The 57,671-nt window shown below is 71.5% G+C and carries 48 protein-coding genes (2 of these 48 cut by a window edge); 23 read left to right on the forward strand and 25 right to left on the reverse strand.

Going from position 1 to position 57,671, the window contains the following annotated elements; all coding sequences use genetic code 11:
* The 6 genes from folE to dacB all read right to left on the reverse strand — a co-directional run.
* On the reverse strand, positions 1-182 hold the 5' end (the start) of the coding sequence (gene folE, locus ALMP_RS19505) for a GTP cyclohydrolase I FolE (RefSeq protein ID WP_264929990.1). Its footprint begins 424 nt before the window's first position; 182 of the gene's 606 nt are visible here — the first part of the coding sequence; the start codon lies at positions 180-182; the stop codon falls past the left edge of the window.
* Positions 183-281: 99 nt separating this feature from the next.
* Entirely contained in the window at positions 282-2,321 is a 2,040-nt protein-coding gene (gene ftsH / locus ALMP_RS19510; protein WP_264929991.1) for an ATP-dependent zinc metalloprotease FtsH, read from the reverse strand.
* 183 nt (positions 2,322-2,504) lie between these two features.
* On the reverse strand, positions 2,505-3,065 hold the full coding sequence (hpt, locus tag ALMP_RS19515) for a hypoxanthine phosphoribosyltransferase (RefSeq protein ID WP_264930168.1): 561 nt from the start codon (positions 3,063-3,065) through the stop codon (positions 2,505-2,507).
* 60 nt (positions 3,066-3,125) lie between these two features.
* Positions 3,126-4,154 (reverse strand): tRNA lysidine(34) synthetase TilS, encoded by a 1,029-nt coding sequence (gene tilS / locus ALMP_RS19520; protein ID WP_264929993.1) that lies wholly within the window; start codon positions 4,152-4,154, stop codon positions 3,126-3,128.
* A 190-nt stretch (positions 4,155-4,344) separates the two neighbouring features.
* Positions 4,345-5,475: a zinc-dependent metalloprotease gene (locus ALMP_RS19525; protein WP_264929994.1), complete on the reverse strand. Its 1,131-nt coding sequence runs from the start codon at positions 5,473-5,475 to the stop codon at positions 4,345-4,347.
* Between the two features lie 76 nt (positions 5,476-5,551).
* Entirely contained in the window at positions 5,552-7,183 is a 1,632-nt protein-coding gene (gene dacB, locus ALMP_RS19530; protein ID WP_264929996.1) for a D-alanyl-D-alanine carboxypeptidase/D-alanyl-D-alanine-endopeptidase, read from the reverse strand.
* 125 nt (positions 7,184-7,308) lie between these two features.
* On the opposite strand from dacB, the gene ALMP_RS19535 reads away from it, so the two are divergent.
* Together ALMP_RS19535 and ALMP_RS19540 are read left to right on the forward strand one after the other, a co-directional pair.
* Positions 7,309-7,800 carry an inorganic diphosphatase gene (locus ALMP_RS19535; RefSeq protein WP_029381130.1) on the forward strand — a complete coding sequence of 164 codons (492 nt, stop codon included), beginning with the start codon at positions 7,309-7,311 and terminating at the stop codon, positions 7,798-7,800.
* Positions 7,801-7,924: 124 nt separating this feature from the next.
* The gene (locus ALMP_RS19540) at positions 7,925-9,589 is read left to right on the forward strand and encodes a threonine/serine exporter ThrE family protein (protein WP_264930003.1); all 1,665 of its coding nucleotides are present in this window, start codon (positions 7,925-7,927) and stop codon (positions 9,587-9,589) included.
* Between the two features lie 45 nt (positions 9,590-9,634).
* Here ALMP_RS19540 and ALMP_RS19545 read toward each other — a convergent pair whose 3' ends face one another.
* The gene (locus ALMP_RS19545; RefSeq protein WP_264930005.1) at positions 9,635-10,522 is read right to left on the reverse strand and encodes a DedA family protein; all 888 of its coding nucleotides are present in this window, start codon (positions 10,520-10,522) and stop codon (positions 9,635-9,637) included.
* A 154-nt stretch (positions 10,523-10,676) separates the two neighbouring features.
* Here ALMP_RS19545 and ALMP_RS19550 point away from each other — a divergent pair, with 154 nt between their 5' ends.
* Complete coding sequence (locus tag ALMP_RS19550) at positions 10,677-11,042, forward strand: YbjQ family protein (RefSeq protein WP_264930007.1); 366 nt, start codon at positions 10,677-10,679, stop codon at positions 11,040-11,042.
* An 18-nt stretch (positions 11,043-11,060) separates the two neighbouring features.
* Here ALMP_RS19550 and ALMP_RS19555 read toward each other — a convergent pair whose 3' ends face one another.
* From ALMP_RS19555 to ALMP_RS19580, 6 genes are all read right to left on the reverse strand, one after another.
* A complete protein-coding gene (locus ALMP_RS19555) occupies positions 11,061-11,822 on the reverse strand; it encodes a MerR family transcriptional regulator (protein WP_264930009.1) in 762 nt (253 codons plus the stop codon).
* 195 nt (positions 11,823-12,017) lie between these two features.
* On the reverse strand, positions 12,018-12,779 hold the full coding sequence (locus ALMP_RS19560) for an ABC transporter permease (RefSeq protein WP_264930011.1): 762 nt from the start codon (positions 12,777-12,779) through the stop codon (positions 12,018-12,020).
* A complete protein-coding gene (locus tag ALMP_RS19565; protein ID WP_264930013.1) occupies positions 12,776-13,732 on the reverse strand; it encodes an ATP-binding cassette domain-containing protein in 957 nt (318 codons plus the stop codon). Before ALMP_RS19565 ends, ALMP_RS19560 begins: the two co-directional genes overlap by 4 nt.
* 81 nt (positions 13,733-13,813) lie before the next feature.
* On the reverse strand, positions 13,814-14,455 hold the full coding sequence (locus tag ALMP_RS19570) for a PadR family transcriptional regulator (protein WP_264930015.1): 642 nt from the start codon (positions 14,453-14,455) through the stop codon (positions 13,814-13,816).
* A gap of 119 nt (positions 14,456-14,574) precedes the next feature.
* The gene (locus ALMP_RS19575; RefSeq protein WP_264930017.1) at positions 14,575-16,035 is read right to left on the reverse strand and encodes an aldehyde dehydrogenase family protein; all 1,461 of its coding nucleotides are present in this window, start codon (positions 16,033-16,035) and stop codon (positions 14,575-14,577) included.
* Between the two features lie 127 nt (positions 16,036-16,162).
* Entirely contained in the window at positions 16,163-16,987 is an 825-nt protein-coding gene (locus ALMP_RS19580) for a helix-turn-helix transcriptional regulator (protein ID WP_264930170.1), read from the reverse strand.
* Positions 16,988-17,362: 375 nt separating this feature from the next.
* Between ALMP_RS19580 and ALMP_RS19585 the strand changes: the two genes are divergently transcribed.
* The gene (locus ALMP_RS19585; RefSeq protein ID WP_264930019.1) at positions 17,363-17,848 is read left to right on the forward strand and encodes an ATP-binding protein; all 486 of its coding nucleotides are present in this window, start codon (positions 17,363-17,365) and stop codon (positions 17,846-17,848) included.
* Positions 17,849-17,942: 94 nt separating this feature from the next.
* On the opposite strand, the gene ALMP_RS19590 is transcribed toward ALMP_RS19585, so the two are convergent.
* The 5 genes from ALMP_RS19590 to rpmG all read right to left on the reverse strand — a co-directional run bounded on the left by ALMP_RS19590 (position 17,943) and on the right by rpmG (position 20,682).
* The gene (locus ALMP_RS19590) at positions 17,943-18,203 is read right to left on the reverse strand and encodes a DUF397 domain-containing protein (protein WP_264930021.1); all 261 of its coding nucleotides are present in this window, start codon (positions 18,201-18,203) and stop codon (positions 17,943-17,945) included.
* Positions 18,204-18,841: 638 nt separating this feature from the next.
* A complete protein-coding gene (gene rpsR, locus ALMP_RS19595) occupies positions 18,842-19,075 on the reverse strand; it encodes a 30S ribosomal protein S18 (protein ID WP_264930023.1) in 234 nt (77 codons plus the stop codon).
* A 4-nt stretch (positions 19,076-19,079) separates the two neighbouring features.
* Positions 19,080-20,255, reverse strand: coding sequence for a GTP-binding protein (locus tag ALMP_RS19600; RefSeq protein ID WP_264930024.1), 1,176 nt, complete (start codon positions 20,253-20,255; stop codon positions 19,080-19,082).
* A gap of 4 nt (positions 20,256-20,259) precedes the next feature.
* Positions 20,260-20,508 carry a type B 50S ribosomal protein L31 gene (locus ALMP_RS19605; RefSeq protein ID WP_264930026.1) on the reverse strand — a complete coding sequence of 83 codons (249 nt, stop codon included), beginning with the start codon at positions 20,506-20,508 and terminating at the stop codon, positions 20,260-20,262.
* 9 nt (positions 20,509-20,517) lie between these two features.
* Positions 20,518-20,682 carry a 50S ribosomal protein L33 gene (rpmG, locus tag ALMP_RS19610; RefSeq protein WP_003999141.1) on the reverse strand — a complete coding sequence of 55 codons (165 nt, stop codon included), beginning with the start codon at positions 20,680-20,682 and terminating at the stop codon, positions 20,518-20,520.
* Between the two features lie 62 nt (positions 20,683-20,744).
* Here rpmG and rpmB point away from each other — a divergent pair, with 62 nt between their 5' ends.
* From rpmB to ALMP_RS19630, 4 genes are all read left to right on the forward strand, one after another.
* Entirely contained in the window at positions 20,745-20,981 is a 237-nt protein-coding gene (gene rpmB / locus ALMP_RS19615; RefSeq protein WP_264930032.1) for a 50S ribosomal protein L28, read from the forward strand.
* Complete coding sequence (gene rpsN, locus ALMP_RS19620) at positions 20,981-21,286, forward strand: 30S ribosomal protein S14 (protein WP_264930035.1); 306 nt, start codon at positions 20,981-20,983, stop codon at positions 21,284-21,286. Before rpmB ends, rpsN begins: the two co-directional genes overlap by 1 nt.
* A 277-nt stretch (positions 21,287-21,563) precedes the next feature.
* Complete coding sequence (locus ALMP_RS19625; protein ID WP_264930038.1) at positions 21,564-22,109, forward strand: hypothetical protein; 546 nt, start codon at positions 21,564-21,566, stop codon at positions 22,107-22,109.
* A 93-nt stretch (positions 22,110-22,202) separates the two neighbouring features.
* Entirely contained in the window at positions 22,203-22,763 is a 561-nt protein-coding gene (locus tag ALMP_RS19630) for a DUF4232 domain-containing protein (RefSeq protein WP_264930040.1), read from the forward strand.
* 30 nt (positions 22,764-22,793) lie between these two features.
* Here the strand turns inward: ALMP_RS19630 and ALMP_RS19635 are convergent, their stop codons facing one another.
* Complete coding sequence (locus ALMP_RS19635; RefSeq protein WP_264930042.1) at positions 22,794-23,936, reverse strand: DUF2786 domain-containing protein; 1,143 nt, start codon at positions 23,934-23,936, stop codon at positions 22,794-22,796.
* Between the two features lie 98 nt (positions 23,937-24,034).
* On the opposite strand from ALMP_RS19635, the gene ALMP_RS19640 reads away from it, so the two are divergent.
* From ALMP_RS19640 to ALMP_RS19670, 7 genes are all read left to right on the forward strand, one after another.
* A complete protein-coding gene (locus ALMP_RS19640; protein ID WP_264930044.1) occupies positions 24,035-24,787 on the forward strand; it encodes a Clp protease N-terminal domain-containing protein in 753 nt (250 codons plus the stop codon).
* Between the two features lie 93 nt (positions 24,788-24,880).
* The gene (locus tag ALMP_RS19645; RefSeq protein ID WP_264930046.1) at positions 24,881-26,569 is read left to right on the forward strand and encodes a bifunctional 3'-5' exonuclease/DNA polymerase; all 1,689 of its coding nucleotides are present in this window, start codon (positions 24,881-24,883) and stop codon (positions 26,567-26,569) included.
* 166 nt (positions 26,570-26,735) lie between these two features.
* Entirely contained in the window at positions 26,736-29,120 is a 2,385-nt protein-coding gene (locus tag ALMP_RS19650) for a SpoIIE family protein phosphatase (RefSeq protein ID WP_264930048.1), read from the forward strand.
* Positions 29,121-29,122: 2 nt separating this feature from the next.
* Positions 29,123-30,133, forward strand: a complete 1,011-nt coding sequence (locus ALMP_RS19655; RefSeq protein WP_264930050.1) for a substrate-binding domain-containing protein — start codon at positions 29,123-29,125, stop codon at positions 30,131-30,133.
* 85 nt (positions 30,134-30,218) lie between these two features.
* Complete coding sequence (locus tag ALMP_RS19660; protein ID WP_264930052.1) at positions 30,219-31,457, forward strand: sugar ABC transporter substrate-binding protein; 1,239 nt, start codon at positions 30,219-30,221, stop codon at positions 31,455-31,457.
* Positions 31,454-32,380, forward strand: coding sequence for a carbohydrate ABC transporter permease (locus ALMP_RS19665; RefSeq protein ID WP_264930053.1), 927 nt, complete (start codon positions 31,454-31,456; stop codon positions 32,378-32,380). The genes ALMP_RS19660 and ALMP_RS19665 overlap by 4 nt, the downstream gene beginning before the upstream one ends.
* The gene (locus tag ALMP_RS19670) at positions 32,377-33,207 is read left to right on the forward strand and encodes a carbohydrate ABC transporter permease (protein ID WP_264930055.1); all 831 of its coding nucleotides are present in this window, start codon (positions 32,377-32,379) and stop codon (positions 33,205-33,207) included. Before ALMP_RS19665 ends, ALMP_RS19670 begins: the two co-directional genes overlap by 4 nt.
* Positions 33,208-33,234: 27 nt before the next feature.
* Here the strand turns inward: ALMP_RS19670 and ALMP_RS19675 are convergent, their stop codons facing one another.
* From ALMP_RS19675 to ALMP_RS19685, 3 genes are all read right to left on the reverse strand, one after another.
* Positions 33,235-33,645, reverse strand: a complete 411-nt coding sequence (locus tag ALMP_RS19675) for a hypothetical protein (protein ID WP_264930057.1) — start codon at positions 33,643-33,645, stop codon at positions 33,235-33,237.
* Positions 33,646-33,678: 33 nt separating this feature from the next.
* Positions 33,679-40,719, reverse strand: coding sequence for a ricin-type beta-trefoil lectin domain protein (locus ALMP_RS19680; RefSeq protein ID WP_264930059.1), 7,041 nt, complete (start codon positions 40,717-40,719; stop codon positions 33,679-33,681).
* A 180-nt stretch (positions 40,720-40,899) separates the two neighbouring features.
* The gene (locus ALMP_RS19685; protein WP_264930061.1) at positions 40,900-43,707 is read right to left on the reverse strand and encodes a LamG-like jellyroll fold domain-containing protein; all 2,808 of its coding nucleotides are present in this window, start codon (positions 43,705-43,707) and stop codon (positions 40,900-40,902) included.
* 420 nt (positions 43,708-44,127) lie between these two features.
* On the opposite strand from ALMP_RS19685, the gene ALMP_RS19690 reads away from it, so the two are divergent.
* Positions 44,128-47,586, forward strand: coding sequence for a CHAT domain-containing protein (locus ALMP_RS19690; RefSeq protein WP_264930063.1), 3,459 nt, complete (start codon positions 44,128-44,130; stop codon positions 47,584-47,586).
* Complete coding sequence (locus ALMP_RS19695) at positions 47,583-48,251, forward strand: hypothetical protein (protein ID WP_264930066.1); 669 nt, start codon at positions 47,583-47,585, stop codon at positions 48,249-48,251. Before ALMP_RS19690 ends, ALMP_RS19695 begins: the two co-directional genes overlap by 4 nt.
* A 314-nt stretch (positions 48,252-48,565) precedes the next feature.
* On the opposite strand, the gene ALMP_RS19700 is transcribed toward ALMP_RS19695, so the two are convergent.
* Complete coding sequence (locus ALMP_RS19700; protein WP_264930068.1) at positions 48,566-49,726, reverse strand: cytochrome P450; 1,161 nt, start codon at positions 49,724-49,726, stop codon at positions 48,566-48,568.
* Between the two features lie 248 nt (positions 49,727-49,974).
* Between ALMP_RS19700 and ALMP_RS19705 the strand changes: the two genes are divergently transcribed.
* Entirely contained in the window at positions 49,975-51,168 is a 1,194-nt protein-coding gene (locus tag ALMP_RS19705) for a cytochrome P450 (RefSeq protein WP_264930070.1), read from the forward strand.
* A gap of 40 nt (positions 51,169-51,208) precedes the next feature.
* Positions 51,209-52,006 (forward strand): class I SAM-dependent methyltransferase, encoded by a 798-nt coding sequence (locus ALMP_RS19710; protein WP_264930072.1) that lies wholly within the window; start codon positions 51,209-51,211, stop codon positions 52,004-52,006.
* On the opposite strand, the gene ALMP_RS19715 is transcribed toward ALMP_RS19710, so the two are convergent.
* Positions 51,999-53,285: a cytochrome P450 gene (locus tag ALMP_RS19715; RefSeq protein WP_264930075.1), complete on the reverse strand. Its 1,287-nt coding sequence runs from the start codon at positions 53,283-53,285 to the stop codon at positions 51,999-52,001. The genes ALMP_RS19710 and ALMP_RS19715 overlap by 8 nt on opposite strands.
* Before the next feature lie 17 nt (positions 53,286-53,302).
* Positions 53,303-54,631, reverse strand: coding sequence for a glutamine synthetase family protein (locus tag ALMP_RS19720; protein WP_375803506.1), 1,329 nt, complete (start codon positions 54,629-54,631; stop codon positions 53,303-53,305).
* 350 nt (positions 54,632-54,981) lie between these two features.
* Between ALMP_RS19720 and ALMP_RS19725 the strand changes: the two genes are divergently transcribed.
* The 4 genes in view from ALMP_RS19725 to ALMP_RS19740 are tightly spaced (at most 34 nt apart) and all read left to right on the forward strand, a layout consistent with a single transcriptional unit that may run on beyond the window.
* Positions 54,982-55,170 carry a ferredoxin gene (locus ALMP_RS19725; protein WP_059082805.1) on the forward strand — a complete coding sequence of 63 codons (189 nt, stop codon included), beginning with the start codon at positions 54,982-54,984 and terminating at the stop codon, positions 55,168-55,170.
* A gap of 2 nt (positions 55,171-55,172) precedes the next feature.
* Complete coding sequence (locus ALMP_RS19730) at positions 55,173-56,390, forward strand: NAD(P)/FAD-dependent oxidoreductase (RefSeq protein ID WP_264930081.1); 1,218 nt, start codon at positions 55,173-55,175, stop codon at positions 56,388-56,390.
* Positions 56,391-56,403: 13 nt separating this feature from the next.
* On the forward strand, positions 56,404-57,210 hold the full coding sequence (locus tag ALMP_RS19735) for an acetoacetate decarboxylase family protein (RefSeq protein WP_264930083.1): 807 nt from the start codon (positions 56,404-56,406) through the stop codon (positions 57,208-57,210).
* A gap of 34 nt (positions 57,211-57,244) precedes the next feature.
* A protein-coding gene (locus ALMP_RS19740) for an aldehyde dehydrogenase (RefSeq protein WP_264930085.1) crosses the window boundary here: on the forward strand, positions 57,245-57,671 show its 5' end (the start). 1,037 nt of this gene lie beyond the right edge of the window; only the first 427 of its 1,464 coding nucleotides appear in the window; its start codon is at positions 57,245-57,247; its stop codon lies off the right edge, out of view.

Genomic DNA, 57,671 nt, shown 5'->3' on the forward strand with positions numbered 1-57,671 from the left:
TGCCAGAGCCCCGCGAATATCTCCCGATACGCCCGAGCCACCCGCGCCGGAGTCTCCCTCAGGCCCTCGCGGTCCGGGTCCTCGCCGACCGCGATGAGGAGTTCGCGGACGGCGTTCTCGGCTCGTTTCTCGTCGAACTCACCGATGGAGCCCTCGCCGTCGAGCGTCACGGGGTCGGTCATCTGGTGCCTCGTTCCTGTCTGTCCTGCTGACGGGCATCACGGAAATGCCGCGCCCCCCAGGCTAAATCCTGGGGGGCGCGGCATCCATTCCCGGGTCGCTCAGCTCTCCGGACGCTCCTCGGGGGCCGGCTCGGCCACCGGGGCGGGGTCCGTCGCGGTGGACTTGGCGGTGGTGATCGCCGGAGTCGCGCCGTTGGCACCGTTGGTCAGTGCGAGCTCCTTGGGGGAGAGCACCGGCGGGCGGGTGGACGGCGTGCGCCGCGAGGAGCCGGTCCAGGCGGGCCGCGGCGGGCGCTTGACGATGGGGGCGAAGATCTCGGCGATCTCCTCCTTGCCCAGCGTCTCCTTCTCCAGCAGCTGGAGGACCAGGTTGTCGAGGACGTCGCGGTTCTCGACCAGGATCTCCCAGGCCTCGTTGTGCGCGTTCTCGATGAGCTTCTTGACCTCTTCGTCGACCAGCGCGGCGACCTCTTCCGAGTAGTCGCGCTGGTGAGCCATCTCACGGCCGAGGAAGGGCTCAGTGTTGTCGCCGCCGAACTTGATGGCGCCGAGACGCTCGGTCATGCCGTACTGCGTGACCATCGCGCGGGCCGTGGCGGTGGCCTTCTCGATGTCGTTCGCGGCGCCGGTGGTCGGGTCGTGGAAGACCAGTTCCTCCGCCGCTCGGCCGCCCAGCATGTAGGCGAGCTGGTCGAGCATCTCGTTGCGCGTGGTCGAGTACTTGTCCTCGTCGGGCAGGACCATCGTGTAGCCGAGGGCGCGGCCGCGGGACAGGATCGTGATCTTGTGGACCGGGTCGGAGTTGGGTGAGGCCGCCGCGACCAGGGCGTGACCGCCCTCGTGGTACGCGGTGATCTTCTTCTCCTTGTCCGACATGATCCGGGTCCGCTTCTGCGGGCCCGCGACCACGCGGTCGATCGCCTCGTCCAGCATCTGGTTGTCGATGAGCTTCTTGTCGGAGCGGGCCGTGAGCAGCGCCGCCTCGTTCAGCACGTTCGACAGGTCGGCGCCGGTGAAGCCCGGCGTGCGGCGGGCGACCGCCGCCAGGTCGACGTCGGGCGCGACCGGCTTGCCCTTCTGGTGGACCTTGAGGATCTCCAGGCGGCCCTGCATGTCCGGGCGGTCGACCGCGATCTGGCGGTCGAAGCGGCCGGGGCGCAGGAGGGCCGGGTCGAGGATGTCGGGCCGGTTGGTGGCGGCGATGAGGATCACACCGCCCTTGACGTCGAAGCCGTCCATCTCGACGAGCAGCTGGTTCAGCGTCTGCTCGCGCTCGTCGTGACCGCCGCCGAGGCCGGCGCCGCGGTGGCGGCCGACCGCGTCGATCTCGTCGACGAAGACGATCGCCGGGGCGTTCGCCTTGGCCTGCTCGAAGAGGTCACGGACTCGGGAGGCACCGACACCGACGAACATCTCGACGAAGTCGGAACCGGAGATCGAGTAGAAGGGGACGCCCGCCTCGCCGGCGACGGCGCGCGCGAGGAGCGTCTTGCCGGTGCCGGGAGGGCCGTACAGGAGTACGCCCTTGGGGATCTTGGCGCCGACGGCCTGGAACTTGGCCGGTTCCTGAAGGAATTCCTTGATCTCGTGGAGCTCCTCGACGGCCTCGTCCGAGCCTGCGACGTCGGCGAACGTCGTCTTCGGGGTGTCCTTGGTGATGAGCTTGGCCTTGGACTTGCCGAAGTTCATGACTCGGGAGCCGCCGCCCTGCATCTGATTCATCAGGAACAGGAAGACGACCACGATGAGGACGAAGGGGAGCAGTGAGAGCAGGATGCCCACGAAGGGGTTCTGCTTGGACGGCGACACGGTGTAGCCGTCCGGGATCTGCTTGTCCTGGAACTTGGTCTGCAGCGTGTTGGCGATGGTCACGCCCTGGTCGCCGATGTAGCTCGCCTGGATCTTCGAGCTGCCCTCGACCTTTGTGCCGTCCTTGAGCGTGACCTTGATGATCTGCTCGTCACCGGTGGTGAGCTTGGCCGACTCGACCTTGTTGTCGTTGATCGCTGCCACGACCTGGCCGGTGTCCACCGTCTTGTAGCCGCCGGACGAGCCGACGACCTGCATCAACACGACCACGGCAAGGACGGCCAGCACGATCCACATGACCGGCCCACGGAAGTATCGCTTCACGTCCATCCATACGGAGCGGTGCCGCCCCGTCCCTCCTGCCATAGTGAGTTTGATAAGACAGTTCTTCTGACGGTACCCCAGCTTCGCCGCCCGAAGCCGCACGGGACGGCTGGCGAACCCGTCTGCATGCTCCAACGGCGCGAGGCCCGCCGGGGTTCCCGATCTTCGTACGGGGCTGAGCCCTTCGGGTCAGCCGCCGTAGACGTGGGGCGCGAGCGTACCGACGAAGGGGAGGTTGCGGTACTTCTCGGCGTAGTCGAGGCCGTAGCCCACGACGAACTCGTTGGGGATGTCGAAGCCGACCCATTCGACGTCGATGGCGACCTTGGCGGCATCGGGCTTGCGCAGCAGCGTGCAGACCTTCAGGGAGGCCGGCTCGCGCGAGCCGAGGTTGGAGATCAGCCAGGACAGGGTCAGGCCGGAGTCGATGATGTCCTCGACGATCAGGACGTGCCGGCCCTTGATGTCGGTGTCGAGGTCCTTGAGGATCCGCACCACGCCGGAGGACTGGGTGCCCGCGCCGTACGACGACACGGCCATCCAGTCCATGGTGACGGGGGTGGACAGGGCCCGGGCGAGGTCGGCCATGACCATCACCGCGCCCTTGAGGACGCCGACGATCAGCAGGTCCTTGCCCGCGTACTCCGCGTCGATCTTCGCGGCCAGCTCGGCCAGCTTCGCGTCGATCTCTTCCTTGGTGATGAGTACCTGCTTGAGGTCGGCACCCATGTCTTTCGCGTCCACCCGCATCACTTTCGGTCGTCCCACCGGCTGGCCGCCCCTCTCCGAGGTGCTCGGAGGGGCAGGGATTCAGCCTTGCCGAATCACCAGTCTGCCACCCTGGCGCTGGGCGACGACTTTGCCGGGAAGATTGATGGCTCCTTGACCGCGCCAGCCGGTGATCAGCCGGTCGACCTCCTCGATGTGCCGGGCGAACAGTGAACCGGCCGGGGCGCCCGCCTCGATGGCGGCGCGGCGCAGGACGCGGCGGCGTACGGCGGGCGGCAGGGCGTAGAGCTTCGCGCACTCCAGGAGGCCCGCGGAGTCCCGTACGGCGGCCTCGGCCTGGCGGGCCCAGGTGTCGAGGGCGTCGGCGTCGTCGCGGGAGAGCTGGGCCGTCCGGGCGAGGGCTTCGACGACGCCCTTGCCGAGGGCCTTCTCCAGGGCGGGCAGGCCTTCGTGGCGCAGCCGGGAGCGGGTGTAGGCCGGATCGGCGTTGTGGGGGTCGTCCCAGACGGGCAGGGACTGGACCATGCAGGCCTTGCGCGCGGTCTGCCGGTCGAGTTCCAGGAAGGGGCGGCGGTAACGGCCGCCGGCCCCCGAGACCGCGGCCATTCCGGACAGGGAGCGGATGCCGGAGCCGCGGGCGAGGCCGAGGAGAACGGTCTCGGCCTGGTCGTCGCGGGTGTGGCCGAGGAGGACGGCCGCGGCGCCGTGGCGGTCGGCGGCGGCGTCGAGGGCGGCGTAGCGGGCGTCGCGGGCGGCTGCCTCGGGTCCGCCCTCGCGGCCGACGGTGACGGCGGTGGACTCGACGGGGTCGAGGCCGAGCTGGCGCATCCGCAGGACGACCTCGTCGGCGCGCTGGTCGGAGCCGGCCTGGAGACCGTGGTCGACGGTGACACCGCCCGCGCGGATGCCGAGCTTGGGGGCTTCGAAGGCGAGGGCGGAGGCGAGTGCCATGGAGTCGGCCCCACCGGAGCAGGCCACGAGCACGAGCGGCGAGGGCGGACGCTCGTGCGGGCTCGTCTCTTCGGTGAGGCGGGCGTGTTGGGTGAGGATGTCGTGGAGGACGCGGCGGACCGCCAGGCGTATCGCCGCGACCGCAGGATGGGGACCCATTGTCCGGTTCCCTTCATGAAGTTTTCGGGGGTGAACCCGAGGTCGGTCACGCAGAGTGTGTAGATGGTGACAGAACCGGGCCGTTCCCCGAGCATTGCACGCCTACGCGGGCCTCACGGTCCCTCGGACGGGTGATTGAAGGGGCGTTCGCCTGCCGTCGGCCGGTTTCGGGCCACAGGGGTTCACCGGCTCACGGTTCGGCCCTGCGGTGCACCCGTGCGACCCAGTCCGCCGGTTTGGCGATCTCGGCCTTGGTCGGGAGGGTGTTGGGCGAGGTCCACACGCGGTTGAAGCCGTCCATGCCGACCTGGTCGACGACGGCCCTCACGAAGCGTTCGCCGTCCTTGTACTGCCGGAGTTTGGCGTCCAGGCCGAGGAGTTTGCGCAGGGCCATGTCGAGCCGGGAGGCGCCCTTGGCGCGACGCTGCTGGAACTTCTCGCGGATCTCGGAGACGGTCGGTACGACGTCGGGGCCGACGCCGTCCATGACGAAGTCGGCGTGGCCCTCCAGGAGGGACATCACGGCGGTGAGGCGGCCGAGGATCTCGCGCTGGGCGGGGCTCTGGACGAGTTCGACCAGGGAGCGTCCGCCGTCGTCCTCCTCGCCCTCGGGGCGGCCGCCGGCGAGGGACTGGGCGGCCTCGCGGACGCGTTCGAGGAAGGTCATGGGGTCGACGTCGGTCTCCGCGAGGAACGACTGGATCTCGCCCTCGAGGTGGTCGCGCAGCCAGGGCACGGCGGAGAACTGGGTGCGGTGGGTCTCCTCGTGCAGGCACACCCACAGGCGGAAGTCGTGGGGGTCGACGTCGAGTTCGCGTTCGACGTGGACGATGTTGGGGGCGACGAGGAGGAGGCGGCCGCCGCCGTCGGTGCCGGCGGGCAGGTCGCGGGTGGCGGGGGCGAAGGTCTCGTACTGGCCGAGGACGCGGGAGGCCAGGAACGACAGGAGCATGCCGAGTTCGACGCCGGTGACCTTGCCGCCGACGGCGCCGAGGACCACGCCCCCGGCGCTGTTGCTGCGGCGTTCCTGCATCTTGTCGAGCAGGGGTTTGAGGATCTCGCGGAAGCCGGCGACGTTGGCCCGGACCCAGCCGGGGCGGTCGACGACGAGGACGGGCGTGTCGTGGATGTCGTCGGTGCCCATACGAGTGAAGCCCCGGACGTGTCCTTCCGAGGCCTTGGCGTGCCGGCGCAGTTCCGCGACGACGGCGCGGGCCTCGTCGCGGCTCACTTCTGGGCCCGGCCGTACGAGCCGGGTCGCGGTCGCGACCGCGAGATTCCAGTCGACCATCCCGGAAGAGGCACCACCGATGCTCGTCATGTGTCAACCGTACGTGAGCACGGCCGCCGGGGGCAGGGCGTGGGGTGGAGATCGGGGTCGGGTCAGGGTCGGCCGGTCATCGGCAGCCGCATGCCGCCACCGCCGCGGCCACCCGGTCCAGGGCGGCCTGGGCCTGCCTGGTGTCGGCGGTGTCGGAGGCGAGGAGGGCGAAGGACAGCAGGCGGCCGTCCCGGTCGACGACGGTGCCGGCCAGGGTGTTGACGCCGGTCAGGGTGCCGGTCTTGGCGCGGACGAGGCCGGCGGTGCCGTCGGTGGAGCGGCTGGTGAGAGTGCCGGTGAAACCGGCGACGGGCAGGCCGGTGAGGACGGGGCGGAGGTCGGGGCGGGCGGGGTCGGCGGTCTTGGCGAGGAGGCCGGCCAGGAGGTTGGCGGTGAGGCGGTCCGCGCGGTCGAGGCCGCTGCCGTCCTTGAAGGTGACGCCGGACATCGGCAGGCCGAGCTTCTTGATCTGGGCGTGGATCGCGCGGCCGGCGCCGGCGAAGTCGGCGCGGACCCCGGTGGCGACGGCGGTCTGGCGGGCGAGGGCCTCGGCGATGTCGTTGTCGCTGTGCGTGAGCATGCGTTCGACCAGGACGGACAGGGGCGGGGAGGAGACGGTGGCGAGGGTCTGCGCGCGCGTGGTCGCCTTGGAGGGGCCGGGGTGGCTGGTGTGGATGCCGTGGGCCCGCAGCAGGTCGGCGAACTTTCTCGTGGCGTCGGCCGCCGGGTCGGCGACGCGGGTGGCCGGGCCGCTGGTGGAGTCGTCCGTGCGGCCTTCGTCGGCCATGAGGGCGGTGACCCGGGCGAGGTTGGGGTTGACTCCGATGGGGTGAACTTCGGAGCCGGCGTACAGGGTGGTGTCGTAGGAGAGCCTCAGCTTTTTGATGCCGCGTTTCTTGAGGGCTGTGGCGGTCTGGGCGGCGAGGGTGCGCAGGCCGGCGTGGCCGTCGGCGTCGGCGCGGGCGGTGAGGGTGGGGTCTCCGCCGCCGACGAGGACGAGTTCCTTGTTGTCGGGGTTGCCGGGCTCCAGTGCGGCGCGGGTGGTGAGGCGGTGGTCGGGGCCCATGGCGGTGAGCGCGGCGACGGCGGTGGCGATCTTCGTGGTGGAGGCCGGGGTGAGCGGCTGGTCGGCGCCGGCGTCGTACAGGCGTCGGCCGGTGGCCACGTCGACGACCGAGGCGGTGGTGCGGGGACCGAGGGCGGGGTCGGCCACGAGGGGGTCGAGGGCGCCCGCGAGGGCGGCGAGGCCGGGGAGGGTGCCCGGGACGGCCTGCACGGCGCTCGTGGTGGCGCCGAGACCGGTGAGGACGGTCGCGGCGCTGGGGGCGGGGCGCGGTGTCCCGGCCGCCGTTTCGGAGGTCGCGGGCCCTTCGGGGGTGTTGCCGTGATCTGCGCCACCCGTCCGTCCGAGTGCGGCGGCGCGGTCCCGCTCGGCCGTACGCTGACCGGTGGAGTCCCAGGGGCCCGCGGCGGTGACCACGCCGGCGGCCAGTGCCAGTCCGGCGGTCGCCGCGCCGGCGGTGTACTGCCAGGTCCTGAGGTTTCCGGCGGTCTTCGGCCGCGTGTTCCGGGCGAGCCGTGGTGTCGCCGCCCGCGTCAGCCGTGCGATCTGCGGCTTCGCGGCGGCCGCGGTGCGTGCGAGGCGCGGCCGTACGATGCCCGCGGCCCGTGCCAGACGGGGTCGTACGGCGTCCGCGGCTCGCACCACGTGGGGTCTCGCGGCTCGCCAAGGCCTCAGCTCCGGCACGAAACACCAGCCCCTTTCGCGATCACACACCTGCGTGAGGGACACTTAACCACCAGAACTATGTGCTGATCATGGAGGAGCCACCGGTGGAGTTCGACGTCACGATCGAGATCCCGAAGGGTTCGCGGAACAAGTACGAGGTGGACCACGAGACCGGTCGTATCCGCCTGGACCGTCGACTTTTCACCTCGACCGCCTACCCGACCGACTACGGCTTCGTCGAGAACACCCTCGGCGAGGACGGCGACCCGCTGGACGCGCTGGTCATCCTGGACGAGCCGACGTTCCCGGGCTGTCTGATCCGCTGCCGCGCGATCGGTATGTTCCGGATGACGGACGAGGCGGGCGGCGACGACAAGCTGCTGTGCGTCCCGGCGACCGACCCGCGTGTGGAGCACCTGCGTGACATCCACCACGTGTCGGAGTTCGACCGTCTGGAGATCCAGCACTTCTTCGAGGTGTACAAGGACCTGGAGCCCGGCAAGTCCGTCGAGGGCGCCAACTGGGTGGGCCGTACCGACGCCGAGGCGGAGATCGAGCGGTCGTACAAGCGCTTCAAGGAGCAGGGCGGTCACTGACCTCTCCCGCTGAGGGCCGCACGCACCTCGCGTGCGGCCCTTTTCGTGTCCGTGTACGAGTCCGGGTGCGGGTATCCGCGCATACTGAGGCCGACGGAATGTGTCGTTCAGGGAGCGTTGCTCAGTGACGGAGGCGGAGGACCGCAAGCCGCGGTCGGACGAGGCGCGCGGCACGTTCGATCCCGAGGTCACCTCCGAGTTCGCGATTCCCGCGGGGCTGGCGGTCCCGAGGGCGGGGGGCGAGTCGGAGACCACGTCGGAGTTCGCGGTTCCGGTGGGGCTGGACGCGCCGCAGCCGGTGTCGGCGGAGCCGGAGGGATCGGCGTTCACACCGCCCCGTACGTACAGCGCCCGGCGTGCGCCCACCGCGTTCACGCCCGCCGAGGGCTTTCCGGTGGTCAGCCTCACCAAGGACGTGCCCTGGCAGGACCGGATGCGCACGATGCTGCGGATGCCGGTGGCCGAGCGGCCCGCGCCGGAGCGGGTGGTGAAGGCGGAGGAGGAGGAGGGTCCGGCCGTCCCGCGCGTGCTCGACCTGACGCTGCGTATCGGCGAGTTGCTGCTGGCGGGCGGGGAGGGTGCCGAGGACGTGGAGGCCGCGATGTTCGCGGTCTGCCGGTCCTACGGGCTCGACCGCTGCGAGCCGAACGTCACCTTCACCCTGTTGTCGATCTCCTACCAGCCGTCGCTGGTGGAGGATCCGGTGTCGGCGTCGCGGACCGTGCGGCGGCGGGGGACGGACTACACGCGGCTGGCGGCGGTCTTCCAGCTCGTCGACGATCTCAGCGACCCGGAGTCGCACATATCCCTGGAGGAGGCCTACCGGCGGCTCGCGGAGATACGCCGCAACCGGCACCCGTACGCGACCTGGGTGCTGACTTCCGCGAGCGGGCTGCTCGCGGCGGCGGCCTCGGTGCTGGTCGGCGGTGACGCGATCGTGTTCGTGGCGGCCGCGATCGGCGCGATGCTCGGTGACCGGCTGGCGTGGCTGTGCGCGGGGCGCGGGCTGCCGGAGTTCTACCAGTTCCTGGTGGCGGCGATGCCGCCGGCCGCGATCGGGGTGGCGTTGACGCTGACGCACGTCGACGTGGCGGCGGCGGCGGTCATCACCGGTGGGCTGTTCGCGCTGCTGCCCGGGCGGGCCCTGGTGGCGGGCGTCCAGGACGGTCTGACGGGTTTCTACATCACCGCGGCGGCCCGGCTGCTGGAGGTCATGTACTTCTTCGTGGGCATCGTCGTCGGGGTGCTGGTGATGCTCTATCTCGGTGTGCAACTGGGCGCGCACCTCAACCCCGACGCGGCCCTCGGCAGCGCAGAGCGGCCGCTGGTGCAGATCGGCGCGTCGATGCTGCTGTCGCTGACCTTCGCGGTCCTGCTCCAGCAGGAACGATCCACCGTGCTGGCGGTGACGCTCAACGGCGGTGTCGCCTGGTCGGTGTACGGCGCGATGCACTACGCGGGCGGTATCTCACCGGTCGCCTCCACCGCCGTCGCGGCCGGGGTCGTCGGACTGTTCGGGCAGTTGCTGTCGCGGTACCGGTTCGTGTCGGCGCTGCCGTACACCACGGCGGCGATCGGGCCGCTGCTGCCGGGGTCGGCCACCTATTTCGGGCTGCTGGCGATCGCTCAGAACGAGGTGGACACGGGGTTGACCCATCTCACCAAGGCCGCGGCGCTGGCGATGGCCATCGCCATCGGGGTGAACCTGGGGTCGGAGGTGTCGCGGTTGTTCCTGCGGATCGGGTCCCCCGAGAAGCGGCGTGCCGCCAAACGGACGCGGGGTTTCTGAGCCCCCCGCGTCCCTTCCCTGCCTTCGGCTCCCGCGGAGCTGGGCCTAGTAGCCCTGGTTGTAGGGGTACTGGCCGTTCTGGTGCTGGGGTTCCTGCCAGCCCTGGGGGTACTGCTGCTGCGGCTGCTGCGGCGGGTACTGCTGCTGGGGGTACTGCTGGCCGTAGGACTCGTGCTGGTAGCCGTTCCGGTACTCGTCCTGGCCGTGGCCGCCGTAGGGCTCGTGCTGGTCGATGCGGCGGAGCTGGGTGGTGGCGTCGTCCATCAGCTGGGGCTGGGGCTCGGCGGCCGCCGCGGGCTGCTCGGCCGCCGCGCGCTTCTTCTTCCCACGCTCGCGCAGGAACTCGACGATGATCGGGACGACGGAGACGAAGACGATGAGGATGAGGATCGCCTCGACGTTCGTCTTGATGAACTCGATCTGGCCGAGCCAGTAACCCGCGACCGTGACGCCGGTGCCCCAGGCGATGCCGCCGATGACGTTGTACGCCAGGAACGTGCGGTACTTCATGCTGCCGGCGCCCGCCACGATGGGCGCGAACGTCCGGACGATCGGCACGAAGCGGGCGAGGACGATCGCCTTGGGCCCGTACTTCTCCATGAACTCGTGGGCCTTCTCCAGGTTCTCCTGCTTGAAGAGCTTGGAGTTGGGCCGGTTGAAGAGCCGGGGGCCGAGGAACTTGCCGATCATGTAGCCCACTTGGTCCCCGATGACGGCGGCGATCACGATCAGCGTGCAGACCAGCCACAGGGGCTGGCTGATGTACTGGCCCTCGGCCACGAAGAGGCCCGCCGTGAACAGCAGGGAGTCGCCGGGGAGGAAGGCGAAGAGACCGGACTCGGCGAAGACGATCAGCAGGATGCCGGGGAGGCTGAAGGTCTCGATCAGGTAGTCCGGGCTGAGCCACTCGGGGCCTAGCGCAAGCGTGGTCACGGGATGTGGCTCCTGCTGTGGGGTGACGGGCTGGGGGGTGGCCGCCCAACGGGCTGGGTCTGGCTGCCCAAACGTATCAACGCTGACGGCCCCGCCCAGGTTCCATGGGCGTTCCCAGGATGCACTGTGCCCGTCCTTGGGCAAACCTGTGAGCATGGGCATCGAGGACTACGGCGGCGGGCAGGGCCCCCAGCCGGACGTACTGGTCGTCACCACGAACGACGTACCCGGATACCGGGTGCAGCAGGTCATCGGCGAGGTCTTCGGGCTGACGGTGCGCTCGCGGCACATCGGCAGCCAGATCGGCGCGGGCCTGAAGTCGATGATCGGCGGTGAGCTGAAAGGGCTCACCAAGACGCTCGTCGAGACCCGCAACCAGGCCATGGAACGCCTCATCGAGCAGGCACGCGCGCGTGGCGCCAACGGCGTGCTGATGTTCCGCTTCGACGTGACGGAGGCCGCGGACGTGGGCACCGAGGTGTGCGCGTACGGCACGGCCGTGGTCCTGACCCGGGAGTGAGGCTCCCGGGTCGGGAGGTCAGCCGGTACGGCGGGCGGCGTTGGCGACGATCGCCTCCTTGAGGTGCTCGGCGAGGCCCGGACGCATGGCGTCGTAGAACGCCTTGAAGCGCTCGTCGGCGACGTACATCTCGCCCAGGCCCTGGTGCAGCTCGTAGGAGCACTCGTAGAACCAGCCGCAGATGTGCTGCCGGTGCTCCTCGGCCATGTCCATGGCCGCCTCGCCGGTCGAGGGCTCGCCGGCGGCCATCAGGGCGCTGTAGCGCTCGCTCCAGTCGGCCACCTCGGCCTGCATGCGTGTCCAGTCCTCCTTGGTGTAGCTCGCGGCCCGGCGCTGTGACTCGGCGTAGGCCTCGGTGCCGCCCCAGCGCCGCTCGGCCTCCTCGGCGTACTGTTCGGGGTCCTTGTCGCCGAAGACCTCGAAGCGTTCCTCGGGGGTGAGATCGATGCCCATCGTGCGTGCCTCCATGGCGTGTTCCACGGCCGCGGCCATCTTCTGCAGCTTCTCGATCCGGGCGGTCAGCAGCTGGTGCTGGCGGCGCAGGTGCTCGCGCGGGTCCGCGTCCGGGTCGTCGAGCAGGGCGGCGACCTCGTCGAGCGGGAAGCCGAGCTCCCGGTAGAACAGGATCTGCTGCAGCCGGTCGAGGTCGGCGTCGCTGTAGCGCCGGTGGCCCGCGGGGCTGCGCTCGCTCGGGACGAGCAGGCCGATGTCGTCGTAGTGGTGCAGGGTGCGCACCGTGACTCCGGCGAAGCCGGCGACCTGTCCGACGGAGTAGCTCACTTCGTCCGCTCCTTCTTATCGGTACGCGCTCCACAGTGGGTCCTCACGTCACGTGAGGTGCAAGCCTGTTCCACCCCCGGACGCGCTCGTGACTGACCTTCCGGGCCGGAATGCCCTGAATACCGAGAGCCGCTGAGGCTCTGGGCGACGGGCACTGACGACGACTCCGGTGGGGGCGGCCACCGCCTTCCACCGCTAACGGCTCAGTCGCCCGAACCGGCGTACCGCCAGCGGGAAGAAGACCGCCAGCAGTGCCAGCGGCCACAGGACCGCCGGCCACACGTGCCCCGGTTCCCCTCCGGGGGCGCCGAACAGGTCGCGCACCGCCGTCGCCGTATGGGACATCGGGTTCCACTCGACGACCGTGGCGAGCCATTGCGGCATGGAGCCGGGTGCGGCGAAGGCGTTGGAGAGGAAGCCGACCGGCCAGACCAGGATCTGGACGGCCTGGATCATCTCCGGCTTGCCGGCGACCAGCGCCAGATGGATGCCGATCCAGAGCATCGCGAAGCGGAACAGCAGCAGCAGGCCGACGGCGCCCAGGAAGGCGCCCGCGCCGCCGTGGGCGCGCCAGCCGAGCGCGCAGCTCACACCGATCAGCACGGCCAGGCCCAGCACCGACTGGAGCATGTCGGCCACCGAGCGGCCCACCAGGACCGCCCCGTCGGCCATCGGCAGCGACCGGAAGCGGTCGACGACCCCCTTGTCGAGGTCCTGGGTGACGGCGAGCATCGTGCCCTCCAGGCCGAAGGCCATGGTGAGCGCGAGCATTCCGGGGACCAGGTACGCGAGGTAATCGCCGCTCACCCCGCGCCCGCCGCCGACCAGGTAGCCGAACATCAGCAGCAGCATCACCGGGAAGACCAGCCCGACGACCAGCCGGCCGGGCTGCCGCGCCCAGTGGGCGAGTTCGCGCCGGGTCATGGTCCAGGAATCGGTCAGCGCGTAGGTGCTCACACGGCCTCCTTCGTACGGTCGTCCTGCCCGGTCAGGTGCAGGAACACCTCGTCCAGCGTGGGGCGGCGCAGGGCCACGTCCTCGGCCTCGACGCCGGCCTCCTCCAGGGCGCGCACCACGGCGGAGAGCGCGGCCATGCGGTCGGTGACGGGGGCGCTGAGCAGACGGCGGTCGCGGTCGACCCTGATGTCGTCCTTGGCCACGGGCAGCAGCGCGAGGGCGGCGCCCAGGTGGCGCTCGTCGCGCAGCACGACGTCGATGCGGTCGCCGCCGGTGAGCGCCTTCAGTTCGTCCGCCGTCCCCTCGGCGATCACCCGGCCCCGGTCGACGACCGAGATGCGGTGGGCGAGCTGGTCGGCCTCCTCCAGGTACTGGGTGGTCAGCACGACCGTCGTGCCGCCGCCGACCAGTGAGCGGACGGCGGACCACACCTCGGCGCGTCCGCGCGGGTCGAGGCCGGTCGTGGGCTCGTCCAGGAAGAGCACCTGCGGGTCGGTGATCAGGGAGGCGGCCAGGTCGAGCCGGCGCCGCATGCCGCCGCTGTAGGAGCGCACGGGCTTGCGGCCGGTGTCGGTGAGGTCGAAGCGCTCCAGGAGTTCGTCGGCGCGCACGCGCGCGTGGCGGGCGCCCAGGTGGTGGAGGCGGCCGAACATCTCCAGGTTCTGGCGGCCGCCCAGCCCCTCGTCGAGCGCCGCGTGCTGGCCGAGCAGGCCGATGCGCAGGCGGACCTCACGGGCCTGGCGCACCACGTCGTGCCCGGCCACCTCGACGCGGCCGCCGTCCGGGCGCAGCAGCGTGGACAGGATCCTGACCAGGGTGGTCTTGCCGGCGCCGTTCGGCCCGAGCACCGCGTGCACGGTGCCCCGGGTGACCTCCAGGTCCAGCCCGTCCAGGGCCTGGGTGTCGCCGTACCTCTTGCGTACGTTCTCGACGGTGATCGCCGCGTCTGCCATGTCGCTCCCCCGACTCCTCTATTAGTCAAACTTGACTACACGCTCCAAGGTAATCCCCGTAACTCGACTCGTCAAACTTGATTAGTGGGCGTCCTGCGGATGTGGTTCATCCGTCGCGTAGGGGTTCTCCTCGTCGTCCGCGAGGATCCCGACGAACGGTTCGCCCTCGCCGGCGAAGGTGTAGGAGCCGCCCTCAATCCGGCCGATCAGCCCATGGGTCCACGCGGCCTCGGCGTCGGCGGTGTGGATCCAGAGGTTCATGATCTCGCCGATGTGCCCGAGCTGCTCCGGGCCCTGCTCGGGCACATAGTGCTCGGTCACGGCCCCGCGCCACTCCTCGATGCGGCGGATCCGCTCCTTCAGCAGCGCCACCGCCTCGGCGCGCGGCAGGTCCACCATGAAGCCGATCGCCGCCGACTTCATGTCCATCTTCTGGTCGTAGGAGGTCAGCGCCTCGCGCAGCAGCCGGAGGTACTCCTCGGTGCCGCGCTCGGTGATCTCGTACTCGGTGCGGGGCGGGCCGCCGGCGGTGGACGGTGCGACCTCGTGCGCGTGCAGCAGTCCCTGCTTGGCCATCTGCTTCAGGGCGTGATAGATCGAGCCCGGCTTGGCGGTGGACCACTCGTGGGCACCCCAGTACTCCAGGTCGTTGCGCACCTGGTAGCCATGGGCCCGCCCGTGCTGACGGACGGCGCCGAGCACGAGGAGACGGATCGCTGACATGCCGTCCAGCCTAGGCGGTGTCGTGTGGATCTTGCCGCCGGTCGCGGGCCGGAAGGCACCGTGCCGCGGAGCCGGCGACCGGTCCGCGCGGCCTCACCCCGGCGTCGCGGCCCGCCCGGTCAGAACGGGAAGCCGCCGCGGCCGTGCTGGACCGAGATCCACTTCGTGGTGGTGAAGGCCTCCAGGGTGCTCTCGCCGTTCAGGCGGCCGAGCCCGGAGTTCTTCTCGCCGCCGAAGGGGACGATCGGCTCGTCGTGCACGGTGGCGTCGTTGACGTGGAACATCCCGGTGTCGATCCGCCGGGCGAAGGCGACGCCCCGCTCGACGTCGGCGGTGTGGACCGCGCCGCTCAGACCGTACGGGGTGTCGTTGACGAGGCGGACGGCCTCCTCCTCGTCGTCGAAGGTGGAGAGGAAGACGACCGGGCCGAAGACCTCCTGCCGCAGCAGCGGGGAGTCGGCGGGTACGCCGGTCAGGACGGACGGCTCGACGAGGTTCTCCCGGGTCTCGCCGAGCACCAGGGCGGTCGCGCCCTCGGCCAGGGCCCGCGTGACGATGCTTGAGACGGCCTCCGCCTGCGAGGAGTTGATCAGCGGGCCGATGACGGTCCGCGGGTCGCGCGGGTCGCCGGCCTTCAGCGTGCGCACCTTGGCGACGAACTTCTCGGTGAACTCCTCCGCGACCGACCGGTCGACCAGCACGCGGTTGGCGGCCATGCAGACCTGGCCCTGGTGGACGAAACGGCTGAAGACGGCCGCGTCGACGGCGTGGTCGAGGTCGGCGTCGTCGAGGACGACGAGCGCGCTGTTGCCGCCCAGTTCCAGGACGGAGCGCTTGAAGTGCGCGGCACAGACGGTGGCGACGTGGCGGCCGACCTGGTCGGAGCCGGTGAAGGAGATGACCCGCGGGACGGGGTGCTCCAGGAAGGCGTCGTTGATCTCCGCGATGTCGGTGACGACGACGTTCAGCACGCCGCGGGGCAGGCCCGCGTCCTCGAAGAGCTTGGCGATCAGGGTGCCGCCGGCGATCGGGGTGTCCTGGTGCGGCTTGAGCACCACGCCGTTGCCCAGCGCCAGGGCCGGGGCGACCGACTTCAGGGCCAGCAGGAAGGGCACGTTGAAGGGGCTGATGACGCCGACGACACCCACCGGGACCCGGTAGACACGGTTCTCCTTGCCGTCGATCGGCGAGGGGAGGATCTGGCCCTCGGGGCTCAGCGTCAGGCGTATCGCCTCACGCAGGAACTCCTTGGCTATGCCGAGCTCGAAGGCCGCCTTGCCCAAGGTCCCGCCCAGCTCGTCGACCAGGACCTCGCTGATCTCCCGCTCGCGCTCCTCGACCAGCCGCAGCACCCGCTCGAGTACCGCGCGACGGGCGTAGGCGTTGGTGGCGGCCCACTCCTTCTGGGCGCGGGCGGCGGCGCGGTATGCCTGATCGATCTCGTCGACCGTGGCGATGGTGATCGAGGCGAGCTTCTCGCCGTTGTAGGGGTTGAAGTCGATGACGTCCCAGGAACCTGTCCCCGGACGCCACTCGCCGTCGATGTACTGCTGGGCCAGGTCGGTGAAGTAGGACGGCATGTGATCCCTCAATCCCCTGAAGCGGGCGTTCGGCGCGGAACCCGATCGACGTCACGCTCTGATCACACGTCATCGTACGTGTGACGCATGGGAGTTGGGGTACGTACTGACGGCCTTGGGGAAAACCCTACGAGAGCTGGAGGAGCCCGCGCAGCAGGTCCCGGCTCTCGTCCGGCCCGGGGCTGTCCTGCTGGAGCTCCTTCAGGGCCTGCTCGTACTGGGCGACGTCCTCGCGTTTGTCCAGATAGAGGGCGCTGGTGAGCTGCTCCAGATAGACGACGTCCGACAGGTCGGACTCCGGGAAGCTCAGGATGGTGAAGGCGCCGGACTCCCCGGAGTGCCCGCCGAGGCCGAACGGCACGACCTGAAGCCGTACGTTGGGACGTTCGGAGATGTCGATCAGGTGCTGGAGCTGCCCGCGCATGACCACGCGGTCGCCGTACGGCCGGCGCAGCGCCGCCTCGTCGAGGACGATGTGGACCTCGGGGGCGTTCTCGGCGACGAGGCACTTCTGCCGCTCCAGGCGCAGCGCCACGCGCCGGTCGATGTCCTCCGCGCTCGCGCCCCTCATGCCGCGCTCCACCACGGCGTGCGCGTACGCCTCCGTCTGGAGCAGCCCGTGCACGAACTGCACCTCGTACGCCCGGATCAGTGAGGCCGCGCCCTCCAACCCGACGTAGGTGGGGAACCAGTTGGGCAGCACGTCCGAGTAACTGTGCCACCAGCCCGCCACGTTTGCCTCCCGGGCCAGGGAGACCAGTGCCTGGCGCTCGGACTCGTCCGTGACGCCGTAGAGCGTCAGCAGGTCTTCGACGTCCCGTGTCTTGAAGCTCACCCGGCCCAGCTCCATGCGGCTGATCTTCGACTCCGAGGCGCGGATCGAGTACCCCGCCGCTTCGCGCGTGATGCCGCGCGCCTCACGCAGTCGCCGTAGTTGCGAGCCGAGCAGCATGCGTCGCACCACCGATCCGGGCTCTCCCGCGCTCACGTTCGCCAGCCTCCCCAACCGTCCTCAGGGCCCGCAGTCTGCCACTAAAACACTTCGAGCAGTACTCGTCCGATTACACAGACGGAAAGAAGCCAAAGGATACGCGCGGATCGGCGCGGGGGAAGAGTGAGGAGAAAGCAAGGGAACTGCCTCTGAACGGCGAGAAGATGGCGGAAAAAATGGCCAAGAAGCGGTACGGGCGGGTCCAATTCGGTCACGTGCACGTGCATCTGCCCTTGCATCTGCTCTGCGCATCGGAAACCATGGTCCCGCGCCACCGCTGCATCGCAACGACCGCGAATCCCGGGAGTGCCTCGCATGGGGACGAATGGATCGACCATGCTCGAGCCGTTACGGCAGGGCCCTCCGCCGCTTGATCCCGCGGCCGCGTCCAACGCCGCGTCCTGCGCACTGCCCGCCCGCTTCGAAGCGGTGCGCGAGGCACGGCAGTTCACCCGCAGAACCCTGGACCAGTGGGACGTCGGCGACCGCTTCGACGACATCTGTCTGGTCGTCTCGGAACTGGTGACCAACGCACTGCGGCACGGACTGCCGACGGACGTCGGCCCGCACGCGGCCGGTGAACAGCATCCCCCCGTGCGGCTGCACCTGATGCGGTGGGCCGAGCGGCTGGTGTGCGCGGTGCGCGACCCCAGCCGGGACTGCCCGCTGCCGCGCGAGGCGGACGACTTCTCCGCGGAGTCGGGCCGCGGCCTGCTCCTCGTCGACTCCTTCGCCGACGGCTGGGGCTGGCACCCGCTCGCCGGCAGCCTGGGCGGCAAGGTCGTCTGGGCGCTGTTCCGGCTGCGCACGGCGGCCGAATGACGAACCGCGGCGCCTTTCGGCGCCGCGGCTCTACGCGCATTGCGACCCCTTGTGCACCCATTTCTCCGGCGTGCCGCCCCGGAGAAGCCGGAGGTCAGCTCGCGATCAGGTGGTCGAACTCGCCGTCCTTGACGCCCAGCAGCATGGCCTCGATCTCGGCCCGCGTGTACACGAGCGCCGGACCGTCCGGGAAGCGTGAGTTGCGCACGGCGACATCCCCACCGGGCAGCCGTGCGAACTCGACGCAATTCCCCTGCGAGTTGCTGTAGCGGCTCTTCTGCCAGGCAACCCCGTGCAGCTGCGTGGCCGTCATGCCGTTGTACACGTCGTACCCCCCGTCAACGTCGTGGTCCACAGGTCGCTCCCTGGTGGTGCACTGGCTGGTGTGGCTATTGATGCCGTTGTCAACTGTCCCGGATCATAGCCCTGTTCACGTGCAGCTGCATGGGCAGATGCACGTGCACGCGGGGTGCTGGCGTGGTTACAGCTTCGACCCCCGCTCGACCGGGTCCGGGCGGTTTTCACCGGACCTTCGCGCGACTTGTGCACAGAAAGAGACGCGTCGGGACGGCTTCGTGTTCCGTCCACTCGGACACGGTTCGGACTACGGGACGCGACCGTCGCCGACGAGGTCGACCGGAATCCGTCCCCCCGATCGGACGCCCACGGTCCGCTCGGCGCGGCGGACGGCCCTCCGCCCGGCCCGGGCCGCCACCGTTCCGCCGCCGGCGGCCCCGGCCCCGTGCCCCCGTTCCCGCCGTGAACAGGCCGGGCCCGCCCACGCCGGCCCCTCGCCGGCCGGGGCGGCACAACGCGATCGCCCCTGTGGACGACGCGGGGGTCGTCCACAGGGGCGAGGGTCGGCCGGGCCGTGCGCGGCAGCCGGCCGTACGGCGTTCGACGGGGGCCGTCCGGAGCGGCGCGCCGCGCGGAGCGGACGGCCGCCGTGGCGCGCCTCCCGCGAACGGCGGTCCGCCGGTCGCGGTACGGCGATCAGCGGCTGCTGTACGGCAGCAGCGCCATCTCCCGGGCGTTCTTGATCGCGCGGGCCAGCTGCCGCTGCTGCTGGGCGGAGACCCGGGTGACCCGGCGGCTGCGGATCTTGCCGCGATCGGAGATGAACTTCCGCAGCAGGTCGGTGTCCTTGTAGTCGATGTAGACGATCCCGGCCTGGTCGAGGGGGTTGGGGCGGTTCTTGGCGGGCTTGCGCTCGGTCTTGCGGGGCATGGGCTCAGACCTCCAGGAGGGTGTCGAAGGCGGGGGGCAGCCGCTTCCAGGCGTCGTGGCCGGCGGCGTACTCGGCGTCGGTGAGCAGGCAGGACTCCAGCAGCCGTTCCAGGCCGTCCCGGTCGAGGCCGGGGGAGGTGAAGACCAGGTGCTGGCAGCGGTCGCCGTGCTCGGGGTGCCAGTCGAGGGCGGCGGCGGCGCGGCGCACGGGCGGGACCATCTCCCAGGCCGCGTCCGGCAGGGAGGCGAGCCAGGGGCCGGCCGACTCCACGCACAGGGCTCCGCCGGCCGCGTCCCAGTGCAGCAGCGTGTCCGCCTTGTCGGCGAGCCAGAAGCGGCCCCGGCTGCGGGCGGCGGCGCAGGTCAGGTCCTCCAGCGCCGCGTACAGCCGCTCCGGGTGGAAGGGGCGGCGGCGGTGCCAGACGAGGGTGCTGACGCCGTGCGCGTCGGCCTCGGCGGGCAGCAGGGCGCAGGCCGGGTGCTGGGCGGCGGCGGCCGCCTCCACGTCGAAGCCGGCGAGGACGGCGGCCGCGAGTGGGGTACGGGCGGGCGGGAAGGAGGTGCCCGCCGGGTCCCACGGGTGGCCGCCCGGGACGGGGACCCGACGGGCCGTCGGATGCAGCTGGGCCAGCAGCTCGCGGTCCTCGTCGTCGGCCTCCGGGGAGTCGACGACGGCGAGGACCGGGGCGTACTCCAGCTGGCGCGCGAAGGTGTCGGCGACGGTGCGCTGGTCGGTGGCGGCCGCGGCGAGGCCCGCCTCGGCGAGGTCGTCGCCGTTGCCGAGGCAGGGCAGCAGCAGCGCGGGGTCGACGGCGGTGACGACACCGGTGACGGTGAGGCCGCCGGCGACGACCACCTCCGCCATCGCCTTGGGCTCGACGGAGTCCCACAGCTCGACGACCGCGAGCCGGGTCGTGCCGTCGTCGGCGAGGCGGAGCAGCTCGGGCACGAGGTCCTCGCGCAGGGCGCAGCAGGCGCAGTCGTTGACGAGCGGGGCCTCGCCGGTGTCGCGGACGCCGTGGGCGTCGCGGACCGTGCGCACGACCGTGCCCTCGGCGGCCGTCGACAGGTCGTGGTGGAGGACGACGCTGCCGGGGACGTCGGCGAGCAGCCGGGCGACGGTCGCCCTGCGGGCGTCGGCGTGCAGGCCCGCGACGATGACGACGGGGAGGTCGGCCACCGGGTCAGCCCTGCTTCCCGTACCGGCGCTCGAAGCGCTCGACGCGGCCGGCCGTGTCCAGGACGCGGGCGGTGCCGGTGTAGAAGGGGTGGCTGACGTTCGAGATCTCGACGTCGACGACCGGGTAGGTGTTGCCGTCCTCCCACTCGATCGTCTTCTCGCTCGTCATCGTCGAGCGGGTGAGGAAGGCGTAGTTCGCGGCGCGGTCACGGAAGACGACGGGACCGTAGGCCGGGTGGATTCCCTTGCGCATGGCGGTTCCTCAGCGCTCCTCTCGGAAGTCGACGTGCCGGCCGACGACGGGGTCGTACTTGCGCAGGGTCATGCGATCCGGGTCGTTGCGGCGGTTCTTGCGGGTGACGTACGTGTAGCCGGTGCCCGCGGTGGAGCGGAGCTTGATGACCGGGCGCAGTTCGTTGCGAGCCATGCTGCTATCTTACTGAAAATGAATTCCATTAACAGCAGCGATCGAGGAGAGGTACGTCACCCGTGTCCGCGCACTGCATGCTGACCGGAGCCCAGCCGGGCTTCGGCAACCGCATCTCCCACTCCCACCGGCGCACGTCCCGCCGCTTCGACCCCAACATCCAGTCCAAGCGCTACTGGCTGCCGAGCGAGGGCCGGTACGTCCGGCTGCGGCTGAGCGCGAAGGGGATCAAGACCGTGGACGCGATCGGCGTCGAGGCGGCCGTGGCCCGGATCCGGGCGCGGGGGGTGCGGGTCTGATGGCGAAGAAGAGCAAGATCGCGAAGAACGAGAAGCGGCAGGAGATCGTCGCGCGGTACGCGGCGCGGCGGGCCGAACTGAAGGAGATCATCCGCCGCCCGTCCACCACGGAGGCGGAACGGCTCGCCGCCCAGCGGGAGCTGCGCCGGCAGCCGCGTGACGCGAGCGCGACACGCGTGCGCAACCGCGACCAGGTGGACGGGCGGCCGCGCGGATACTTCCGGGCGTTCGGACTGTCCCGGGTGAGCCTGCGGGAACAGGCGCACGCGGGGTATCTGCCGGGGGTGCGGAAGGGGTCTTGGTAGGGGCGAGCCCCAGGGGCCGGCCCGGGGCCGGCCCGGGCCGGCCCCGGGGCCGACCCGGGCCGCCGCGCACGGTGCCGAGGAGGGCCGACTCCTGGTGCCCGGAGCCCGTGGGTGGTGGAGGCGCATCCCAAGGCGAGGCGGGCCGGCTCTTGGTGCCGGGTGGGGGCCCGCGCGTACGGCGGAGCCGCGTCCGAAGCCGAGGCGGGTCGGGTCGGCTCGGGGGCTGGTAGCTTGCTGCGGTCCGCAGGGTCGTTCGAGTGACGCTAGGGAGCTTGCAGTGACTTCGGTGTTCTTCTCGCGGTCCTCGGCGGTCTCGCGGGGCGTGCGGGGTGCGGTCGTGGCCGGTGCGGTCGCGGGCGCTCTCGTCCTGAGCGGGTGCAGTGACGACGGAGGGTCCGACGACGGCGCCCCGGCGACGCCGAGCGGGGCCACGTCCGACGCGGACGGCGGGAGCCCGTCCGGCTCCGCCTCCGCTTCCCCGTCCGGTTCCGCGTCCGCGTCCGCCTCCGGTGAGCTGGAGGGCAGCTGGCTGGGCACGACGGACGGCAAGGCCGTCGCGCTGGTCGTCACCGGCGAGCAGGCCGCCCTCTTCGCGACCGGCGGGACCGTGTGCAGCGGGACCGCCGGTGAGGAGGAGGGCATGCGGATGATCCACCTCAAGTGCACGCGCGGAAAGAACGAGCGCACGACCGGCATGGTCGACTCCGTCGACGCGAACTCCCTGAAGGTCACCTGGGAGGGCGGGGTCGGGCAGGAGACGTTCACCAAGGCGGAGGGCGGACAGTGGCCGTCGGGGCTGCCCACGGCCGGGCTGGGGTCGTAACCCAACGCCGAATGGGGCAGGGGCGCGCAACGGTTCGGGGTGCTGGTGCGTGATGATCCTTCGAGCACCGTCACGTCGTCCAAGGGACCATTCATGCGCGCCGTTCCGATCACCGTCACCGCTCTCGCCGCCGCCCTGCTCCTGACCGCCTGCGGCGGTGGGGACAGCAGTTCCTCCGGCGGCTCCTCCAAGGGCTCCTCCAAGGGCTCCTCGAAGGGCAAGAACAGCGACGGCAAGGCCTCCGCCTCGGCCTGCGACCTGGGCGTGGAGGTCGGCCCGGTCAACGCCGCCCCGGCCGCCGGGGACACCGGCAACGTCACCGTCACGCTCACCAACAAGGGCGCGCAGTGCACCCTCGACGGCTTCCCGACGGTGGAGTTCCAGGCCGGAGACACCACCGTCGCCGTACCGCGGGACGAAGCCGCCGAGGCACCGAAGGTGACCCTCGCCGAGCAGGGCACCACCTCCTTCACGATCACCTATGTGCGCGGCGAGGACGGCGGCGACAAGGGCCTCGCCGTGACGACGGTGAAGTACGGCCTGCCGGGCGCCTCGGCCGACGAGAGCTTCCCCTGGTCCTACGGCGCGGTGGCGCTGAAGGGCGAGGACGCGCCGGACGCCTCGGTCAGCGGCTTCCAGCAGGCCGGCGACTGATCCCGCGCCGTACGTATCTCCCGCCTCGGTCTAGCCGGGCCGGGGCAGTCGGGGCCGGGAGTCCAGGCGGGCGCGGTCCGCGGCCTCGGCGCCCTCGGTCCAGCCCGCCTCGTCGGTGACGCCGCGCAGGCGGGTGGTGACCGTCTCGGGGAACATCCGGTCCGTCGCCGCCGTGACCGCGACCTCGCGGGAGGCGAGGACCGGCAGCAGGTCGTCGGTCACCTGGGTCTCGGCGGCGGCCGTGAGGCGGGTGCCCACACGGTGGGCGTAGGCGGCCAGAAAGGACTGCCGGAAGGTCTTGGTCCGCTTGCGGCCGCCGGCGCGCTGCGCGGCCTCCGCCTTCGTCATCGCGGACTGGGCCTGCACGAGGAGCGAGGTGTAGAGCAGCTCCACCGCCTCCAGGTCGGCTTCGAAACCGACGACCGTGGAGAAGCAGAATGGTTCGTTCCACACCGCCCGGCAGTGGTTCGCTGCGGCGACCGCGTCCAGCAGCACCGCCTTGGCCTGCTCGTACGGCGGCTCCACGCCGATCCGGCAGGCGCCGGGCGTGTCCGGGGTCGGCGCCTGCGCGTCGAGCAGCGCCTCGTCGACGCTGTGCCGGGCCATCAGCTCCTGCGCCTTCGCGGTGAGCGCCTCCGCCTCCTCCGGGAACCCCGTCGCCTCCGCCTTGGCGAGCAGGGCGCGGATGCGGGTGAGCATGCGGGAGTGGGCCCCGGCGGCCGTCCTGCGGTGGGCGGCGGCTTCCTGGAGGGGCTCCAGGGCGGGCAGGCGCAGCAGCAGCCGGTACAGCTCCAGCACCGTCGTGGCGTACGAGAAGCGGTCGGTGCGGGCCGCGGCGACCGCGGGGTCGGCGGCCGTGGCGGCCAGTTCCTCCAGCTGGGCCGCCCAGCGGCGGCCCCGCGCCCGGTCGTGCGGCGCCTGGGCGCGGATCAGCGCGGCGGCGAGGCCCACATGGACGTCGTCCAGCTCGCGCCGCACCATCCGGACGACGTCCGCGGGCTGCCAGCCGCGCCGCCAGAGCGTCGCCACGAACTCCTGCCCGCGCCGCGCGAGGTCGGCGTCCGCGGCGGGATCGGCGGCGAGGAGGGAGGCGCCCGTGTCGAGGGCGGTGTCGCCGGTGGCGTAGAGGGCGGCCTCGAAGGCGCGGTCGACGGTGGTGGGCGTCCTGCTCATCCGGTGATGGTGTCACGCGCGCGCCGCAGCTCCCCCAACCCCTTCGAGGTGACAACCTCGGGTTGACACCCTGGGGGCTGTCAACCTACGGTTGACACATGACGATGCGATCCGAACCCAGTGCGTCCGTCCGCCTCGACGACCTCATCGACGCGATCAAGAAGGTGCACCCCGAGCCCCTCGACCAGCTCCAGGACGCGGTCATCGCCGCCGAGCACCTCGGTGACGTGGCCGACCACCTCATCGGCCACTTCGTGGACCAGGCCCGCCGTTCCGGCGCCTCCTGGACGGACATCGGCCGCAGCATGGGCGTGACCCGGCAGGCGGCGCAGAAGAGGTTCGTGCCGAAGGAGTCGGCCGACCTCGACCCGAGCCAGGGCTTCAGCCGGTACACCCCGCGCGCGCGGAACGTCGTCATGGCCGCCCACGCCGAATCGAAGACGGCCGGCAACTCCGAGGGACTGCCCGTCCACCTGGTCCTCGGCCTGCTCGCCGAGCCGGAGGGCATCGCGGCGAAGGCCCTCGCCGAACAGGGCGTCACCCCGGAGGCGGTCCGCGAGGCCGCGACGGCCGCGCTGCCGCCCGCCGCCGAGGAGGTGCCCGAGCTCATCCCCTACGGCTCGGACGCCAAGAAGGTCCTGGAACTCACCTTCCGCGAGGCCCTGCGCCTCGGCCACAACTACATCGGCACCGAGCACATCCTCCTGGCCCTGCTGGAGTTCGAGCACGGCGAAGGGGTGCTCAGCGGGCTCGGCGTCGACAAGACACGGGTCGAGCTGTACGTGCAGACGGCGCTGGCGGAGATGCTGAAGGCTCGGGAGGAGCAGGGGGAGGAGCAGCGGGAGGACTGAGCGGCTCGGGCGGCGGGGCGTGCTCCGGCGCCGGCGGCGCCGTGGGGCTCGCGGGTGGGGCCCGTTGTCAGACCCCCCTGCCACACTCGCGGCATGGCCGAACGATGGGCGCTCGCTCCGGTCGAGGGTGGTGGCGTGGAGCTCGCCGCCCTCGGTCCCGACGGGCTGCCCGCCGGGCCGGTGGTGCGGGAGCCGGACCTGGTGGCGGCGGTGCGGGCGCGGCCCCGGGTCGGCCGGTGGGTCTGGCGTTCGACGGCCGAGGTGTATCCGCGTCTGCTCGCCGCGGGGGTGCGAGTGGATCGGTGCTACGACGTCGAGGACGCCGAGACCCTCCTCCTGGGTCACGAGGGGAGGTACGGCGAGCCCCGGTCGGCCGCCGCCGCCCTGGCCCGGCTGCGCGGCGGCCCCGTGCCGCCGGACCCGCCGCAGCGCTCCGCCGCGCCCGGCGCCCAGTCCTCACTGTTCGAACCGGAGGACGCCGGGCTGCCGCTGGCGGACCTCCTCGCCGTCTACGCCGAGCAGCAGCGGCGGCACGACCGGGCGGAGCACCCGGAGCGGATGCGGCTGCTGACGGCGGCGGAGTCGGCGGGGATGCTGGTGGCCGCCGAGATGAACCGGGCCGGGCTGCCGTGGAGCGCCGAGGTGCACCGCCAGGTGCTGCACGACCTGCTGGGCGAGCGGTACGCGGGCGGCGGTGAGCCCCGGCGGCTGGCCGAGCTGGCGGACGAGGTGTCGGCGGCGTTCGGGCGGCGGGTGCGGCCGGACCTGCCCGCGGACGTGATCAAGGCCTTCGCGCAGGCCGGGATCCGGATCAGGTCCACGCGGCGCTGGGAGATCGAGTCGCTGGACCATCCGGCGGTGAAACCGCTGATCGAGTACAAGAAGCTGTACCGCGTCTGGGTGGCGCACGGCTGGTCCTGGCTCCAGGACTGGGTGCGCGAGGGGCGGTTCCGGCCGGAGTTCCTCGCGGGCGGGACGGTCACCGGGCGCTGGGTGACCAACGGCGGGGGCGCGTTGCAGATCCCCAAGGTGATCCGGCGGGCCGTGGTCGCCGATCCGGGCTGGCGGCTGGTCGTCGCCGACGCCGACCAGATGGAACCGCGCGTGCTGGCGGCGATCTCCCGCGACCCGGGGCTGATGGAGGTGGCGGGCCGCGAGAGCGACCTGTACCAGTCCGTCTCCGACCGGGCCTTCTCCGGCGACCGCGACCAGGCCAAGCTCGCGGTGCTCGGCGCGGTCTACGGCCAGACCTCCGGCGACGGGCTGAAGAACCTCGCCGCGCTGCGCCGCCGCTTCCCGCGCGCGGTGGCGTACGTCGACGAGGCGGCGCGGGCCGGCGAGGAGGGGCGGCTCGTGCGGACCTGGCTGGGGCGCACCTGCCCGCCCGCGGTCCGGGCGACGGAGGACCCGGCGGAGGAGGCGGGCATTCCCACGGGGGACGAGGAAGCGGCCGACACCCCGCAGTGGGTGGCCGGATACGCCTCCTCCGACGCCCGCGCGCGGGGCCGCTTCACCCGCAACTTCGTCGTCCAGGGCAGCGCCGCCGACTGGACGCTGCTGCTGCTCGCCGCGCTGCGCCGGGCCTGCGCGGACCTGGCGGCCGAGCTGGTGTTCTTCCAGCACGACGAGGTGATCGTGCACTGCCCGAAGGAGGAGGCGGAGACGGTCGTCGCCGCGATCCGGGAGGCGTCCGACCTGGCCGGGCGGCTGACGTTCGGGCAGACGCCGGTGCGGTTCCCGTTCACCACGGCGGTGGTGGAGTGCTACGCCGACGCCAAGTGACGGCCTGCGGGGCGCCCACCAGTCGGTGATCCGGCCACACTGTATGTGCGGTACTGGCCCGACTTGTCCGTTCCCCGTGCAGCGCGCACGCTGAGGACAGTGGAGGGCGTCATGACCCGCCGCGTCATGACCCGCCCGTGTGAAACAGGCAGGGATTCGACCAGGAATGGACACCAGCAGGCCGGTTTCCGCAGAAGAACCCCGTCACTCGGCGCATCCGGGCGATGCCGCCACGGCCACCGTCAGTCCGCGCGGCATCGTCACGGGATGGAGCGAGGGCGCTCGGCGGCTGCTGGGGTACCGGGCCTCGGAGGTGGTGGGGCGCGCGGCGGTGGCGCTGCTCGACGCCACGGGCGTCCCGCGCGCGGCCGGGTTCGTCCCGGTGGGTTCACAGGAGTGGAGCGGGGCGACGGCCCTGCGCCACCGGGACGGTCACCGCGTCGAGCTGGTCCTGCGCTCCTCCCCCGTGCTGGACGGCGACGACGAGACGCTGGGGTTCGTGGTGACCGCCACCCCGGGGCACGACTTGAGGATGGTGGAGTGGGCCTACGCGCAGTCCTCCGTCGCGATGTCCACCTTCACCACCGAGACCGGCCGCTGGTGGCCGAACCCCGCCGCCGGCGACGGGGACGGATCACCGTATCCGGACGTGCTGGACGGCGAGGGCGAGTTCCTGCGGCACGTCCGGCTGGTCGCCGAGCAGGCCGTGCCGATGCGGTACGAGTACTGGGCGCCGGGGCCCTCCCCCTCCCGGGAGCAGGCCTGGATCATCGAGATGTGGCCCGTGCGGGATCCCGGCACGGACCGGGTGTGCGGCGTCGGCACGGCCGCGTTCGACAGCAGCGAGCAGCACTGGGCCCGCCGGCGGCTGGCCCTGCTGAACGAGGCGGGCGCCCGGATCGGCACCACCCTGAACGTGGAGCGCACCGCCCAGGAGCTGGCCGATCTGGCGGTGCCGGGGCTCGCCGACTTCGTCAGCGTGGATTTGCTGGACTCCGTGACCCGCGGGGAGGAACCGGCCGCGGGCCCGGTCGGCACGGACGTGGTGCTGCGGCGGGTCGCGCACCAGTCCGCCGCGCCCGGGGTGCCGGAGGCGGCCGTCGCGCTCGGCGCCGTCGACACCTACCCCGGGTTCTCGCCGCCCGCGCGCTGTCTGTCCACCGGGCGGCCGGTGCTCAGCGGGGAGGACGACCCGGACTTCGTGCGGTGGATCTCCGGCCACGAGGCCAGAAGCGCGACGGTACGCACCTACGGCTTCCACTCGATCATGGCGGTTCCGCTGCGGGCCCGCGGGGTCACGCTCGGCGTGGCGGTGTTCGCCCGCGGCAGCTCCTCGGGCCGCTTCGAGCAGGACGACCTGATCCTGGCCGAGGAGCTGTCGGGCCGGGCGGCCGTCGGCGTCGACAACGCCCGCCGCTACACCCGGGAGCACACCAACGCCCTCACCCTCCAGCACAGCCTGCTGCCGCACGGGCTGCCCCGGCAGGTGGCCGTCGAGGTCGCCTACCGCTATCTGCCGGCCGGTTCGGGGGCCGGTGTGGGCGGTGACTGGTTCGACGTGGTGCCCCTGTCCGGGACTCGGGTCGCGCTGGTCGTCGGAGACGTCGTCGGACACGGCCTGCACGCATCCGCCACCATGGGGCGGCTGCGGACGGCGGTGCGCACCCTCGCCGACGTCGACCTGCCGCCGGACGAGCTGCTCACCCACCTGGACGACCTGGTCACCCATCTGACCTACGACGACGAGAGCGTCCCCGGCGGGATGCCGTCCGCCGGGGAGATCGGCGCGACCTGCCTGTACGCCGTCTACGACCCGGTCTCCCGGGTGTGCACCATCGCCAGCGCGGGCCACCCGCCGCCGGCCGTGCTGTACCCCGACGGCAGGGTCACCGTGGTGCGGCTCTCCCCGGGGCCGCTGCTCGGCGTCGGCGGCCTGCCCTTCGAGGCCACCGAGGTGGAGCTGCCGGAGGGCAGCCTGCTCGCCTTCTACACCGACGGCCTGGTCGAGGCCCGCGACCACGACATCGGACTGGGCCTGGACCGGCTGTGCCGCGCCCTCGCCACGCCCGTCCCCTCCCTGGACGTGACCTGCGAGGCCGTCCTGAAGGCGCTGCTGCCCGACACCCCCGACGACGACGTGGCCCTCCTGCTGGCCCGTACCCGCGCGCTGCACACCGACCAGGTCGCCGCCTGGTCGCTGCCCGCCGACCCGGCGATCGTCGCCGACGCCCGCGCCCAGGCCTCCCGCCAGCTGGCCGTGTGGGGGCTCCAGGAGGCGGCGTTCGTCACCGAGCTGGTGGTGAGCGAGCTGGTCACCAACGCCATCCGCTACGGCGAGGTGCCCATCGGCCTGCGGCTGATCCGCGACCGGACCCTGATCTGCGAGGTGTCCGACGCCAGCAGCACCGCCCCCCACCTGCGCCGCGCCCGCACCTACGACGAAGGAGGCCGCGGTCTGCACATGGTCGCCCAGCTCACCCAGGGCTGGGGCACCCGTCAGACCTCCACCGGCAAGACCATCTGGGCCGAGCAACCCCTACCGACCGGCTGACGATGACGACCCCACGACAGACCCCGGAGCCGGAGAACGAGCCTCGCGCTCGCGGGGAGACGGACGGGCCGCCGACGGGCGACGCCGCCCCCGCTCCCACGGGCACGCACACCCTCGGCCTGGTCTATCCGCCGGCCGGCGCGGGCGGCGACTACACCGGCATGCAGCTCGCCTTCATCGGCGGGGTGGCCGAGTCCGCCGCCGGCTACGACCACGACCTGCTGCTCTCCCCCGCCAACCGGGCGGCGGACGCCTCCTTCCGGCGGATGGTCGACGACGGGCGGGTCGACGGGGTGATCGTGATGGAGATCCGGCTGGAGGACGACCGGGTGGAGTACCTCGTCCGGCGCCGCTTCCCCTTCGTCACGATCGGGCGCAACAGCCGGGCCGAGGAGACCAGCTGGGTCGATCTGGACTTCGCGGCCCTGGCGCGCGGCTGTGTGTACCACCTGGCCGACCTCGGACACCGCAGGATCGCCTTCGTCAACCGGTCGGAGCAGCTGTTCGACAGCGGTTACGGCTTCGCGCGCCTGGGCCTGGAGGGTTACACCAAGGCCATGGCGGAGCAGGTGCTCACCCCGCGCGCCTACCTCTGCGGGGACGACGTCGCCGCGGGCGAGACGGTCCTGGAGCGGATCCTGCTGGACGACCCGGCGACCACCTCCCTCGTCACCATGAACGAGGCGGCGCTGGAGGGCCTGTACCGGGGGCTGACGCGGCACGGCCGCAGTGTGCCCCGCGACTTCTCCGTCGTCGGCGTCGCGGCCGGCCGCTGGGCGGAACAGGTGAATCCGCAGCTGACCGCGGCGGAGATCCCCGCGAAGGAGATGAGCCGGACGGCCGTCGACCTGATGATGCGCCGCCTGACCTCGCCCGGCTCCTCCCCGAGGCACGTCCTGCTGAAGCCGCTGATCTCGCTGCGGGAGAGCACCGGACCCTGCCGACCGGTGCCGGGTTCCGAGCCAGAGACCGAATTCCCGGATATACCTGACTTTCCGGACTCTGATTTCTGAGGGACTGTCCTTGCCGAGGCACTGTCCGCACTCGGATCTCCGAGCCCACCGTCCCGTCCCCGTGCGCCACCCCTGGGAGCAGACCATGTCCTACGCCGTCGACCGCCGTGGCTTCCTGCGCGTGGCGGGCGCGGGGGCGGCCGCCCTCGGTCTCGGACCGGCCCTGGCCTCCTGCGGCTCGAACCAGCAGAGCGGCACCGTCACCCTCACCTGGTGGGACTACTTCACCCTGGACAACTTCCAGCCCGCCTTCGCACGCCTGATCAGCGACATCGAGTCCAACGTCGACGTGCGGATCGAGCGGCGCACCTTCCCCTTCGCGGACCTGGAGCGGCAGCTCACCCTGGGCGCGGTCTCCGGCGACCTGCCGGACATCGCGATCGTCGACAACGTCTCCATGAACTCCCTCGGCGGCAGCGGACTGCTGGCCGATCTCACCGAGCGGGTCGAGGAGTGGGGACAGGCGGACAAGTACTACGAGGGACCATGGGCCGGCTGCCAGGTCGACGGCAGGACCCTCGGCCTGCCCAACAACAGCAACTGCCTCGCGCTCTACTACAACGCCGGCCTGCTCGACGCCGAAGGCGTGCGGCCGCCCACCACCTGGGACGAACTGGCCGCCGCGGCGCAGCGGCTGACCAGCGGCAACCGGTTCGGCCTGGCGCTGAGCGCGATCCGCACCGAGGAGGGCGTGTTCCAGTTCCTGCCGTTCCTGTGGCAGGCCGGAGGCGACCTGAACACCTTCGCCACCCACGGCGCGACCGCGCTGTCCTTCCTCGACGACCTCGTCGCCAAGGGCTCGCTGTCCGAGCAGTGCGTGGGCTGGACCCAGCAGGACGTCAACACGCGTTTCCTCACCCAGCGGGCCGCCATGCAGATCAACGGCCCGTGGCAGCTGCCCACCATCCGCCCGTCGAACGTGGAGTACGGCGTCGTCGCGCTGCCCCGGGACAAGGAGGCCGCGACCTGCCTGGGCGGGGAGAACTGGGTGGTGATGGAGAGCAGCCAGAACCAGGACAAGGCATGGGAGGTCCTGGAGTACGCCCAGCGGCCGTCGGTGCTGGTGCCGTACCTGGTGGCGCTCGGCAACCTGCCCGCCCGCAAGGACCTGGCGAGCGCCGGCACCTGGGCGTCCGACCCGGCCCTGCGGCTGTTCCTCAGCCAGCTGCCGCTGGCCCGCCCGCGCCAGTACGGCCCGCGCTACGCCGACGCCTCGACGGCCATCGCGGAGGCCGAGCAGGCGGTCCTCACCGGTACGGCCGCCCCCTCGGCCGCGGCGCGATCCGCCGCCGCGAAGATCGACAAGGCGCTGGAGGGCAGGTGAGGCCACGCCTTGCCACCCGACCTCGCTCCGACCTCACCCTCTCCGCCCGCCGCCGACGGGCCGGCTGTCTCTTCTCCCTGCCCGGCCTGGTCTTCCTCGGTCTCTTCCTGGCCTATCCCCTGCTCTACACGGTGTGGACGTCCGTCCATGACGTGGGTCTGCGCCAGCTCCTCGGTGACGGCGCGCCCTTCAACGGCCTCGCCAACTACCGGGCCACCGTCTCCGACCCCGACTTCTGGCACGCCGTACGCCTCACGGCGGTGTTCACGCTGGGCTCGCTGCTCTTCCAGTTCGTCATCGGCTTCGCCCTGGCCCTGCTGTTCGTCCGCCCGTTCCCGCTGAACGGGCTGCTGCGCTCGCTGGTGCTGCTGGCCTGGCTGCTGCCCCCGGTGGTCAGCGGCACCCTCTTCCGCTGGATGCTGGACGAGATCGGCGTCTACAACGCCCTGCTGCGCGGGATGGGCCTGGGCACCCTCACCAACGACTGGCTCACCGACCCGAGCACGGCCCTCGGTGGGGTGGTCTTCGCCAACGTCTGGGTGGGCGTGCCCTTCAACATGCTGCTGCTCCTGGTGGGCCTGCACACCATCGACCCGCAGCTGCACGAGGCCGCCGCGCTCGACGGCGCGGGCGCCTGGCAACGGTTCCGCTGGATCACCCTGCCGTTGATGCGGCCAATCTCGGTGACGGTGCTGCTGCTGGGCCTCGTCTACACCTTCAAGGTCTTCGACGTGATCTTCGTGATGACGGGCGGCGGGCCGGTCGACGCCACCAGCGTCCTGTCGCTCTACGTGTACGAGGTGTTCTTCCGGTTCTTCCGCTTCGGCGAGGGCGCCGCCGCCGGCCTGCTGCTGCTGCTCGTACCGCTGCTGGTCGGTGTGCTGTACGTGCTGCGGCTGCGGCGGGAGGGGGAAGCGGCGTGAGGAGCCCGAGGGGCTGGCCGCTCACCGCGTTCGCCGCGCTGGTCACCGGCGCGTTCCTGCTGCCGGTCTACTGGATGGTCAACACCAGCCTCACCGACGCCGACCGCACGCTGGTCGAGGACGCCCGCTGGATCCCCGCCCCGGTCACCACCGAGAACTACACGACCGCGCTCGCCGACGACGCCCTGCCGCGCGCCCTGCTGAACAGCCTGGTCATCTCCTGCGGAGTGGTGGCGCTCACCCTGCTGCTGGGCGTGCCCCTCGCCTACGCGCTCGCCCGGATCCGGATGCGCGGCTCCGGCACCATGGTCCTCGCGCTGCTGGTCGCGCAGCTGCCGCCCAGCATCGTGCTGGCGGCGCCGCTGTTCATCCTCGAACGCCGGGCCAATCTCGACGACACCCATCTGGGGCTGATCGCCGCCGACACCACCCTCACGCTGCCGTTCGCGGTGATCGTGCTGCGCCCGGTGCTGCGGACCATCCCGAGGGAGCTGGAGGAGGCGGCCCTGGTCGACGGCTGCGGACCGGTGGGCGTGCTGCTGCGGGTGATCCTGCCGGTGATGCTGCCCGGGGTGGCCGCGGTGGCCGGGCTGTCCTTCCTGATCGGCTGGGGCGAGTTCGTCTTCGGCCTCACCCTCGGCGCCGACCCCGGCGTCCAGCCCGTCACCGTCCTGCTCAACGCCTTCGTCGGCCAGCACGGCACCGCCTGGGGAGCCCTGATGGCCACCGCCACCCTGGTCTGCGTCCCGGTCGTCTGCGTCTTCGCGCTCTTCCAGCGCTTCGCCGTGACCGGCCTGTACACGGCGAGAACCCCGGACCGACGGTGATCGGTCCGGGGTTCCCGGGTGCGGGGGTCAGGCCCCCTGGGGCCAGCGGCGTCGTACGTCCTCGCGGACCGCTCGCAGGAACTCGGCCGGAGGCCGGTACCCGTGGTCCAGGACGTAGTGGGTGATCAGGTTCGGGGCGACGTAGAGAGTGCCGTCGTCGGAGCGGACTCTGATCTCCGCGCTTCCCAGCGCGTATTTCGAGTCGAATCTCTCCGACCAGGCGTACTGCAACTCCGGCTTTCCGCAGAAGGTGCAGTAGTGCCACCCACGACTCTGCTCCTCCAGCAGATGCCCCAGATCGGCCAGGTTCTCCAGGTCCTCGATCTCCACATCACCCTGCGGGAAATCATGGCCTTTCATGAGCCAGCCGATGGTCATTCCCTCCGGTGGGGAGTAGTAGTCGTAGTCGTAGAGACTGAAATCCGGGTAGTACGGCACTCTCTCGCTCGATTCTCGAACCGGGACGGTCGGCTAACCGAAGTGCAGGGCGTTGAACTCACGGCAGATCGCCATGTGGACGTCGCCCATGCCTTGGCTGATCACATTGCTGATGTTGGTCGCCTCGGTCACCGTCCGGCTCCCTCCCATGATGTTCAGATTCGTGGGCGGGGCGATGATGTAGTCGGGCAGGATGGATCCCGGACCGAAGGATTCTACCGGGCTGGGAGCATCGGGTCCGCCCTTCTCCACCGCCTTGCCCACGGAATCGTTCAGCTTCATGTTGTGCGGGATGTAGAAGTGCAGGGTGGTTCCCTGCGGAACCATCATCTGCCGGGAATTCTGGCCGTGGTACCCGTGCCCGGCATAGACCGTTTCACCGTCGGCGCGCTTACCGGTTTCCACGCTTTCCGGGCCCTTGTCCTTCGCGCCCACGTTCTTCTGTTCGCGGCCCTTGACCACCAGCGGCTGGTCGTTGTGGTCCTTGCGGGTGGTCCGCTTCGACGAGGCACCGGACCCGCGGTCACCGCCCGCGTCGTCCTTCGCCTTCGCGGGCTTGTCCGGCTTGGGTGCCTCCTTCGGCTTGGGCGCCGGCGGCGGGACGACCTCGTCCGCGGCCTTGGTGGCCTTGCTCGCGTCGGACGCCGCCTCGGTGGTCTTGTCGGCGGTCTTGACCGCGTCGACCGCCTCGTCGACGTACTTGGCTCCCTTGGCCGCCGTCGCCGCGTATCCGGCGAGCGGAATGGCGGAGGAGAAGGAGAGCCCCGCGTCGACGTAGTTGCCCTCGGCCAGGTACCAGGCGCCGTTGATGACGTCGGCGGCCTCACCGAGGACCGGCACCAGGCCCACGACGTCGAGCGTCGCGTGACCGATGTCGGACCAGCCCCACCACAGGCCCGTGGGGTCGGGGAAGACGACCGGGTTGTTGCGGCCGTAGGCGTAGGCGTTGAGGTGCTGGGGGTCGGTCAGGTCGAGCACCGGGTCGACGGACAGGAAGCGTCCGGTGGCCGGGTCGTACTGCCGGGCTCCCATGTGGACCAGGCCGGAGCCCGGGTCGTTGGTCGCGCCGACGAAGCCCTTCTGACCGGGGATCGCGCCGGCGGTGCCGCGCACCTGCCCGAAGGGAGTGGTGCGCCGCTGGGTGACGGTCTGCGTGGCGGCGTCGACCGAGATCTCGGCGGTGCCGTTGTAGCCGCCGCCGAGCCAGTACACCTGGGTGGACGAGGTGCGGATGGCGACGGTGGCGCCGCCGAAGACGTAGTAGCGGACCGCCGTCTTGGTGTCGTCCGAGGTCGCGGCGGTGTTCTTGGTGTCGACGGTGAGTTCGGTGTCGCCCAGGTACAGCGTGGACTTGCCGTACTCGCGCCGGATGAGCCGGTTCCCCGAGGCGTCGTAGACGTACGAGGTGTGCTTGGCGAAGATCCACCGCTGCGCGGCGGTGCCGTTGCAGTCGTGGAGCGTGAGGTCGGTGCCGTCGGCCGTGGCCGAGGACGGCACGTCCAGGCACCGGCCGGAGGCGTTGTGCCGCAGGCCGCCGTCGTCGCGGACGCTCCACCTCTGGTTGGCGTCGGCCGGGTCGCAGGCCTGGACCTGGACGGCCGCCGACTGCGCGGAGCTCGCGGGCTCGGCGCACACGCCGAGGGCCTTGAGCTGCCCCTCCTTGGTCAGCTCCCAGTTCTGCGCGTCGGTCGTGCCGCAGGTGTGGATCTGTACCGGGGTGCCCGCCGCCGTGGCCGAGCCCTGGACGTCCAGGCACTTGCCCGCCAGGCCCGTGACATGGCCCTCCTCGCCCACCTTGGAGGTGGAGGCGAGCCTGCCCTGCGCGTTGTAGCGCAGCACCTGGTTGACGGCCGCGCCGGCCGCGGAGGCCTGCTTGGTGCGGCTGACGGTGTTGCCGGCCGCGTCGTAGCCGTAGCTGTCGGCGGTGTTGGTGGTCGCCGTCACCGCGCCGGAGGTGTTGACCGTCTCGGTCTTGACGGAGGTGCCGCGCAGCGCGTGGACGGGGAAGACCCCGGCATTGTTCGGCGTGTAGGTGCTGGTGACCCGCTGTGCCGCGGTGCCGCCCGCCGCCGGGTTGACCGGGTTGCGGACCTCCTCGGTGCGGTTGCCGGCCGCGTCGTAGGTGTACTGGTGCCAGTACGGGGCCGGGCCGCCGATGGTGCTGCCCGCGGTCGGTTCGGCGCAGGTGGTGGACGTCTGCGTCCACGCGTCGGTGAGCCGGCGCAGGTAGTCGTACTGGAAGCACTGGACGTCCGGGGTCTTGCCCTCGGGGGTGTCCGCGAGCTTGGTGACGTTGCCGGAGGCGTCGTACGCCCAGTTGAGGTCGGTGTCGGGGGTGGCGACGGACTCGCGGTCGAGGCGGGTCCGGGCGAGCCTGCGGGTGCCTTCCTCGTAGAAGTTGGTGATCCAGGTCTGCTTGGCGGAGCTGCTGGTGCCGAGCGTGAACTGGAGCGGTTCACCGAAGTTGGAGTAGGTGGTGTCCCGGACGTAGTCCGTGGCGCCGTAGGAGTAGACGGGCTGTCCGACGGTGTTGAAGCCGTAGGTGAGCTTCTCGGAGGCGAGGTTGCCCGCCGCCGGGAGCGTCATCGACTTCGGCGTGCCGTCCACCCGGTACTCGGCGGTGGTGGTGTACGAGCCGCCCAGACCGGTCTCGGCGCCGGGCACGGTCACCGTGGTCTTGGTGGGACGGCCGCCCACGTCGTACGCCTCGACCGTGGACTTGTACTCGTGGCCCCCGCTGAAGGTGCTCGCGGAGGTCATACGGCCGATGCCGTTCGGCGCGACCGTGTCGTAGACCCACGAGTTGAGGACGGTCGCGCCGTTGACGATCCTCGTGGTGCGGCCGAGGTTGTCGTAGCTGTAGGTGAGCGTCTGGCCGAGCGCGTCCGTGGTCGTCCTGACCCGGTCGAACTCGTCGTACGTCATCGACGTGGTGCCCTTGTCGGGGTCCACGGCGGTCTTCTTGCGACCGAGCAGGTCGTACGTCCACTTCCAGACGTTCTTGCCGGTCGTGTCGGTGACCTGCTGGAGACGGCCCGCCTTGTCGTAGTCGTACGTCGTGGTGCGCGCGACGCCGCTGGTGTCGGCGGACTCGTACTCGACGAGCTTCGTGGTGCGGCCCTGGGCGTCCTTCCAGGTGGTGCTGGGCGTGCTGCCGGGCGGCGGGATGGTGGTGGTGTGGTCGCCGTGGAACGTGGTGGTGCCCCGCCACTTCACGGCGCCCGCGACCTTGAACGCGGTGGCCGTGGCCCGGCCCGCGCCGTCGTACGTCGTCTCGGTCGCCGGCGGAGTCCCGCCCACCGCCGCCGACGAGTCCACCAGCTGGGTGTCCGGGTCGTTCAGGTTGTAGAACGGCCCGTGCTGGATGATCGCCAGACCGCGCGAGTCGTACTCGGTGAGCGTCAGGACGCGGCCGGTGTTGGGCGTCGGGGCCTGCGTCTGCCGCTCGCGCAGCAGGCCGTCGTAGAGGGCGTGGCTGACGGTGACGTTGCCGTTGGCGCGCAGCGTCTTGGTGGTGACGGAGGTCGGGCCGTCGGCGCGGATGGAGTAGACGTACTCGGTGTTGGGCAGGTCGCTCGCCTTGGCCCGGCCGGGCAGCCACACCTTGGTCAGCCGGCCCAGCGCGTCGTACGCCAGGTCGGTGCGCTGGGAGTTGGCGTCGACGGTGCTGGTGACCAGGCCCCAGGCGGGGTCGACGACCGAGGTGGTGCTGTGCCCGGTGCCGCCGGCGGCCGCGGGCGGGGTGGTGACCTTCATGCCCGTGACCGGGCCGCCGGTGGCGGGGGTGTAGGACGTGACGGTCTTGTTGTCCTTGGTGTCGTAGCTCGCGGTGACGCGTCCGTGGACGTCGTACTCGGTGCGGCTGACGGTCTGCAGGACGGGCTTGCCGTCGGTGTAGCCGGTGACGCGCTGCGAGGAGGACACCTCGCCCTGGGTGGGCTCGGCGCCGTAGGCCAGCCCGTCGTACAGGGTGCGCACGTCGGAGACCGCGTCGCCGGGCAGGCTCGCGGTGGTGTCGCAGCCCACGGCGACGGTGTGGACCCGCTTCACCAGGGTGAGCAGGGTCCGCTCGTGATTGCGGGCGTACTCGTAGCGGGTGCAGGAGTCGTCGGTGGTGTCGGCGTTGGCCTTGTCCGCGCCGATGTCGCCCAGGTCGGACGACTGCCTGAGCATGCCGTAGGAGTCGTACTCGTGGACGATCGCGGTCCGGCGCACCGCCGAGCCGTCCAGCGCGGTCCGGGTGTCCACCCGCGCGGTGCCGGTGAGCTGCGCCTTGTCGGAGCCCTCGGTGGCGGTGGCGGCCGACAGCCACGGTGTGTTGACCGAGCCGGTGACCTCCTTGGCCGCGCGGTCGGCGGCGGTGTCGGCCGGGACGGAGGAGTAGGTGCGGGTCTCCAGCAGGTAGCCCTGGAGCCGGTCGGCGTCCTGGACGCGGGTGCCGTCGGAGGCGGTCGTCCAGACGTCCTCGCTGCCGCCGTCCTCGTTCGCCCGGTCGCCGTCCATGCCGCGCAGGAAGGTGCTCTCGCTGCTCAGCTGCTTGGTGGTGGAGTCACCGGTGACCGTGCGGACCGTGCGGAAGCCCCGGAACTGCGACCAGGTCTTCTTCTTCGCCTTGGCGATCTCGCTGTCGTCGTAGCGCCAGGCCGCGCCGCCGAAGTACGAGTACTTGGTCACCTTGTCGACGCCGGGCACGGTCGCGTCGTCCTCGGCGACGGTGTCCACGACGTACTTGTGGAACCAGTCCTCGTCCTCCCCGATGCTGCCCTCCTCGGACCAGAAGGACGGGAAGCAGCGCCTGGTGTTGTTCCACGGCGTCCGCGTCTCGCCGGCCGCGCACTCGGTGTCCTTGTACGTCACCGAGGTGACGCCGCCGGTCTCGGAGCGGATGGCCCGGATGCGCCACTTGCCCATGGGCAGCCGGCCGTCGGTGTTGGCGTACACCCGGTTGTTGTTCTTGACGCCGTAGAAGACGGTCTTCAGCGGCTCGCTGGTGGCGCCGTTCGCCTTGCCGGTGTGGGTGATGGACTGGAGCCACAGGGAGGCGGTGGAACCGTCACCGGTGTCGGGGTAGCTCTGGTCGAGGGTCCAGGTGTCCACCGGGGCGTAGCCGCCGCCGGACTTGCGGACCTCGGTGGTGACGGAGGTCAGCCGCTTGCGGGAGAAGAACGACGGCGACCACTGCTCCTCGCAGGAGTCGGTGTCGGTGCAGATCTGGTCGAACGGCACGTCCGGCCAGTTCGCGGCGGTGCTCTCCTTCAGGTCGCCGGGCTCGCAGTCGGCGGCGGCGGCCTTGCAGCGCTCGGCGACGCCGAAGACGACCCGGGCGGGCGCCTCGGTGGTCAGGTCGGCGCCCTTGCGCTCGCCGTACTCGATGCGCTTGAGGTAGCCGCCCCGGTCGTAGGCGACGGAGACGTCGTCACGGTTGGCGCCGTAGCGGTTGGTCTCCTTCTCCCAGTACAGGGTCATCGAGTTGTCGTGCGTGTCCAGGACGTAGTCGAGGTTCCAGCGCCAGGTCTGGTTGCAGCGGGACTCCTTGAAGGTGTCCTTGTGGCAGGGCTCGCCGGAGTCGTCGCCGTAGACGGGCGTCTGCCAGGCGGAGTCCTGGGCCTCGGAGTCGTCGGCGGACCGCTTGTTGCGGCCGAAGTAGTAGCGGGTTCCGTCGGTCGTGGTGACCAGCCAGAACTCCTTGCTCTCACCGGAGTTGAAGCCGCCCGACCAGCGCTCGATCTTCGTGCCGTCGTCGGTCTTCAGCCGCCAGGTGCCCTCCAGCTTCATGTCCGGGTTGCCGTCGAGGGTCCTGGAGGGGTCTGCGCCGGACTTCTTGACCAGCTCGCCGTTGCGGCCGCCGAAGGACATGGTGGCGTTGTCGGAGACCCAGCACTGGTCGTACTTCTCCTCGCCCTCGGTGTCGTGCCCGTCGTCCTTGCAGGAACGGTAGGAACGCTCGATGTAGCCCTGGGAGAGGTCGAAGCCCTCACCGACCCAGCCGGTCTGCCCGCTGGTGGAGGACGTACGGCCGTCCACCGAGCCCGAGTTGTACGACAGCTGCAACTGCGGCGAGGGGCCGGCGACGGCCGGCGGCACCCGCAGCGGGTACTGCCAGGAGAACGAGCCGGAGTTGCCGGCCATCTGCCAGGTGCCCGCCGGGGTCAGCGGCGTCGCGGCGAAGCTGCCGTTCGGCCCGGAGGCGGCGGCGGAGACCGCGACCACGGAGGCCGCGGCGGCGGAAGCGGCGAGGGTGCTCTTCGCACCGGCCGCCGCCTTGGGCGCGGCCGGGACGCCGACCTCGGCGGTCAGTGTGCCGGTCTTCGCGTCGTTGGCGGTGTCCAGGACCGTGCCCGCGGCGCAGCCGGCCGCCGTCGGCGTGGTCAGCGCGCAGGCGGGGAGCTGGACGAGCCGCAGCCGGGTGGCCCAGTCGCCGCCGTAGGCCTTGGCGTACTTCTTGTAGTCGACCTCGACGGTGACCCGGCCGGCCGCGGCGGTGCCGTCGGCGCGGGCCAGTGTCAGCACGGGGCCGTCGATCCCGGCGCGCCGCGAGGAGGCGCGGTCCAGGACCCGTACGGAGACCTTGCCGGGGACCTGCGCGGCGAGGGTGCCGGCCGTGCGGTCGCGGGTGGCGCCCTTGGCCGAGACGAGCCCGGCGCGGACGGCGGACGGGGCGGAGACCCGCACCGGGAGCGTGCCGGCGCGGCCCTCGACCGCGGCCTCGGGGGTGGTGAGGTCGCCGCTCAGGGCGCGCTTGCGCAGGCTCGCCAGGGGCAGTTCGGCGACGGCGGTGCCGGCCGCGGGCCACACCGGCGCGGGTGTCGCGGCGCGGGAGGCCTTGGCCGCGTCGTCCGGCGGGAGGGTGGTGTCCCAGGGGATCGGCTCGACCGGGACGGACTCCATCGTCTGGGTCTTGGGCCGGCGCTTCTCGCGCGCCGCCTCGTCGACGTCGTCGGCGTGGGCCGGCGGCCCCTGGAGGATGGTGAGGGCGAGGACGCCCGCCAGGCCGGCGGCGATGGAGCGGCCGGCGGCCCGGATTCTGTGTGGGACTGGTCGGGTTCCGGGGGGTGCCCCCCTGCTAAGGCGCATGGCGCGACCTCTCTGTCTCTGTGTCGTCCGGCGCTCTGGGCGGCCGGCGTTCCCCACCCGGGGCAGCACGAGGCGGCACGCCCCGGCGCATCGAGCAGTCGTCGTGCGTGAAGGTGCTGAAGGGTGTGGAAAGGCGGGCCCGCACGGCCGGTCGAGCCGTGCGGGCGCCGTGCCGCGGGGTCAGTCGGTGTTCGCGGCCTTGTCGATGTCACGGGCGCCGAGGACGGTCGGGTAGACCCGCACGTCGTCGATGTCGCCCTTGAAGGGGTCGGCGAAGGCGCCGTTCCAGCGGGCGCGGCCGACGTGGAAGCCGCCGTCCGCGTGCCAGACCTTGGTGGGGTCGTAGCTGGTGCCGTCCTCGTTGGAGGGGATCACCTGGTCGCTGCCCTGCTCGACGCCGTTGACGTAGAGCGTGATCTGGTTCTTCGACGGGTCGAACACCCCGGCGAGGTGGACCCACTTGCCCACCGGGGAGGCGCCGGGCGCGGAGGCCCGGGCGCGGGCGGCCTCGGTGCCGGTGGTGGCGTCGCGGTGGCGGCCGAAGACCCAGCCGTAGGTGGTGGACCAGTAGAGGACGAAGCCGTTGCCCTTGTCGCCGGTCTGGCTGACGACCGCGCGGTTGGCGGAGACGTCGGAGACCTTGGCGCGGGCCATGACCGTGAAGCCCTGACGGGTGTCGGTCAGGCTGGTGGCGGTGGCGTGGTCGGTGGCGACGCCGTCGAGGCGGAGCGCGCGGTCGGTGGTGACGGCGGTGTTGCTGCCCGCCACCCAGGTGCCGCCGGAGACGGTCAGCGGGTCCTTGTCGGCGGCCGTGGAGGAGGCGGAGTCGGCGGCGGTGGTGCCGCTGGTCTCGTCCATCCGGTAGGAGGCCACCGCGCAGCTCTCGGCGGGCGGGTCGTCACAGGCGCGGCCGGACTGGAAGACGTAGTCCTCCACCGGGCCGACGTTGCCCGCCTCGTCGACGCTGGCGACGGAGAGCACGTTGAGGCCGAACTTCGGTACCGCGACGGAGACTCCGGTGGCGGCGGCGCCGCGGGTGGCCGGGTCGGTGGAGGCGGCCAGGGTGTCGGTGTTCAGGCCGTACACGAAGCGGTCCACGTCGTTGCCGTAGGCGGTGTCCACCGAGCCGTTGGGCGAGAAGGTGAACTTCGGCGTGGTGCCCGAGACGATGTCGCCGGTGGTCTCCAGGGTCACCTTCGGCTTGGTGCTGGGGCGCTGGCTGTCGTAGGAGAACTCGCACCAGTCCGACCACGGGCCCTCGTCGATGCCGTCGCTGGCCTGGGCGTGCCAGTGGTAGGTGTGCCCGTGCTTGAGCTTGTTGTCGGGGATGCCCTTCTCGAAGGTGCCGTCCGCCTTGTACGCGGTCCACAGGTCGCCGCCCACCTGGACGTCGGCGGCGTCGGGCAGCATGTCCCAGACCCGGTAGAGGGTGCGTACGTTGTGCGGGTCGGGGTCGGAGACGTTGACGGTCATGACGGGCGTGTCGTCGCGGATGAAGGGACGGCCGCCGCCCGTGACGCACGAGGTGGTGGGGCTGGTGGTGCGCTCACCGCTCGGCTTGCTCGGCAGGGTGTTGTAGAAGATCTGGAGCGTGCCGCTGTCGCCCTTGAAGCGCTTCCAGCCGCCGGCCGCGTCCTCGTCGGCGGCGCGCAGGGAGAAGGCGATCGCCGAGCCCGAGCCGGCCTTGGAGCGGACGGTCCTGGTCAGGTTCTCGTTGCCTTCCTCGGGGTTGTCGTTGAAGGCGACGGAACCGTTCTCGCAGCCGTACTCCTCGTTGCCGTAGGCCACCTTGCGGTCGCCCATCAGGTCGCCGTCCCCGGGCTTGTTGTTCCAGGTGGTGTCCTTGGAGAGCCTCCCCGCGTCGACCAGGTGCAGGTTCACCCAGCTCGGCTCGCAGTTGTAGGAGAAGGTCTCGTAGACGTGGAAGGTGGCGTCGTAGATCTTGCGGTTCTCCCAGCCGTCCAGGTTGTACTCGAAGTACATCCGGCCGACGTAGTTGGTCCCGCAACCGCCGCTGGTGCAGCGGCCGATGCCCTTGTCGTCGTCGAAGTTGTCGTACGTGGTGGAGGGGTGGCCACTGTTGGCCCAGGTGTAGAACGACCGGGACGCGGACTTGTCGGGCTTGTCGACGTTGAGCGGCGGGTCGATGTACAGCGGCAGACGGGAGGCGTCCACGGAGTCCAGCAGGGCCGGGTCGGGGGTGAGCTTCACCGTGTCGTCGTCGATGTCCAGGTCCACCTGGGCGTGGGTGTCGCCCGGCATGGGGGCCGCGGCGGGGTCCTCCTGGAGCGCGTCCTTGACCGGGTCGCCCGAGGCGTGGGCGCCGGCCTCGCTGCCGGAGTCCCACATCAGCGGGGTGCCGCCGGAGAAGACGGACGCCCCGGTGGTGGCGTCGACGACGGAGATGCCGCCCTCGGCGTTCTCCTTGATCCGCAGCCCGTCGTTGCTCTGCGTGAGTTCGATCCGCGAGAGCGCCGGGTTGTCGGCCGCGGCCTCGGTCCGCACGACCAGCACCTGGCGGAAACCCTCCGCACTGGCTGTCATGTGCAGATCAACTCCAGGCAGTACCGAGCGGTACTCGGCGGTGTCGCCCACCAGCACCGGCTCGGGCAGCCGGCCGGGCCACCGCAGGGCGGCGGAACGGCCACCGTCCGCGACGGCCACCAGCGGGTCGGTGCCGCCGCCCGAGAACTCGACGTCGATCAGCGCGGTCCGCGGCCCGACCGAGCCGTCCGGCTTGAACTCCAGCGCGGTGTCGATGTCCTTCCAGGAGCCGTCCGGCTGCGGCGCCCAGCGGGGCGCGGCCGACAGCTCGCTGCGGAAGCCCCCTTCGGGCAACGCGAACACGCGCTCGGCGACCCCACGCTCCTCGGTCACCTCGACGGGCTCCCCGGTGCGCTGCGCCTGCTCGGACGCGGTGGTCGCGGCGTCGGGCACGGACGCGGGCGGCTGGTCCCCGTCCTCCGCGCCGGCGACACCGGCCCCCATCGCGCTCAGCATCAACGCAGGCCCGAGCACGAGCGCTACGGCACGGACGGCGGCTCTGGGCCGTCTCCGGGCATGACGGATCGCCAACTTCACTCCCCCGTTTCCGGCAACGCCGGAGCATGTGAACAACCTGTGGTCAGTAGGTGAAGGCGAGCATAGGGCGCCAAGTGGCTTGTTGTTGCTGGGGATTTAAACGGGCGAAAGGGGATGGAGGGGGTGCTGAGGGGCAATCAGTTACGTGATCTGAATCACATTTTGTGATCGTTTTGAGGTCGCCCCTTGATCGTTTCTGGTCACCTGTGGCGGGGGTGTCTGTTCCGGTTCCGTGTGGACATGCGTTCCGGTCGGCGCTTCGGACGGGGGTGCGTGTCACTGTGGACCTGATGGACACGGGGCACCGGTTGGCGCGGGGGGAACGGCGTGCGGCTGTCGAGGGACATCACCGGGTGGGCGTTCGTGGTGGAGAGGGACGGCCGCAGGACGGCCGGACTCGCGGTCGGAGCGGCGTCCGTCAGCCCGTTCACCACCGGCGCCGGCGCGGGCGGCAGCCTGTTCACCCGCGCGCACGCCTGGGGCCTGCCCGTGCTGCTCTCGCTGGACGACCTCGCCCTCGGCGCCCCCGTCGACCCCCGCTGGCGCGTCACACGGGACGAGGCCGGAGTCCTCACCGTCCACGGTCCCGACGGGGAGCGGTTCGCGCACGACCTCGCGCTGGACGTACCGCCGGGCTGGCGCGAGACGGCGGACGCCTCCGGCTCCGTCCTGCTGGTCGTCTCCCACGTGCTGCCCGCCACCGACGACCCGGCCGGCGCGCTCGCCCAGGAGACCCGCCGGGGGATGGTGTGCGCCGGCCCCGTGCGCTACGGCCCGCCACGCCGCGAGGACCACGGCGAGCCCGTGGTCACCCTCCTCCTCGACCCCGTCGGCGAGCTGACGGAACTGGCGCGGTTCGTCTGCGACCGCGTCCTGTCGCTGGACGCGGCCAAGCGACGGGCCCGCGACCTGGAACGGACCCGGCAGGCCCTGGCCGAGCACCACGCGCCGGCCGGCCCGCCCACCGGGACCCTCGCCGACCTGCTGTTCCGGGACGAGTTCCTCGACCACCGAGGGCTGACCGAGTTCGCGTACGTCTACTGGTGTCTGGCCGCCGAGGTCGCCGACGCCTGCGCGAGCCCGGCCGCGTGGCGGACCGCCGCGCTGCACACCCTCGAGTCGGCGGTCCCGCTGCTGGCCGACCGGTGCGAACGCGCGGTCTTCGAGGAGGCCGACGCGGTGGCGGCGCGGCTGATCGACGAGGTGAGCGACCCCGCCGAACGGCAGGCCGCGCTGCTCGCCGCCGCACGGCTGCGGACGGCCACCCGGGGACCGGAGGACCACGCCGCCGACGACTACGCCCGCACCGGCCTGACCACCTGGTCCGCCCGCTGGACGGCGGACCTGTACCGCACGTGGTTCACCGACGAGCGGCCCCTCCAGGCCGACTCGCCCCGCCTCCTGACGGAGGCCGGCCACCTGGTGGCGCGGGCGCTGGAACTGGACGGCGGCACGCGAAGACCCCGGCTCCTGGCGTCGTTGTCGCAGATCACCGGGGACGAGCGGGGCGTGCGCCCAGGGGACTCGCGGGGCGTGCGCCAGGACCTCGCCCGCGCCGCGCTCTCCGCGTTGCTCGACGACTCGTCACACCTCGGTCAGCCGGACCTCGCCCTGTTCCTGCTCAGGGTGGTCGACGACGTTCCCCCGGAGACGGTCGGCGCACTGCTCACGGCCGTGTTCGGGACGCCCCTGGCGGACTGCGTCGCCGCCCACGGCACCACGACCACCGCGAAGGTGATCAGCCAGGGCGTCAATCTGGCCCGGGAGCGCGCCGACCGCCCACTGCTGCGGATCGTGCTCGACCGGGCGCGGCGGCTCGGCTTCCGGTGGGACGCCGCCCACCGCAGACAGCTGATCGAGGCACGGCTGCACGTCCTGCCCGACGACCCGCTGGACTGCCCCGGCCCGGGCCAGGCGCTCGGCGTCTCGTTCCCGGAGTCCTGGACGCCCGCGCAGCGGTCGGCGGCGCTGCTGCACACCGCCGCGCACGCCCGCGACCGGCGGCAGCCGGCGCTGGGGGTCGCCCTGCTGAAGCAGGCGGGCGACCAGGGGAGCGAAGAGGCCCGGCTGCTGACGGCGGACCTGTACCACCAGGCGGCCGAGGCGGGCGAGCCGGCGGCCGGCCCGGTCCCGTTCCCATGGGGCTACTACACGTACGCGGCCCTCGCCTACGCCTCGCTCGGCTTCGAGGCCCTGGCCCGGGCGAGCCTGGTGCCGTTCGCACAGCACCTGGACGGCCTGCGCGGGGACGAACTGCGGGGTGCGCTGTACGCCGTCATCGTGGACCTGCCGAACTTCGACCCGAGCGGCGCGCCGGAACTCGGCGGCATCCTGCGCGACCTCGTGCACACGGCGGTCTGGCGGCTCACCGTGGAGAGCGGGACGCTGCCGCTGGGGCTGATGCTCGGTCTGCACCAGGCCGGCAAGGGATCACAGCTCGGCGCGTGGTGGCGGATCGACGGCCCGCTCACGCTGCCCCCGCACCTCCAGCACGTCCTCGGCAGGCTGCGCGACCGGGAACGGCCCGCCGCCGTCGGCGGCGCGTCGCCGAACCTGCTGACCGCGCTGGACGCCGACCTCCGCCCCGGCGGGCACGACGACCCGCAGGTCGCCCGGAACCTGCGGTGGCGCGTCTCCTCACTCATCGACGAGGAGCTGCGCCGCCGCTCGACTCCGTTCGTCGACGACCGCCACCTCTGGGCGACGGCGCACGACCTGCTGGACGACCGGACGGTGCTGCTGACCTGGTTCCTGCCCGCGGCGGTGCGCGGGGCGGCGGTGCTGCTCACGGTCACCCGGGAGGGCCGGGACCTCGTCGTGCAGCTCGGCGAGGACGAGGAGAACAGACAGGAGGACCACGACCGGCATCCGGTGGCGGACCTGGTCGAGGCGATCCGCACGGAGGTGCAGCGCGACCCGCTGTTCGCAGACGTCACACCGGAGGGCCGCCGGCTGCTGGAGTCGGGCGAACTGCCGCTCGGCCCGGCCGAGCGGTGGGCCGAGTGGCGCGCCCGCGGCAAGGACCGTGTGCTCGCCTGGCCGCACGGCGCCCTGCACTACCTGCCGTTGCCGCTGTGCCACGTCGGCGGCCGGCCGATCGCCGACGACTGGACGGTCACCACCATCGCCGGCCTGGAGTCCCTGGCCCCCGCCGCAGGACCGGTACGCCCGCGGCGCACCGCCGTCCTGGCCTCCGCGGGCGGTGGCGTGCCCTACGGTCTCCCCGCCGAACCCGCGCTGGACGAGCACGCGCGGAAGGTCGCCGAGGCCGTCGGCGCGCGGGCCGTCACCGGGGTCGCGGCCACCCGGGACCGGCTGCTGGCCGAGCTGTCGACGGCGGACGTCGTCCACCTCGCCGTCCACGGCACGTCGGACCAGGACGCTCCCTGGCTGCACTGCCTGTACCTCACCCCGGACGGCGACGACGACGGCCGGGTCTTCGCCCACGACTTCCTGGAGGCCGATCTGCGCGGCGTCCGCCTGGTGACGCTCGCCGCCTGCGAGTCGGCGCTCGGCCGGTTCGACCGCGGGGACAACGTCCGGGGCATCCCCACGGCACTGATCACCGCCGGCGCGCAGGCCGTGGTCGGCAGCCTGTGGCCCGTGCGCCCGGAGCCGGCCACGTACTTCCACCACCACCTGCACCTGCGGATCGCCCGGGGCGCGGATCCGGAGCGCGCCTTCCGCGACGCCCAGCTCGCCACCCGCGCCGCGTATCCCCACGGCCGTGACTGGGGAGCGTTCACCTACCTGCGCGGTAGGCAAGAGCAAGGGGGCAGCCCATGACCGACATCCGGTTGCACGACGTCGACCTCGTGCCGGAGCGCACGCTCGGCGCTCCGGCGGACGACGGACCGCTGCGCGGCCGGCTCACCTTCGGCTGGGACCTGCTGCCCGCCGACCACGCGGGCGCGCCGGCGGACTGGCTGACCTATCTCAGGTCCATACCCGACCGGGAGTTCCGGCAACTGGTGATGGTGTGCTCGTTCCGGCCCGAGACCCCCGAGGGCAAGGGCGCGTTCCGCCATGCCTCCCTGGGCGTCGCGCTGTCCACACCGGACGGCGGGGCACAGCCGATCGCGCGGCTGATCGACCCCGGCGAGCGCACCCGGCCGGTCGGCGGCCCCGGCACGGGCCTGAACTTCACGGTCACCACGGGGGTGGTGGACGTGGGGGTGGAGCGGCCGCCGGGCGGCGGGCCGGCACGGGAGGAGTGGATCGTCCGGGGGCACGGCGCCTCCCAGCCGAACCCGCAGTGGGAGTTCCGCCGGGTCAAGCGTTTCCCGCTGGTCGGGGACCACCCGGTGGCGGCGCTCGTGGAACTCGTGCCCGGGCGGCTGAACACGGCGGAGGTGCTGATCGCGGCGGAACTGGAGCATCGCAGCTGGGGCGTGCGCCGCTACCGGGCACGTCTTCAGCCGTCGCCGCACACCATCGTGCTGAGCGAATGAATTGCCGCGCTTTCCCTCCGGGGAACGTCCCCGTTCACGCGAGCACCGAAATGCCGATCCTCCGCGACAGAGAACATGCCGGAGAAAAACCATTTGACGCGCCCGGAAACACCGAACACGCGCGGAATAACATGAACACAGGGCCGAGCGCGATGCCCCTCATGGAGGGAATGCCCCGCACGGAGGGAGTTCCTCTCATAGAGGGAGTTCCTCTCAGCGAGAAGCACCTCGGGTACCTCTCATGAGGGGGCACCGCGCTCTCTCAGGTTTCGGTTCAGTGCCAGTACTTCATGACAATTCCTCCTCCCCCGTTGTCATGGCCGCAGACTGATCTCGAAGCGGTCGAGACCGCGAAGGGTCAGATTGCGGCGGTGTTCTGGTTCCGCGACCGCCCGCGCCTCGGGATACTCCGTGGCCAGGGCCGTGAGGACCGATCCGGTCAGCCGGATCGCCAGGGACGCACCCAGACAGGCGTGCGCCCCGCGCCCGAACCCCAGGTGCGGATTCGGAGCGCGGTCCAGTCGCAGCTCGGTGGGGTCGGCGAACCGCAGCGGGTCGTGGTTGGCCGCGCCGAGGAACAGCGTGACCGGGTCACCCGCTCGAACGGTGACGCCTCCGATGTCGGTCTCGGTGACGCAGACCCGGGCGTCCGCCTGCACGGGTGCGTCGAACCTGATCAGCTCGTCCACGGCGGTGCCCCGGTCCGCCGCGCGGAACGCCTCCGGCGCCCCGGGGGTGGTCAGCAGGGCCGCGACGGCGTTGCCGAGCAGCCGGGACGCCGATTCGTAGCCCGCGTGCAGCACGGCGCGCAGACTGTTGCGCAGGACGGCGGGGTCGACACCGCCGTCGTCGGCGTGTTCGGCGACGTAGGCGATGAGGCCGTCCTTGGGCGGGTCGCCGAGCCAGCCGCCGGCGTACTCGGCGAGTTCGGCCCGCGCGGCGACCGCGGGCTCGTGCTTCTCGGGCCACAGCCCGGCGTCCATGCCGTCGACGACGGTGCGGGACATCGGCACGAACCAGGCGAGGTCGGGAGCCGGAACGCCGAGGAAGGCGGTGATGAACCGCAGCGCGAGCGGTTCGGCCAGCTCCCCGACGAAGTCGAACGACGGCCGCCGCGCCACCCCGGCGAGCAGGTCCCGGAGTTCGAACTCCATCCGCTCGTGCAGCGCCTGGCGGTCCTGGGCGCGGAAGCCGTCGAGCAGCAGATGGCGGATGGCGGTGTGCTCGGGCGGGTCGAGCGTCTGCACGCTCAGCAGCGGGGCCGGTATGTCCTCGCCGGCGCGGCGCCAGTCGGACGCGAAGCGGGCGCTGTCGGTGAGGACGGCGAGGCAGTCGGCGTGGCGCGTGAACACCCACGAGCCCAGCAATTCATGCCAGAAAACCGGGGTTTCCGCACGCAGCCGGGCATAGGCGGGATAGGGATTACGCAGGTTGGACGGATGCGCCAGGTCCAGGATCGGGTCAGCGACGGACATCTGATCCACGAAAGCGTCTCCCCCCGCATCGCGAGCCACATGATTGAGGCCTTTGAATGCTTCCGAGCCGAACTGCGCGAAACGCCGATTCGCCGGTGGGCGGAGCGTCTCACCGATGCATCTCCGTACTGATCTTCGGTGACGGTACCACGCAACTCGGCCGACTGGTATGACTGTTCGACTGAGAACTTTCGTTTTCTTTCGGGGAGTCGGGGATGCCGGAGCAAAGCCAGACAATCGTCCATGACATGCCGCTGAACGTCGCCCAACAGCCCAATCCGTACCCGCTCTTCGAGCGCATTCGGGAACACGGTGTCGTCCAGCGGGTACGGCTGAATCCGACCCTTGAAGTCTGGATGGTCACGGGGTACGACGAGGCCGTGTCCGCGCTCACCGACCCGCGGCTGAGCAGCAGCCCGGTGCGGGTGAACGGCCTGGCCGAGGAGATGGCCCACCAGGAGCGCACCAACGTCCTGATGGCGAGCATGCTGGTCGCCGACGGCGCCGATCACACGCGGCTTCGCAACCTCGTGTCCAGGGCGTTCACCGCGCGGCGCGTGGAGGCGCTGGCGCCCCGCGTCCAGGCGCACACCGACGCCTTCCTCGACGCGGTCGCGCCGCGCGGAACCGCCGACCTCGTGGCCGAGTTCGCCCTGCCGCTGCCCATGGCCGTGCTCAGCGAACTCATCGGCATCCCGGCCGAGGGACAGCCGGATTTCGCCAGACTGGCGGTCGGGCTCATCATGCCGCCCAACACCGCGGAGCGGCTCGCCAAGGGCGCCCGCGCGCGGGCCGAACTGACCGAGTTCTTCGAGCCGTTGATCGCCCAGCGCAAGGCCGAGCCGCGCGACGACCTGCTGAGCGCGCTGTGCGCGGCCCAGGCCGAGGAGCGGATCAGCGACCGTGAACTGACCGCCATGGCCATCCTGCTGACGCTGGCCGGGCACGAGACGACCGCGAGTCTCATCGCCAACGGCGTGCACGCCCTGCTGCGCCATCCCGACCAGTGGGCCGCGCTCCAGAACGACCCCTCGCTGCTCCCCGGCGCGATCGAGGAACTGCTGCGCTACGAGGGTCCGGTCAGCCGGGGCGTCGCCCGCTTCACCGTCGAGGACTACGAGATCGCCGGCGTCACCGTCCCGGCCGGCGAAATGATCATCATCGGCCTCGCGGCGGCCAACCGCGACCCGGCCCGTTACGACCGGCCCGACATCCTCGACGTGGCCCGCCGCGAGGTCCCGCAGCAGCTCGCCTTCGGCCACGGCGTCCACTTCTGCCTGGGCGCCCCGCTGGCCCGCGCCGAGGCGAAGATCGCCATCGGCACGCTGCTGCGCCGCTTCCCCGACCTGGAGCTGGCCGATCCGTCCCAGGACCTGACCCGACGCGAGGGCATCCTGCGCGGGATGGCCGAACTCCCGGTGAAGTTCACACCGCGGACCTGACCCCCGTACCCGCCGCCACGCGACGAAGAGGAAGCAACCCATGGCACCGACCTCCGACACCGCGGAGTTCGACGACATCGCCCCCACGTACGACGAGTCGCGCGGGGGCACGGCCCGAGCCGCCGGTTTCGCCGACCAGCTGGCCCCGCTGCTGGACCCGGCGCTGCCGGTGCTCGACATCGGCGTCGGCACCGGCATCGTGGCCGCCGAGCTGACGGCCCGCGGCTTCGAGGTCGTCGGGGTCGACCTCTCCCCCGGCATGCTCGCCCGGGCCCGCGCCCGGCTGGGCCACCGGGTGGCGGTGGCCGACGCCGGCCGGCTGCCGATCCGGTCCGCGTCGGTGTCGCAGGCGGTGTCGACCTGGCTGCTGCACGCCGGTCCCGACCGCGCGGCCGTCTTCGCCGAGGCCGCCAGGGTGCTGCGCCCCGGCGGCCGCTATCTGGTGATCCCGGCCCGGGGCATGCGCCCCACCGACGACATCGGCCGGATCGTCAACGAACTGGAGGACCGCCTCGACCCCGCCGGCACCCGCCAGGACGGCCCCGAGTACCTGGCACCGACAGCCGCCGCCCACGGCCTCTCCTACGACGGCACCGCCGCCGAACGCCCCACGACCTTCGAGATCTCCCCCCGGGCCATGGCGGACTCCCTGGCCAGGGGCCTGTTCACCGGCGCCTGGCCGATCACCGACCAGGACGAGCGACACATCCTGACCGAAACCCGCACCCGCCTGCTGTCCCTACCCGCCCCCGACACCCCCAGGACCCGACACATGACCGACTTCGTCATGCTCTTCACCAAGCGGCGGTGCCCACGTGAGCCGGCTCGGGTCAGGTGAGGGTGACCTCGACCGGCAGCTTCTTGATGCCGTTGACGAAGTTGGAGCGCACGCGGGGGACGTCGCCGGCGAGCTTGATGTCGGCGATCCTCGGGATGAGCTCCTCGAACATGATGCGGATCTCGGTGCGGGCGAGCAGGTTGCCCAGGCACAGGTGAGGGCTGCCCTTGCCGAACGTCACATGGTCGTTGTCGGCGCGGGTGACGTCGAAGTCGTACGGGTTGCCGAAGACCTCCTCGTCGCGGTTGCCGGAGGCGTACCACATGACGACCTTGTCGCCCTCCTTGATGTGCTTGCCGCCGAGTTCGACGTCCCGGGTCGCAGTGCGGCGGAAGTGGTAGACGGGGGACGCCCAGCGCAGGAACTCTTCCACCGCGACGGGAATCAGGGACGGGTCGTCCTGGAGGCGGGCCAGCTGCTCGGGGTGCTGGAGGAGGGCCAGCATGGAGTGGGTGATGGTGTGGCGGGTGGTCTCGTTGCCGGCCACGACGAGGAGCAGGAAGTAGTTGTCGAAGTCCTGCGGCGAGAGGGGTACACCGTCCTTCGGGGTGGTGTTCACCAGCTTCGACACCAGGTCCGTGCCGGTGCCACCGCGCCGCTGCCGGGCCAGCTCGCGGCCGTATTCGAAGACCTCCAGCGAGGCGGGCGAGCGGAAGGGCAGGTGCCGGTACTTCTCGCTCTCCGCGCTGTCCAGCAGGACATCGGCGTAGTCGGGGTCGGTGTTGCCGATGATGCGGTTGCCCCAGTCGATGAGCTGCTGGTTGTCCTCCGGCGGAACATCGAGGAGTCGGGCGAGGACGTTGATGGGGAAGTCGGCGGAGACCTCCTTGACGAAGTCGAAGGTCCCCTTGGCCAGTGCCGCGTCCAGCGTGGTGGCCGTCAGACCGCGCAGGAAGTCGGTGTAGCTGTTGATGACGCTCGCGCCGAACTGGCGCTGGAGCAGGCTGCGCAGGGCGCGGTGGCGTACTCCGTCCAGCTCCAGGATGGAGGCACGCGTCTTGATCTGGTCCTCGTCGACCTCTTCGAGGTTGACGAACTTCGTCGAGGTGAAGGTGTCGGCGTCGCGGTCGACGCGGGCGATGTCGGCGTGCCGGGTCACGGCCCAGAAGCCGGAGTTGGGTGCCTCCTCGGGCTGCCAGTGCACCGGGTCCTGGTGGCGCAGGGTGTGGAACATGCGCCACGGGGTGATCCCGTCGGTGAAGTTGTCCAGGTCGGCGAGGTCGACGTCCGCCAGCGGCATCGGTTCGTTCACGGCGGCGGTCGGGGTCTCGGTCGTCATCGCATGGCTCCCAGTCGTCACAGGTGGTAGGCGTACTCGGTGAACTCCCAGTCGGTGACGTGCCGTTGGAAGCGTTCGGTCTCGTTGCGCTTGTAGGAGAGGAAGGAGGTGGTGAAGTCCTTGCCGAGGACGTCGGTCAGTTCCGTGTCCGCTTCCAGGGCGTCCAGCGCGGCCGGCAGGCTCATGGGCAGCACGGCCGCCCTGGTGGTGTCGTAGCCGTACCCCTCCAGGGGGGCGGGGGGCTCCTCGCCGGCCAGCACCCCGAGCAGCGCGGCGGCGACCGTGCCCGCGATCAGCAGGTACGGGTTGGCGCTGGCGTCACCGAGGCGCAGCTCGAACCGGGCGCCGGAGCCGCGCTCGGGCGGGATGCGGACCATGGCGCTGCGGTTGTCCAGGCCCCAGTCGATGAGCCAGGGCGCGAGGGTGTCGGGGCCGAAGCGCTTGTAGGAGTTCACGGTCGGGTTGGCCAGTGCGGCCAGGGCCGGGGCGTGGGCGAGGACGCCGGCGACGGCGTGGCGGGCGGTGGCGGACAGCCCGTACGGCCCGGCGGGATCGTCGAAGGCGTTGCCGGCGCCTTCCTCGTCGGAGCTGTCGCAGGACAGGTGGAGGTGGAAACCGGAGCCTCCGGCGTCGTTGAACGGCTTGGCCATGAAGGTGGCGAGCTTCCCCTCCTTCCGGGCCAGCTCCTTGACCGCGGACTTGAAGCGGAAGGCGCGGTCCGCGGCGGACAGGGCGTCGGAGTGGGTGAGGTTGATCTCGAACTGGCCGCCGTCGAACTCGTGGTTTCCGCTGGTCACGCCGATGTTCATGTCCCGCAGCAGGCGCAGTGTGCGGAGCAGGTGGTTGTCGCCGTCGGCGCGCAGACCGGCTGTGTAGACGACGCCGGTCGCGCCCGAGTACCGCTTCCAGCCGCTCGGGGAGGCCGGGGCCTCCTCGCACAGGAAGTACTCGAGTTCGGGGCCGACCACCGGACGCAGGCCGTGTTCAGCGCACCGGTCGAGGACGGTGCGCAGCAGGTCACGGGGTGACTCGGGTGCGGGCAGGCCGGTGGCCGGGTCGGTGGCGTCGGCGAGGCAGGAGGCGACACCGGGCTCCCAGGGGAGGGGGACCATGCTGTCCAGGTCGGGCCGCACGGTGATGTCGGGCAGGCCGGCGTCGAGACCGCCGGAGACGGGGACCACGTCGCCCTGGGGGCTGGTGTGGTAGACGGCCCGGCAGAAGGCCAGGCCGTGGTCGCAGGCCGACGGCAGGTGGTCCAGCAGGATGTCGCGTGCGCGGTCGGTGCCGATGAGGTCGGGATAGGTCACGCGCACCACGTCGATGCCCTCGGCGGCGAGCCGCTGCATGTGCTGACGGAGGCTGGGGGTTGGGGCTGCGCTCACCGATGTCTCCTCGGGCGCTTGGGGTGTGGATGGCGAGGGGGCTCAGAAGGCCGGCAGGGGTGGGGTGGAGGCGAATTGTTTGATGTCAAACGGTAGGAGTCCCGCGGGTGCCCCGCAAGGGGCGCTGGAGAAAAAAATTATCCGCATGGATAGGTATTGACCAGGGTCAGTCGGCTTCCTATGTTGTTTGAAGCCAAATGAGTAAGGGTCCGGTCGATCGTCGGACTCTTGGCCGGGGCCCGGCCGACAGCGGTCGGGCCCCTCTTCCTCCCCTCGCCCCCGCCCCGACGCCCTCACTTCCAGGAGGACCGGCCATGAAGGTCGTCGTCGACATGAACAAGTGCCAGGACCACGGCCAGTGCGTCTTCGCCGCCCCCGATGTCTTCTCGATGGACGACAGCGGCCACCTGGCCTACGTCTCCGACCCCGACGACGCGCTGCGCGACGAGGTCGAGGAAGCCGCCGACGTGTGTCCGCTCCAGGCCATCCGTATCGAGGGCTGACCATGACGTCGAGGAGCGCACGCATCGTCGTGGCCGGCGCCTCCATGGCCGGCCTGCGCGCGGCCGAGCAACTGCGGGCCGCCGGCTGGACCGGAGCCATCACGCTCGTCGGTGACGAGCCGCACATGCCCTACAACCGGCCGCCCCTGTCCAAGGAGGTCCTGGCCGGCAAGGCACCCTTCGAGTCCCTCGCCTTCCGCCCGCGGGCGAGCGTGGCCGACGCGGAATGGCGGCTGGGCACCAAGGTCGTCGCCGCGCGGCTCGCGGAGAACATCGTCGAGTTCGGCGACGGCGAGGCGCTCTCGTACGACGGTCTGGTCGTCGCCACCGGAATGCGGCCCCGGCGCCTGCGCTGCCCCGGCCCGCTCGCCGGCCGGCACACGGTCCGCACCATCGACGACGCGCAGGGCCTGCGGCAGGCCCTCACCAGGCCCGGAGCCCGGGTGGTCGTGGTCGGAGGCGGCTTCATCGGCTGCGAGGTCGCCGCTACGGCCGTCGCTCTGGGCGCTCGCGAGGTGACCGTCGTCGACCCGCTGCCCCTGCCGATGGTCGGCCCCCTGGGCGAGCTCCTCGCCAGGGCCCTGCTGAAGCGCCACGAGGAACGCGGCGTGCGCTTCGCCCTGGGCACGGGCGTGACCGGCTTCACCGGCGACGACCACGTCACCGGCGTCGCCCTCGGCGACGGCACCGTGCTGCCCGCCGACGTGGTGGTCGAGTCGGTCGGCTCGGTCGCCAACACCGAGTGGCTGGACGGCACCGGCCTCGATCTGAGCGACGGCGTGCTCACCGACGAGCACCTGCGCGTCGGCGGACGGCCCGACGTGGTGGCCGTCGGTGACGTCGCCCGTTTCCCCAACGCCCGCTACGACGGCGTACCGCGCCGGGTGGAGCACTGGTGCATCCCCACGGACACCGCCAAGCACGCCGCGAAGACCCTCGTCGCCGGGCTGACCGGCACCGGCCACGACCTGTCCCCGTTCGCGCCGCTGCCCACCTTCTGGAGCGACCAGCACGACTTCCGCCTGCAGTCCTTCGGGGCACCGGTACTCGGCAAGAGGGACGTGCGCGTGCTGGAGGGCGACCTCGACGGTGACGTCGTCGTCGGCTACCACGCCGGTGGCCGGCTGGCCGGTGTCGTCGCCCTCGGCGGTCAGGCCGCGGCGGCCGCCGCCTCCCGATACCGCGCCGAACTGCTCCAGCAGCCCGCCCCCACCGCCTAAGGACCTTCTGATCATGACCACCGTCCGTGGATTCTTCTCCCCCAAGACGGCGAGCGGAGCCTCGTCGCTGATCCCCTCACCGCCCTGGCGGTACTCCGGGGACCTGCTCACCGTCGAGTACCGCACCGACCCGGCACGCGTGCGTGAACTGCTTCCCGAGCCACTGGAACTGGCTGACGAGGACCCGGGAGCGGTGGCGCTGATCTGGGCCGACTGGCAGTCCTGCTCGGCGTCCGGCGAGGAGCTGCTCGACCCCGTGCTCTCCCAGTACAAGGAGGCCTTCGCGGTCGTCCGCTGCACGTACCGGGGACAGACCTACTCGCGATGCGTCTACATCTGGGTCGACAAGGACTTCGCCATCGCGCGCGGGCTGCACCAGGGCTACCCGAAGAAGCTCGGCTCGATCCACCAGACCCGCCCGCACCCGTACGGCCCCGCGCCGCGCATCGAGGCGGGGGCCCGTTTCGGCGCCACGCTCGCCGCCGCCGACCGGCGCCTCGCCCACACCGTGGTCACCCTGCGCGAGCCGTCCGAGACGAACGGGTTCGTCAACGCCCACCCGATGGCCCACCACCGCTGGCTGCCCTCCATCGAGAAGGGCAAGGGCCTCGCCCTGGACGAGCTGATCGAGTCGGGCGCCGCGTCCTTCGAGGCGGGACAGGCCTGGCGCGGCGACGCCGAGCTGGAGCTGTTCGAGGCGCCCACCGAAGAACTGGCCCGCCTGGAGATCCGCGAGCCGATCGCCGCCTACTACCGCCAGGTCGGCGTCGTCTGGGACGGCGGCCGACTGCTGGAATCCGGCACCTCCGGCGCCGAGTAGCCCCCACCACCTCGTGAGACCGGAGGAACAGAGCATGAGCGCACACACCATCACCGTGGCCGGGGTCGCCGTCGACACCCGGCACTGGATCGGCGGCGAGCGCGTCGCCTCGGCACAGACGTTCCCGGACGTCTCGCCCATCGACGGCAGCACGATCGGCGAGATCTCCCGGGGCACGGCCATGGAGGCGACCGCCGCCGTGGCCGCCGCGAAGGCCGCGTTCCCCGCCTGGGCGGCCACCTCCCGCGCGGAACGCGCCCGCGTCCTGCACGCCATCGCCGACGGGGTCGAGAAGCGGATCGAAGAGCTCGCCATCGTAGAGACCACCGACAACGGGGCCCTGCTGCGCTCCCACCGCCGGGGCGTCATGCCCCGCGTCGCCCACAACTTCCGCTTCTTCGCCGACTGGCTGCTGAAGCTGGAGCACGAGGACTTCGAGACGCGCGGTCACTCCAACCACG

The organism is Streptomyces sp. A012304 (genome assembly GCF_026008495.1).
GTDB lineage: Bacteria > Actinomycetota > Actinomycetes > Streptomycetales > Streptomycetaceae > Streptomyces.

Bases quoted from the DNA above. Each gene is read 5' to 3' on its own strand.
- ALMP_RS19710 (WP_264930072.1), top strand. From the start codon at position 51,209: ATGGCACCGACCTCCGACACCGCGGAGTTCGACGACATCGCCCCCACG.
- ALMP_RS19580 (WP_264930170.1), bottom strand. From the start codon at position 16,987: ATGCTGCTCGGCTCGCAACTACGGCGACTGCGTGAGGCGCGCGGCATC.
- ALMP_RS19705 (WP_264930070.1), top strand. From the start codon at position 49,975: ATGCCGCTGAACGTCGCCCAACAGCCCAATCCGTACCCGCTCTTCGAG.
- ALMP_RS19695 (WP_264930066.1), top strand. From the start codon at position 47,583: ATGACCGACATCCGGTTGCACGACGTCGACCTCGTGCCGGAGCGCACG.
- ALMP_RS19730 (WP_264930081.1), top strand. From the start codon at position 55,173: ATGACGTCGAGGAGCGCACGCATCGTCGTGGCCGGCGCCTCCATGGCC.
- ALMP_RS19715 (WP_264930075.1), bottom strand. From the start codon at position 53,285: ATGACGACCGAGACCCCGACCGCCGCCGTGAACGAACCGATGCCGCTG.
- rpsN (WP_264930035.1), top strand. From the start codon at position 20,981: ATGGCGAAGAAGAGCAAGATCGCGAAGAACGAGAAGCGGCAGGAGATC.
- ALMP_RS19660 (WP_264930052.1), top strand. From the start codon at position 30,219: ATGTCCTACGCCGTCGACCGCCGTGGCTTCCTGCGCGTGGCGGGCGCG.
- ALMP_RS19650 (WP_264930048.1), top strand. From the start codon at position 26,736: ATGGACACCAGCAGGCCGGTTTCCGCAGAAGAACCCCGTCACTCGGCG.
- ALMP_RS19630 (WP_264930040.1), top strand. From the start codon at position 22,203: ATGCGCGCCGTTCCGATCACCGTCACCGCTCTCGCCGCCGCCCTGCTC.
- ALMP_RS19575 (WP_264930017.1), bottom strand. From the start codon at position 16,035: ATGCCGTCCTACTTCACCGACCTGGCCCAGCAGTACATCGACGGCGAG.
- ALMP_RS19565 (WP_264930013.1), bottom strand. From the start codon at position 13,732: ATGGCAGACGCGGCGATCACCGTCGAGAACGTACGCAAGAGGTACGGC.
- ALMP_RS19570 (WP_264930015.1), bottom strand. From the start codon at position 14,455: ATGTCAGCGATCCGTCTCCTCGTGCTCGGCGCCGTCCGTCAGCACGGG.
- ALMP_RS19605 (WP_264930026.1), bottom strand. From the start codon at position 20,508: ATGCGCAAGGGAATCCACCCGGCCTACGGTCCCGTCGTCTTCCGTGAC.
- ALMP_RS19645 (WP_264930046.1), top strand. From the start codon at position 24,881: ATGGCCGAACGATGGGCGCTCGCTCCGGTCGAGGGTGGTGGCGTGGAG.
- ALMP_RS19700 (WP_264930068.1), bottom strand. From the start codon at position 49,726: ATGTCCGTCGCTGACCCGATCCTGGACCTGGCGCATCCGTCCAACCTG.
- ALMP_RS19680 (WP_264930059.1), bottom strand. From the start codon at position 40,719: ATGCGCCTTAGCAGGGGGGCACCCCCCGGAACCCGACCAGTCCCACAC.
- ALMP_RS19640 (WP_264930044.1), top strand. From the start codon at position 24,035: ATGACGATGCGATCCGAACCCAGTGCGTCCGTCCGCCTCGACGACCTC.
- hpt (WP_264930168.1), bottom strand. From the start codon at position 3,065: ATGCGGGTGGACGCGAAAGACATGGGTGCCGACCTCAAGCAGGTACTC.
- ALMP_RS19655 (WP_264930050.1), top strand. From the start codon at position 29,123: ATGACGACCCCACGACAGACCCCGGAGCCGGAGAACGAGCCTCGCGCT.
- ALMP_RS19635 (WP_264930042.1), bottom strand. From the start codon at position 23,936: ATGAGCAGGACGCCCACCACCGTCGACCGCGCCTTCGAGGCCGCCCTC.
- ftsH (WP_264929991.1), bottom strand. From the start codon at position 2,321: ATGGACGTGAAGCGATACTTCCGTGGGCCGGTCATGTGGATCGTGCTG.
- ALMP_RS19685 (WP_264930061.1), bottom strand. From the start codon at position 43,707: ATGGGGGCCGGTGTCGCCGGCGCGGAGGACGGGGACCAGCCGCCCGCG.
- rpmG (WP_003999141.1), bottom strand. From the start codon at position 20,682: ATGGCTCGCAACGAACTGCGCCCGGTCATCAAGCTCCGCTCCACCGCG.
- ALMP_RS19525 (WP_264929994.1), bottom strand. From the start codon at position 5,475: ATGACGAGCATCGGTGGTGCCTCTTCCGGGATGGTCGACTGGAATCTC.
- ALMP_RS19725 (WP_059082805.1), top strand. From the start codon at position 54,982: ATGAAGGTCGTCGTCGACATGAACAAGTGCCAGGACCACGGCCAGTGC.
- ALMP_RS19735 (WP_264930083.1), top strand. From the start codon at position 56,404: ATGACCACCGTCCGTGGATTCTTCTCCCCCAAGACGGCGAGCGGAGCC.
- ALMP_RS19550 (WP_264930007.1), top strand. From the start codon at position 10,677: ATGGGCATCGAGGACTACGGCGGCGGGCAGGGCCCCCAGCCGGACGTA.
- ALMP_RS19585 (WP_264930019.1), top strand. From the start codon at position 17,363: ATGCTCGAGCCGTTACGGCAGGGCCCTCCGCCGCTTGATCCCGCGGCC.
- ALMP_RS19720 (WP_375803506.1), bottom strand. From the start codon at position 54,631: ATGCAGCGGCTCGCCGCCGAGGGCATCGACGTGGTGCGCGTGACCTAT.
- rpsR (WP_264930023.1), bottom strand. From the start codon at position 19,075: ATGCCCCGCAAGACCGAGCGCAAGCCCGCCAAGAACCGCCCCAACCCC.
- tilS (WP_264929993.1), bottom strand. From the start codon at position 4,154: ATGGGTCCCCATCCTGCGGTCGCGGCGATACGCCTGGCGGTCCGCCGC.